Genomic DNA, 47,396 nt, shown 5'->3' with positions numbered 1-47,396 from the left:
CCTCGGAGGGATGCTGGGTCGACGAGCGCACCAGCACGTCGCCGTCTTCCTGCGGGATCGCATAGGCGATCTGGCCTTCCAGATAGAAATGGTCCTGCCCGCCGACCTCGACGCGGGCCTTGACCCGGCGCGGCGCGGTATCGAGCGCGGCACCGGCATCTCCGAGTTTCATCTCGTGGGCGGGAAGCAAATCCGCGCCGGCCTGGTCGGCGAAGGCGATCGCGTCATCGATGCCGATCGCCGCCGGCAGCTCCTCATATTCGATCCGCGCCAGCTTTGCCGCCGCCCGTGCCGCCGCTTCCGTCTCGGCGGCGACGGCGAACAGCGGCTGCCCGACATAGTCGACCGTGTCGACCGGAAAGATCGGATCGTCGCCGAACACCGGCGAATAGTCGTTCTGGCCGGGAATGTCCGCGGCGGTCAGCACGGCGACGACGCCCGGCGCCGACCGAACGGCGTCGAGATCCATGCCGGCGATGCGCGCATGGGCGCGCTCGGACATGGCGATGGTGATTTGCAGCGTTCCCGGCAGTTCCGGATCGTCGTCGGCATAACGCGCCGCACCGGAGACATGCTTGCCGCCGCTGTCGTGGGCGAGCGGCGAGCGGATTCCGCCCCGTATGGCGCGCTCCTCGGTTGGTGGCTTCTCGCTGAGGGATTCCAGCGCGGGCTCGCCGGCGCCGCCGCGATCCTGGATGCGGGTTTCGTCCATCACGCAACCTCTTCCAGAGCGTCGTCGGCCGCGACGGTCTCGATGCGCGTGCGCACGCCGCCCTGCTGTTCGAGCCAGAACCGCCGCAACAGGTTCCGCGCCATCTTCAGCCGGTAGGCGGCCGAGGCGCGCATGTCGGTCAGCGGAGTGAAGTCCTCGGCCAGCGCGACGACCGCAGCTTCGACCGCCGCCTCGTCCAATGGCTGGCCGACAAGCGCGGCCTCGGCCTTCGCCGCGCGCTTGGGCGTTTCGGCCATACCGCCGAAGGCCAGCCGCGCCTCCGCGATCATATCGCCGTCGAAGGTCAGGCGGAACGCCGCCATGACGGCGGAAATGTCGGAATCGAAGCGTTTGGATATCTTGTGCGCGAAGAAACGCTGGTTCGGCTCCAGCCGGGGCACCTCGACCGCGGCGACGAACTCGCCCTTCGCCCGGTCCTGGCGACCATAGGCGATGAAAAAATCCTCAAGGTCGATCGCTCGGGCCGTCTCGCCATGGCGCAGATGCAGCCGCGAGTCGAGGGCGATCAGGCAGGGCGGCAGGTCGCCGATCGGCGAGCCGTTGGCGATGTTGCCGCCGACCGTGCCGGCGTTGCGGATCTGGCAGCCGGCGAAGCGGCGCAGCATCTCGCCGAGATCGGCGTGCATACCCGTCAGTATGTCGAAGGCCCGGCGATGGGTGACGCCGGCCCCGATAAAGACCCGGCCGGCCGCTTCCTCGATCACCTGGAGGTCGCGGACGTGGCTGACGTCGATGATCGTCGGCAACTCGCGATGCTGTTTCGTCACCCACAGCCCGACATCGGTTGCTCCCGCGACCAGCACCGCCTCCGGATGCGCGGCATAGGTATCGGCGAGCTCGTCAACATCGGTCGGCGCGAACCAGCGATGGCCGTCGGCCTCATAGGCGAAGACGTCGCCGCCTTCCATCTCGGTCAGGCGAGCGGCGAGCGCCGCATCCTCCTTCACGGTATCGGGCAGCGACACCGAACCGAGTTCCAGCCCGGCGTCGACGATCGGCCCATAGCCGGTACACCGGCAGAGATTGCCGGCGATCAGATCCTTGACCGACTGCCGATCCGAGATCGCGCCGGTGAGCCAGCCGGCATAAAGCTGCATGACGAAGCCGGGCGTGCAGAAGCCGCATTGGCTGGCATGCTTCTCCACCATCGCCGTCTGGATCGGATGGGCGCCGTCCCGGCCGATATGCTCGACCGTTTCGATCGCCCGGCCATTCAGCGAGGGAAGGAACTGGATGCAGGCATTGACCGCCCGGCGCGAGAGACCGCCGTCGCCATCCGGCTCGGCGATCAGTACGGTACAGGCGCCGCAGTCGCCCTCCGCGCAGCCCTCCTTGGTGCCGGTCAACCGTTCCGCCCGGCGCAGATAATCGAGTATCGTCGTCGTCGGCTTCAGCCCCGCGACGGCACGCTCCTCGCCATTGAGGACGAAGCGGATCGGCCGAGGGGCGTCATGGTCGGTCATCAGCTGCCCCGATAGGTTGAATAACCGAAAGGCGAAATGAGCAGCGGCACATGATAATGCGTCTTGTCGGCGATGCCGAACCGGATGACGACGTCGCTCAGGAATTTCGGCTCCGGCAGGTCCCGGCCCGTCGCATCGAAATAGGTGCCGGCCGCGAAGACGAGCTCATATTCGCCGACCGCGAATGTCTCCCCCGCCATCAGCGGCGCGTCGCAGCGCCCGTCCGCATTGGTGACGGCTTCGGCGACCTTCTCGCGGCCGCCCCCATGTCCGAGCCGCCATAGGGTCACGGCGATGCCGGAGGCAGGCCGGCCGAGGCTGGTGTCCAGCACATGGGTAGTCAGCCGGGCGGCGGTCTGTTCGGACATTCAGGCTCTTTCCGTCGTTTTTGACCATTCGGTCAAGCATTCTGCAACAGCGGCAGCGGCGGCGTAAAGCGGAAAGCATCCGGCTGCTTTCAGCCCCCAGCCCATGCCAGACGAAAAGCGTGACGCGTTCCTCGCCCCACGCAGCTCGTTTCGCCAGGCGTCGGTATGCTAGGCGCGGAATCAGCCGAAACGCCCGGCCGCCAAGCCGTGTTCGGCCCGGAGCCGCGCCAAATCGACCCCGACAGGCTGTCCGTCGAGGACGCGCCATTCGCCCTTCACCATCACCCGGTCGGCCCGCGTCGCGCCACACAGGACCAGTGCGGCGATCGGATCATGCGCGCCGGAAAAGCGCAATTCGTCGAGGGTGAACAGGGCCAGATCGGCCTGCCGTCCGACCTCGATACGGCCGATGTCCGCGCGGCCGAGACAGGCCGCCGAGCCTTCGCTCGCCATGGCCAGCACGTCTCGCGCGGTGATCGCCTCGGCCGAACGATAATTCAGGCGTCCGACCATCAGCGCGTGGCGCGCCGCCTCGATCAGGTTCGAGGCATCGTTCGAGGCCGAACCATCGACGCCCAGCCCGACCGGCGCGCCGGCAGCCTGCAATTCGTTGACCGGACAAAAGCCCGAGGCCAGCACCGCGTTCGAGGTCGGGCAATGGCAGACGCCGACCTTGTGCGCGCCGAGGCGCCGGCATTCCTCGGTGGTGAAATGTATGCCGTGGGCGAGCCAGGTGCGCGGCCCGAGCCAGCCGACGTCTTCCAGATAGTCGAGCGGCCGGCAACCGAATGTCGCTTCGCAAAAGGCGTTCTCGTCCTCGGTTTCGCCGAGATGGGTGTGCAGTCGGCAATCATGCGCGTCGGCCAGCGCCGCGCTCTCCATCATCAGGCTCTTGGTCGCCGAGAAGGGCGAACAGGGCGCCAGCGCGATCTGCGTCATCGCGCCATCTGACCGGTCGTGATAGCGGCCGATCAGCCGTTCGCTGTCGGCGAGGATGTCGTCCTTGTCCTGGACGACGCTATCGGGCGGCAGGCCGCCATCCTTTTTCGACAGGTCCATCGAGCCGCGACTCAAGGTGACGCGAATGCCAAGTCCCGCCGCCTCATCGGCCTCGATGTCGATGGCACTCTCCAGCCCGTCCGGAAACAGGTAGTGATGGTCCGCGGCGGTCGTGCAGCCCGACAGCAGCAGCTCGGTCAGCGCCAGCCGCACCGACAGGCGGAAGCTCTCCGGATCGAGACGCGCCCAGATCGGGTAGAGGCTGGTCAGCCACGGAAACAGTTCCTTGTCGATCGCCGCCGGATGCGCCCGCGTCAGCGTCTGGTAGAAATGGTGGTGGGTGTTGATCAGCCCCGGCAGCACGACATGCCGCGAGGCGTCGAAGACCGCGTCGACCGGCCCGGAGGGCGCGCCGCCCGAGGGCACGAGTTCGACGATCCGCCCGTCCGCGATAACGACCCCGCCGGCCGCGCCGTCGGCAAGGACCGCGAGCGGCTGCTTCAGCCAAAGCCTTGTCACGCGGCGGACTCGACCGCCGGCAGCCCGCCCTTAGCGGCGAGAAAGGCGAGAATGTCGCCGACGCCCTTGGCGCGCGACAGGTCGGCGAACAGCGTCGCCCGCTCGCCGCGCGCGCTGGCCGCGTCGGTCCGCATCCGCTCCAGATCGGCCCCGACATGGGGCGCCAGATCGGTCTTGTTGATGACGAGCAGGTCCGAGCGGCTGATCGCCGGCCCGCCTTTCCTGGGGATATCGTCGCCCTGACAGACCGAGATGACGTAGATCGACAGATCGACGAGGTCCGGCGAAAAGGTCGCGGCGAGATTGTCGCCGCCCGATTCCACCAGCACCAGATCGAGGGCCGGATGCCGCGCCCGCAAATCGCGGATCGCGGCGATGTTGATCGAGGCGTCCTCACGGATCGCGGTGTGCGGGCAGCCGCCGGTCTCGACCCCGATAATGCGGTCGGACGACAGCGCCTGCAGCCGCACCAGCGCCTCGGCGTCCTCGCGCGTATAGATGTCGTTGGTGACGACCCCGATCGACCATGTCTCGCGCGCCGCCTTGCAGAGCTTCTCGACCAGCGTCGTCTTGCCGGAGCCGACCGGGCCGCCGATGCCGACCCTGAGCGGGCCGTTTGTGTGGATCATGACCGAAAGAGCCTCGTTCGGAGCGTTTCATGCCGCAGTGCGGCGATGTCGGACCCTAGCGCCGCCGAACCCAGATCGTCCAGCGTCGATCGCGCGGCGCGTTCGGCCGTCGCCTGAAGGACCGGCTCCAGCCGCCGCAGGACCCGAACCGCGTCGCTTTGGGCCAGCGGAACCAGACGCACGGCGGCCGAGACGAGCGAGGCCGCGAAACCGTGCGAGTAGCCGAGCAGCGTGTCAGCCAAGGGCAGTCCGGCGCTGGCTGCGAGATGCCCCGCCGCGACGGGGTAAGGTGCGGCCGCGCTATCATCCTGACGTCCCCCGACCGCCCAACCCTGCCTTGACGCATCGAGCCACGGCCGCGATGCCTCCGCGAAGGCGGTTCCCAGCGCCAGCGTCTCGGCCCGCCGTCCGGCGCTTCCAGCCAGCGCCAATGCCAGTTCGGCCACGGCGGCAAGCCGGTCGGGGTCTCCATCCTTCGCGGAGCGCCACGCCTCCGTAAGCAGCACGCAATCGTTCCAGCCGCTGCCCCGGTCGAGCAGCACCGCGATCCAGTCGGCGACACTGTCAGCGTCGTTGAGGAGCCCCTCTGCGACCGCCGTCTCCAGCCCATGCGACCACGCGAAGCCGCCGATCGGAAAGGCCGGCGAAAACAGCGTCAGCAATTGCGGCAGGTGAACGGTCGCGGCGTCGCCGGCCGTCTCTTGCTTCGTCAAGGATGTGGTTTCACTCACCGGATTGCGGTCTCGGCCGAAGGCTCGTGAGCATGATCATGGCCGTGCACCTCATAGGCGCCGCCTTCCGGGTCGAACCCGGCCTCCACTTCGGTGATCGTCGCGCCGAGGCCGGACAGCATCTCGCGAATGACCGGGTCGCGGCGGATCAGGATGCAATCGTCGAAAAGCTGCGCCGGCAGATGACGGTTGCCGATCTGCCAGGCAAGAGCGAGAAGATGCCGGGCATCCTTGCCGCGAATCTCATAAAGTTCTTCGGGCTTTGCCCGCACCGCGATCAACCGGCCGTCGTCGAGCCGGATCGCGTCGCCATCCCTCAGCAGCGTCGCCTCGGGCAGATCGAGCAGAAAGGCGATGCCCTCGTCCGAGACCATCGCCATGCGCCGGCGATGCCGCGCCGTCTCGTCAAGCGTGATCGTGTCGGCGGCGTACGTCCATTCGCCCGCGCGCTTGACCGAAGTGCCAAGGATCATTCTATCTTCCTGCTTCCACACGCTTACGCGCGCCCTGTCGCCTTCGCGGCAAGGATACGGCCGCGACGAGCAAGCTGCCAGCCCTCTACCACGGGCAAACCATGAGGAGCGACCATGCCGCTGCAAAACCGCGTGACGCCGCTGGGCGAGATCATCGCCGACCCGGCGCGGGGCACGCTGATGGGCAATCGCGGCATCCTCCATGATGGCAACCGAGAACTCGGCCGGAGCCGCTGGAAGCACAAGGCCTGGATCGCCTGCACACTCGCCTTTCGCGGTCGAAAGCGCACGCCGATGACGCCGGGCCGCTATACCGAATTGTTCTTTCTCGACGAAGCGACGGCGCTGGCGGGCGGCCATCGCCCTTGCGCGGAGTGCCGCCGCGCGGATTTCAACGCCTACCGCACCGCTTGGGCGACGGCCCATTGTCTCGACGCACCGCCCACGGCCAAAGCCATGGACGACATGCTCCATGCCCATCGGGTAAAATCACGGCTGCGCGAACAGGTGCATCATACGAAGGCGGTCGCGGACATCCCGGACGGCGCCTTCGTGCTGATCGACGGCGCGCCATGGCTGATCTGGAAGCGCCGCCTGCTGCGCTGGAGCGCCAGCGGCTACGACTGCGTCGGCGAACTCTCCGGCGGCCTGCTCACGGTGGTCACACCGAAACCCAGCGTCGACGTCCTTGCCGCCGGCTATCGCGTCACTGTCCATGACAGCGCGAGCTCGTCGGGGACTGAGCCGGCCGGACCCGGCGCATGCATCAGTCGGTCTCGGGGTAGAAAGTCTCGTGGAGGATCTGATCGATCGTGAACGGGCAATCGAGCGGAAAGGTCTCCTCCGACAGACCGGTCTCGCCAGCCGCCTTTAGTCGGGCGTCAGGATATTCCTCGTAGAGAATCTGGCCCGGATAGCCCGCGAGACTGGGGCTGGCGACGATTTCACGGCCTATCCGCCGACGCTGTTCGTTGATCGTCCCCCGCCAACTGTTCGATCGCCCTTCCGGCTGATACCGCCATTTCAGCAGGTGGAGAAGAAGGACGCCGAGGCGGCTTTCCAGTTCACGCTTCTCGCTCCGCCCCAATGTCTCGATCTCCTCCGCCGCGTTCTCCCAGTCGATCGCATTGTGCGCTCGCGCCCGCAACTTCGCCGCCTGATCCTGCGTCCAGGCGTAGAAGTCGCGCTCGTAGAGATCGGCGTCGGGTGTCGGTGCAGGTTCGGCCATGGACCCAATTCTAAAACAGAAAATACCGCTGCGCCATTGGCAGGACCGTGGCGGGCTCGCAGGTCAAGAGCGCGCCGTCGGCCCGCACTTCGTAGGTCTCCGGATCGACCTGCACCTCAGGCGTTGCGTCGTTGAGGATCATCGATGCCTTGGAGATGCCGCCACGGGTGTTCTCGACCGCCAGAAACGCCTTGTCGCAGCCGAGCCGCTCGCGCAGCCCCTCATCCGTAGCGGCCTTCGACACGAAGCTGACGCCGCTCGCCCCGACAGCCTTGCCGAAGGCGCCGAACATCGGCCGGTAGTGGACCGGCTGCGGCGTCGGGATCGAGGCGTTGGGATCGCCCATCGGGGCCGCCACGATCGTTCCGCCGAGCAGCACCATCATCGGCTTGACGCCGAAGAACGCCGGGTCCCACAGCACCAGGTCGGCGCGCTTGCCGATCTCGACCGAGCCGATCTCGCGGCTCATTCCCTGCGCGATCGCCGGGTTGATGGTGTATTTCGCGACATAGCGGCGGGCGCGGTAATTGTCGTTGTCGCCGGCTTCCTCGGGCAACCGGCCGCGCTGGCGCTTCATCTTGTCGGCGGTTTGCCAGGTGCGGACGATCACTTCGCCGACGCGGCCCATCGCCTGGGAGTCCGAGGCGATGATCGAAAAGGCGCCGAGATCGTGCAGGATGTCCTCGGCCGCGATGGTCTCCTTGCGGATGCGGCTTTCGGCGAATGCGATGTCCTCGGGGATCGACGCGTCGAGATGGTGGCAGACCATCAGCATGTCGAGATGTTCTTCCAGCGTATTCACCGTGTAGGGCCGGGTCGGATTGGTCGATGACGGCAGCACGTTCGGCAGGCCGCAGATCTTGATGATGTCCGGCGCATGGCCGCCGCCGGCGCCCTCGGTGTGGAAGGCGTGGATCGTGCGGCCCTTGAAGGCGTCGACGGTGTTCTCGACGAAGCCCGATTCGTTCAGCGTGTCGGTGTGGATCATCACCTGGACGTCGAAAGCGTCGGCGACCGACAGGCAGCAATCGATGGCGGCGGGCGTCGTGCCCCAGTCCTCGTGCAGCTTCAGCGCGCAGGCGCCGCCCTTGACCATTTCCTCCAGCGCCGCCGGCAGCGAGGCGTTGCCCTTGCCGGAAAAGCCGAGATTCATCGGAAAGGCGTCCGCCGCCTGCAGCATCCGCGCCATGTGCCAGGGGCCGGGCGTGCAGGTCGTGGCAAGGGTGCCATGCGCCGGGCCGGTGCCGCCCCCGAGCATCGTCGTAACGCCGGAAAACAACGCCTCCTCGATCTGCTGCGGGCAGATGAAGTGGATATGGCTGTCGAAACCGCCGGCGGTGACGATCTTGCCTTCGGCGGCGATCGCCTCGGTGCCGGGTCCGACGACGATGGTGACGTCCGGCTGGGTATCGGGATTACCGGCCTTGCCGATAGCGGCGATCCGCCCGTCCCTCAGGCCGATATCCGCCTTGTAGATGCCGGTGTGATCGAGGATCAGCGCGTTCGTGATGACCGTGTCGACCGCCCCGTCGGCACGCGAATGCTGGCTTTGCCCCATGCCGTCGCGGATCACCTTGCCGCCGCCGAACTTCACCTCCTCGCCATAGGTGGTGAGGTCCTTTTCGACCTCGATGATGAGCTCGGTGTCGGCGAGGCGCACCTTGTCGCCGGTCGTCGGGCCGAACATCGCGGCATAGGAGGAGCGGGGGATCGTGGCGGGCATGGGCGATCTCGCGTCGAGGGGCCGGACAGGATCGGCGCTCCGCATCGTCCGTCGCTGCGTCGCACCATTGAAGACCATAAGGCGGTCGCGAAAGCTTGTCTTCCAAGTTTTCATGGGATCGGCGAGACTGTCGTGAAATGTCCGGCAGACGGCCATGACCGGCTAATATGTCTGCCAGGTCGTCGGAATCGTTCGCCTTGTCTGAGGGGAGTAGCCGTGTCCCGCTTTGCGTTTCTCGCCCTTCTTCTTGCGGGCGCGCCGGCGCCCGTCTTTGCCCAGGCGTTCGATCCCGGTCCGATGGCGGACGTGCCGGGCATGTCGATGTCCGGCGCGCGGATCGTTGGCGCGCCGCCGCCCGCGGGCCCGCGCATTCCCGGCGCCAAAGTCTTCGGCGACACGATCGAGGAGCGCGCCTATGGTCGCGATTACGACGACAGCTATCTGCGGCCGATCGTTCCCCGCTTCGGGCAGGGTGCGGATGTCCCGATAGAGTTGAGGGCAATGGAGGGGCGCTCCGACCTCAACAGCCTCAACGCCGGCGCCTTCGCCCGCAGCGGTCCGAGCGCGATCGGCCGCAGCGCGGTAACGCGAGGCAGTTCGTCCGGCTCACATCGCGCCATCATCCGCCGAGCGCCGAAGCCGGCGCGTTGAGTTCGACATAGCACCGGTTCTCTGCCCCTCAATCAGGCCAGAAACTCCGGATCGATCGGCACTTGCAGGGCGTCGGCCAACTGGTTGGTCTTTGCCGCGAGACCGGCGATCGCCAGAAGCTCGCCATACTGCTCGGCCGTCATTCCCTTGGCCCTCGCCGCCGCCGTGTGCGAGTGCGCGCAATAGCCGCAACCATTGGTCACCGAGACCGCGATGTAGAGCATTTCGCGGGTGAGCGGATCGAGCGCGCCCGGCGCGATCATCACCGCCTTCACCTCCTCCCAGGTCCGCTTGAGCGTGTGGGGATCCGCCGCCAGCACTCGCCAGAAATTGTTGACGAAGTCGGTGCCGCGGACGGCGCGGATATCGTCGAACACCGCCCGGATTTCGGGCGAGGCTTGCTCGTCGGAGATGATCGGCGCCGTCGCCATGGCCCGCTCCCCTCAGCTCAATGCCAGCACCCGCGACGGCCCACCGGATCCGCCCCGGTGCTTCGGCGCGCCAAGGATGAGGGTGGCGCCGACCGCCGGCATCGCGTCGAGATTGGCGATGCATTCGAGGCCCCAGCGCCCTTCCGGCAGCCATGCATAATGCACGGCGAAGTCCGGCGACTGGCCGAAATCGAGCGACAGCGTATCCACGGCGATGCCGACGGCGGAGCCTTCGAGCAGCATTTGCGCCGCCTCGACATGAAAGCCGGGAAAATGCATCACGCCCTTGTCGTCGGCGTTGCGGAATTTTTCGCTATCGAGATGCTGCTGCCATCCCGAGTTCATCGCCACGCAGCAGTTTTCCGGCAGCTCGCCATTGGCGTCGGTCCAGGCCTTGATGTCGTCGGGCGTCACCTGCGCGTCCGCGTCGTCCGCCGCCTTGGCCTTGATGTCGACGACGACCAGCGGCGCGATCAGCTTCTCGACCGGGATCTCGGCGACCGACTGGCCGTCGGCGGAAAAATGCAGCGGCGCGTCGACATGGGTGCCGGTGTGCTCGTTCACCCGGAGCTCGAACAGGTTGAACTTGTCCTTTTCGTAGGAGAACTTCGGCTCCATGAAGAATTGCTGCTCGCCGAAGAAGGTCGGAAAGTCCGGATGGAGCTCATGGGTCAGATCGCTGATCGCCATGTCCGCGAGAGACTTGCCGGCATCGACAGCGGGCTTCGCGGCATCCTGAGCCAGGGCCGACCCTGCCAGGCCGAGCGCCGCCGCCGCGGACGCGCCGCCCCCGAGCAGCCGCCGCCGGCTGAGCATCGTCCGCTTCACGCCTTCGATCACGCATTGGTTGCACATTGGTTTCCTCCTCCTTGCAGAACACACTGGCCTGATCGGATCAGGCACAGGCTGAACAATTGCATCGCGAGGCTGGCGCGGCCGCCTCAGAGCGCCCCCATCACCTTGCCGTTGAAGCCATGGATCTTGCGTGCGCCGCCGAGCGGCACCAGCGTCACCTCGCGCGTCTGCCCCGGCTCGAAGCGCACGGCCGTGCCGGCGGCGATGTCGAGGCGCATGCCGCGCGCCGCAGCCCGGTCGAAGGCGAGCGCCGGATTGGTCTCGGCGAAGTGGTAGTGGCTGCCGATCTGGATCGGCCGGTCGCCGGTATTGGCGACCTCGAGCGTGACGGGCGTCGCGCCCTCGTTGAGGACGATGTCGCCCTTTGCAGTGATGATTTCGCCGGGGATCATGACCAATGGCTCCAGACCTTGCGCAGCCCCAGGATGACGAGCACGGCAAGGAGCACCGGGCCGATCGCCATCAGATCGTATTCCCCGACCGGCTGCGGCGCGCGCAGGAATTCCGGCATGACATCTCCCCGCCGCCCGGCGCGGCTCGAAGGTCGCGGACGATCAGCCGGCCATCAGATAGAGGCCGGCGCCGGCCGACAGCGCGCCGATCGCCCGCAGCAGGATTGGATTCGCCGTCCGGACCAGAGTGTTGCCGAGCAGCAATCCGCCGCCATGCAGCAACGCCGTCGCCATCGCAAAGCTGAGGCCGAAGATTGCGGCCCCGGACGCGCCGAGTTCGGCGCCATGCGCCGCCCCGTGAAACAACGCGAAGGCACCAACGATCGTCGCGGCGAGCGAAACCGGCAGCTTTACCGCCATGGCGATCAAGAGGCCGAGCGCGACGACCGAGGCGAGCACCACCGGCTCGACGAAGGGCAGCGCGATTCCAGCGACCGCCAGGGCGAAGCCGGCGCTCATCACAGCGACGAAGGCGAGCGGGACCGCCCACAAGGCGCGACCGCCGATCATCGCCGCCCAGATGCCGACGGCGACCATGACCAGCATGTGATCCCAGCCCAGCAGCGGATGCACGAAGCCGGTGACCAGCGAGCCATGCTCGGCCGGATTGATATGGGCAAAGGCGGGCACCGTCGCGGCAAAAAGCGTGGCGGCGGCGAGTGAAAGGCGCTTGAGCATAATTGTCCCTCGTTTGGTCGACAGGCGCCCCGGATTGGGTCGCGTCCCGCCCGGCATTCTGCCGGGTTGCTGTGCGGATCATGGAAGGCCGCAATGCAGCTGTCAAAGGGTTTCTCGTCACTTTTCCGCATCGCGTCAAAGAACGAAGTCTCCTGTTCCAGGAAGGAGTTTGCTAACGCAGCGGCAGGACGGTCGAGGCAAGAAGGAAACTCTCCACACACGCATCTGTTATTCTGTGCGTGGAGCCAACCCATCGACGCCGCGCTTCGGCGCCGGATAGGATCGGCCAAGGCCATCGCAAAGTTCCGACAAACAACGATCGGAACCGTGATGGCCGACAACGGAAGGGAGTCGACCTCATGCTGAGATCATGCGTGATCGCGGCGATACTTCTCGCATGGACCGGATCGGCGGGGTCCGGCGACCCGGTGATGATGCGAACTGTTACCATGAACGGAATCGTCGGGGCCGCCTACTATTCCACGGTCGAGCAGGGCTATCGGTTCATCGGCGGAACGCCGCGGAACCACCTCGCCGCCGCTGTTGCACCGATCGCCGTCTCGTCGCTTGAGGAAGCCGAGAAAGCGGCCGCGAGCGACCCTTCGAGCATGACGATGCCGACGACCGACGCCTCGGACCAAAATCAGGCCGGCGGGGACGACGAGGACCTCCAGCAGGGCAGCTGATCGATCATCTTCGTGGGCTGGGCGGTTCGGCCGATGCCCTCGCCGATCCTCAGCGGATCGGCTCGTGCACCGTCACCAGCTTGGTGCCGTCCGGAAAGGTCGCCTCGACCTGAACGTCGTGGATCATCTCGGCAATGCCGTCCATCACCTGATCGCGGGTGATCACATGGGCACCCGCCTCCATCAGGTCGGCCACGGAGCGACCCTCGCGCGCGCCCTCGACGACGAAGTCGCTGATCAGCGCGATCGCCTCCGGGTGGTTCAGCTTGACGCCCCGCTCCAGCCGGCGCCGCGCGACGATGGCGGCCATGGAGATGAGGAGCTTGTCCTTTTCGCGCGGGGTCAGCTGCATTCGTCCATCCTTCGCCGGTTCGTCAGAGCGACCATACAAGCGGCAGCGGCCCGTTCGCCAGAGCCGACAGCAGCGGCACCAGCCGCTTGCGCAACAGAAAACCCGAAGGCGCCATGATGCGGGCGACGAGCAAGCCATCGACAAGGCTCGCGCCCCCTGCCTCCCCGATGATCGCGCGAATGTCGTTAAGACCGCATTCGACGCCGGGTCCCTGCGCGACCAACGTGGCAAAAGCCCGGTTTCCGGCAAGGCTCGCGGCCCGTTTCGCTCGCTCGCCGATCGCGCCGTCGAGCAGCAGATCGTCGGCAAAGACCAGCCGCCCGCCGACGCGCACGCGCCAGCGGTCGCGGAACATGCCGGTCTCGACAGTCTCGCCCATGCGCTCGCGTCCGAGGATCACGCTCTCGCACAACAGGAAGCGGGAGGATTCGGTGGCCTCGAGTTCCAATGCGCGCCGGACCGCCCCGCCATCGAACAGGATGGTTTCCTGCGGCAGCCAATAAAAACGCGCCTCCGGCCCGACGGCGATGCGCGTCGCGACGGCGGCATGGCCTTCCGCCGCCCGGTAGACGCGCTCGCAGGCCTGGGTCGTCACCGTCAGGCTGGCGCAATCGGAAACGGTGAATGCCTGGTCGATGCGGTCGCCGCCAGTCAGCCCGCCGGACGTGTTGATCAGGATCGCCTCGGCCTCCGGCCGTGGCAGGCGGGGAAACCGCAGTTTCAGGCACCCGGACTGGTGCAGCCGCTTCAAACGGGTGCGGCCTTCGATCACCTGGAATTCCGCTGTCGCCGAGCCGGCCGCGCGCTGCATCGGAACGACACGCCCGGCTTCGGCCGGAAGCGACGGCGAGGCGGGCGGCCGATTCACCCGCGTTTGAGGGCGGTGGGTCTGCATATCTTGTGCTTGCAGCATCCTTGCGGCTTCCGCCAGTTCAAACCGTCAGATGCTTGCGAACATCGGGATCGTCGAGCCCCTCGGCGGGGCCGTCGAAGACGATCTCGCCGCGATCCATGATGTAGACCTGGTCGGCGAGCTCCCGGCAGAAATCGAGATATTGCTCGACAAGCAGGATCGCGAGGCCGGACTGGTCCTTCAGATAGCGGATCGCCCGGCCGATATCCTTGATGATCGACGGCTGGATGCCCTCGGTCGGCTCGTCCAGAACCAGCAGCCGGGGCCGGGTCACCAGCGCCCTGCCGATCGCGAGTTGCTGCTGCTGGCCGCCGGAAAGATCGCCGCCGCGCCGGCCGAGCATGTCGGCGAGAACCGGGAACAGCTCGAAAACATGCTCGGGGATCGACCGGTCGGCGGATTTGAGCGGCGCGAAGCCGGTCTGAAGATTCTCCCTGACCGTCAGCAGCGGGAAGATCTCGCGGCCCTGCGGCACGAAGCCGATGCCCTTCCGCGCTCTCGCATAGGGCGCCGAGCGGCCGAGATCGTCGCCGTCGAGGGCGATCTGGCCGGCGCGGATCGGCTGCTGGCCGACGACGGCGCGCAACAGCGACGTCTTGCCGACGCCGTTGCGACCGAGCACGCAGGTGATCGCACCGGGTTTTGCGGTGAGTGAGACACCGCGCAAGGCCTGGGCGGCACCATAGTAGAGGTCGACATTCGACACGGTCAGCATAGCGAACCCCTCATCGCCCCAGATAAACCTCGACCACGCGCGGGTCTGCCGAGACATGATCGAGCGAGCCTTCCGACAGCACCGAGCCCTCGTGCAGGCAGGTGACCTTGACCCCCAGCGCCCGGACGAAATGCATGTCGTGCTCGACGACGACGACCGAGCGCGTCCGGGCGATCTCCTTGAGCAGCCGGGCGGTCTCCTCGGTCTCGGCATCGGTCATGCCGGCCACCGGTTCGTCGACCAGCAGGAGCTCCGGGTCCTGGGCTAGCAGCATGCCGATCTCCAGCCACTGTTTCTGGCCGTGGCTGAGGTCGGCGGCGGGCGTCCGCCGCTTCTCGCCAAGGCGGGTGGTTGCGAGGATTCCGTCGATCTTCGACTGCTCGGCGGCGTCCTTGCGATGCAGCAGCGCCCCGAAGATCGAGCGCGAGCCGGCGAGCGACAGGCGGATGTTGTCCTCGACCGAGTGCCCCTCGAAGACCGTCGGCTTCTGGAACTTGCGGCCGATCCCCCTGTTGGCGATCGCCGCCTCGTCCTCTTGGGTCAGATCGACATCGCCGGCGAAATAGACCTCGCCCTCGTCCGGCCGGGTCTTGCCGGTGACGATATCCATCATCGTCGTCTTGCCGGCGCCGTTCGGTCCGATGATCGCCCGCATCTCGCCCTTCGCCACGACCAGCGAGAGGTTGTTGATCGCCTTGAAGCCGTCGAAGCTCTTGGTGACGCCGTTAAGATAGAGCAGCGTGTCCCTGCGTTTGCTCCCCGCCGCCTGTTCGGCGAGCAGGGCGGCGCGCTGCGTCGCGTAAGGGTGCGGCGAAACCACCGACTGGGCGGGCCGGGTCGTTTCGCTGGCGGGGTTCCTATCGTTCATCGTTTTACTCCGCCGGGTTCGGCAAGGGCTGCACGTCGTCCATCGCGGCCGCCTCCCCCTTCTCGGCCTCGGTCGAGGCGCGGCGGGCGCGCCAGCCGCCCCAGCCATGATCGAATGTGCCGACGATGCCCTTCGGCAGAAACAGCGTGACGAAGACGAACAGGCCGCCGAGCACGAACAGCCAGGATTCCGGCGCGATGGCGGTGAAGGTGCTCTTGCCGAAATTGACCAGCAGCGCCCCGATGACGGGACCCAGCAGCGTGCCACGCCCGCCGACAGCCGCCCAGACGACGATCTCGATGGAATTGACCGGCGCGAATTCGCCCGGATTGATGATGCCGACCTGCGGCACGTAAAGCGCCCCGGCAATGCCGGCCATCACCGCCGAGACGGTGAAGGCGAACAGCTTCACATGCTCCGGCCGCCAGCCGATGAAGCGGGTCCGGCTTTCGGCGTCGCGCACCGCAACCATCAGCTTGCCGAGCTGCGAGCGGGTGATCCAGCCGACGAGGAGGACACCGAGCGCCAGCGCGACGCAGCTCGCGGCAAACAGCCCGGCACGGGTCGAGGCGGCCTGCAGCGGAAAGCCGAGCAGCTCCTTGAAGTCGGTCAGGCCGTTATTGCCGCCAAACCCCATGTCGTTGCGGAAAAAGGCGAGCAGCAGCGCATAGGTCATCGCCTGGGTGATGATCGACAGATAGACCCCGGTGACGCGGCTGCGAAAGGCGAACCAGCCGAAGACGAAGGCGAGCAGGCCGGGCGCGACGACGATCATGATCGCCGCGAACCAGAACTGGTCGAAGCCGGTCCAGTACCAGGGCAGTTCCTGCCAGTTGAGAAACACCATGAAGTCGGGCAGCACCGGATCGCCATAGACGCCGCGCGTGCCGATCTGGCGCATCAGATACATGCCCATGGCGTAGCCGCCCAGGGCGAAAAACGCGCCGTGGCCGAGCGACAGGATGCCGACATAACCCCAGACCAGATCGAGGGCGAGCGCCAGCAGCGCGTAGCAGACATATTTGCCGAACAGGGGCACCAGATAGGCCGGCACATGCAGCGGATGGCTCGCCGGCAGCCACAGGCTCGCCATCGGCACGAACACGGCGGCGGCCAGAAGCGCCGCGACGAGGATGAAGACCCTTGGGCCGAGGAAACGAGAAAGGATCATGCGTCGACGAACCTTCCCTTTTGGGCGAACAGGCCGCGCGGCCGCTTCTGGATGAACAGGATGATCAGGACGAGCACGACGATCTTGCCGAGGACCGCCCCGGCATAGGGCTCGAGGAACTTGTTAAGGACGCCAAGGCTCATCGCGCCGACCAGCGTGCCCCACAGATTGCCGACCCCGCCGAAGACGACGACCATGAAACTGTCGATGATGTAGCCCTGGCCGAGGCTGGGCGAGACGTTGTCGATCTGGCTAAGCGCAACGCCGGCGATACCGGCGATGCCGGAGCCGAGCGCGAAGGTCATCGCGTCGACCCACGGCGTGCGGATGCCCATCGCCGACGCCATCTTGCGGTTCTGGGTGACGGCCCGCATCTGCAGACCAAGCGCGGTGCGATTCAGCACCATCAGCAGCCCGGCGAAGACGACCAGCGAAAAGACGATGATCCACAGCCGGTTCCAGGTGACCGACATCAGGCCGATGTCAAAGGCGCCGGACATCCAGTCAGGATTGCCGACCTGGCGGTTGGTCGGGCCGAAGATCGTGCGGACCGCCTGCTGGAGTATCAGTGACACGCCGAAGGTCGCGAGCAGGGTCTCCAGCGGCCGACCGTAAAGAAAGCGGATGATGCCGCGCTCCATGACCAGGCCGACGAAACCGGAAACGAGGAAGGCCAGCGGCAGGGCGATCGCCAGCGACCAAGGGAACAGCCAGGGCGCGTCGGCCCGGATCACCTCCTGCACCACGAAGGTGGTGTAGGCGCCGAGCATCACCATTTCGCCATGGGCCATGTTGATCACACCCATCACCCCGAAGGTGATGGCGAGGCCGATCGCGGCGAGCAGGAGCACCGAGCCGAGCGACAGGCCGTACCAGATGTTCTGCATCTGGTTCCAGAAGGCGATATTGCTCTCGATCCCGGCGATCGCCGCTTCAACGACTGCCTTGGCGGCCGGATCGTCGGTCGCGGCGGCAAAACGGCTGAGCATCGTCAAGGATTCGCGGTCGCCCCGCGCTTCGAGGATGGCGGCGGCCTCGGCCTTGTCGGCAGCGGGCCGGTCGGAGGCGAGGATGGCCGACGCACGGGCCTCTTCCATCCGGGCCCGGACCCCCGGATCGGTTTCCTCGGCCAGCGCCGCCTCGATCGGCTCCAGCATGTCGGGGTCGGCGTCGGAAAACAGCGTCGAGGCGGCGCGCAGCCGCACATTCGGGTCGGCGGCGCGGAGCGTCAAACTGCCGAGCGCGCCGGTGACGGCGTTGCGGATCGAATTCTTGATGCGGACCTTCTTGAGATCGCCGGAAGGAGCGGTGCCCGCCTCGGCGCCGGTCAGCGGATCGCGCAATGTGACCTCATCGCCCTTGCCGGTCACGATGAACACCTGCTCGTCGGATTCGCGCCAGTAGAGGTCGCCGGCCGACAGTGCGCGCAATGCCCGGGCCACCTCAGGTTCGCCGGTGGCCGCGAGTTCGGCGATCACCGCTTCGGTGTCGTCGAAGCTCTGCTTGCCGGCGAATTTCTGGATGATCGCCGCCGGATCGCCGTCCTGGGCCATGGCGGCGACAGGCAGGAGCGCGCCGCCGAGGGCAAAAAGGCCGACAAGGCACCAGCGCAGAAGATCGTTCATGGAGCGTCCTGATCGGGATGGAAGGTCACGGGGACGGCCGGCATGGCCGCCCCCGCTCGGTCGCGCCTTGGGAGGAAGGCGGACGTCTAGGAGCCGCGGAGCCTCATTTGGCGGCCGCCTGTTCGCTGCCGCAGCTCTCGGTTTCGGTATTGTAGTTGCCGCAGTTGATCGGATCGGTCCAATCGGCTTTCAGCATTTTGGAATCCGGCAGGAAGTCCGACCAGGCGTCGCCCTCGACGAGATCGGTCTCCTCGACCACGTCGAACTGGCCCTCCTCGTTGATCTCCCCGATCAGCACCGGCTTGGTGATGTGGTGGTTGGGCAGCATCCTGGCGGTGCCGCCGGTCAGGTTCGGCACTTCGACGCCCGGGAGCGCGGCGATGACGGCGTCGGCGTCGGTGGTGCCGGCCTTTTCGACCGCTTTCACCCACATGTTGAAGCCGATATAGTGGGCTTCCATCGGGTCGTTGGTCACACGGCTGTCGTCGCCGATATAGGCTTTCCACTTCTCGATGAATTCGGCGTTTTCGGGCGTGTCGACCGACTGGAAATAGTTACAGGCGGCGAGGTGGCCGACCAGCGGCCCGGTGTCGATACCGGCGAGTTCCTCCTCACCGACGGAGAAGGCCACGACGGGGATGTCGGTCGCCTCGATGCCCTGATTGGCGAGCTCCTTGTAGAACGGCACGTTGGCGTCGCCATTCACCGTCGAGACAACCGCCGTCTTCTTGCCGGTCGCGCCGAACTCCTTGATCGACGACACCTCAGTCTGCCAGTCGGAAAAGCCGAACGGCGTGTAGTTGACCTTGATGTCCTCGGCCGCGACGCCCTTGTCCTTCAGATACTGCTCGAGGATCTTGTTGGTGGTTCGCGGATAAACGTAGTCGGTGCCTTCCAGCACCCAGCGCTCGACGCCCTCTTCCATCAGATAATCGACGGCCGGGATCGCCTGCTGGTTCGGGGCGGCACCGGTGTAGAAGATATTGCGCGAGGATTCCTCGCCCTCGTACTGCACCGGGTAGAACACGACCGTGTTCAGTTCCTCGGCCACTGGCAGGATCGATTTCCGCGACACCGACGTCCAGCAGCAGAACACCGCCGATACCTCCTGTGCCGAGACGTGGTCGCGCATCTTTTCAGCAAACAGCGGCCAGTCCGAGGCGGGGTCGACGACGACCGCCTCGAGCGGCCGGCCAAGCAGACCGCCCTTGGCGTTCTGTTCCTCGATCAGCATCTCCATGACGTCCTTGAGGGTCGTCTCGGAGATCGCCATCGTGCCCGACAGCGAATGCAGGACGCCGACCTTGATCGGCTCGCCGGAAGGTTTCTCCTGGGCGGCAGCGCCAGTCAGCGCCACGCTGGCCATGGTGGCCGCGGCCGCGGCGCCGCGAAGCCAAGTGATGGGGGTTGTCATACGCGCTCTCCAGTTGTTTCGCCCCCCGTTGTCATCGGGGATCACGACTGGATGGTTTGCAAAGCGCGTGCCAAATGCCGTTAATGGCCGCAGGGAGGCGCGGACAGCCCGGTGACGGCGGCTTCGCAGACGCGGTGGCGAAACTGCGCCAGGGCTGCGTCGCCTATATTTTATGCATATTCATGGCGCGCGACCGATTTCGCCGAAAAATTGAGCAAGCACGATAACCGCCGATCAGATCGGCTGTTTGCGCTCATCCGGCCAGCCGCAGCGCCAGCTCTTGATCGCCCATTGCGGATGGTCGCCGGCCCAGGCCGCGACATAGGGCGTCGACAGCATCATGCATTGGGCGAGCGAGCCACGACTTTGATAGGAAAGCCGCTCTTCCTTGCAGCTCGCGGGGTTGGACGCCATGCAGACTGTCAGGATCAGATCGATCATCATGTCCGTCGTTTCTCCCTGGATGGATGCGCCGATGCCCTGCCGACATCGTCGTGGTGTCGTGAGATACGGGCGACATCGTCTTTTGGATGCGAACTTGATCACGGCCCCGGCGACCCGGCCAGGAATCCGCCCAGCCGAAAGGCGGCAGTACCGCGATCGTGACCGGGCGGCGGCCGTTAGCTCAGCGGCAAGAAGATTTCGCCCTTGCCGAGAACGGCGGTGTCGCCGCCGATGCGGCGCATCGGCGCGCCATCGAACGGCACCCCACCGATGTCGCCGGCGGCGAATTCCTCCGCCATCAGCTTGAGGATCAGCAGATCCGCCGGGCCGTTGTCGAGAAAGGTGGGAGTGAGCCGTTCGGCACCACCGCACAGGACCAGCGTGCCGCGCTTCATCAACCGCCCCGGCGCGCCGCGCGCCAGCCCGCCGACCACGAGCGTGCCGGCGATCATGCGGCTGCCGGCGTTCTCGCCCACCGCTCCATCGACAACGATGGTGCCGCGCCGCATCCGGTCGGCCGCCCGCGTGCCGGCGCTGCCGCCGACGCGGATCGCGCCGCCGCGCATGCCGACCATCTCGCCGGCCATCGGACCGCCGAGAAAATCGCCCGTATCGCCGCCGATCGACAGGAAGCCGCCGCTCATGCCGGAGCCGGCGAGGCCGCCGACCGAGCCCGTGACGGTTAGCCGGCCGCCGCGCATCAGCCGGCCGATCCGCCAGCCGGCGTCGCCATCGACATGGATCGCGCCGCCGTCCATCGCCTCGCCGATCCGGTCGAAGCGCTCCGACCCGCCCTCCAAGCGGATCATCGCGGGGTCGTTGCCGGACAGGGCGAAGATGTCCCCGACGGTCACGAGCTGCTTCGTCGTGCCGATCGGCAGCGCCGCGATCTCGGAGAGGTCAAGCTTCGCCAGATGGCCCGGCGTCAGGATCGACAGATCGAGGCGCTGATCGGGTTCCGCCCTCTTGCGGAAGGTCAGGCCGCTCATGGCACGAGATCCTTGAGGTGAAAGTGATGCGGGCCGAGACCGCCGCCAAAATTGCCGACGCCGATCCTGAGCGCCCCCTCCTCCGGCCCCAAATCGATGACGGCTTTCAGCCCGGCCCGCATGGCGTCTGCCACCGCCTTGGCCGACAGTCCGTCGATGACGGTCTCCAGCACCGACCCTATCTCCGGACCGAGCGCGGATCGCGTCACCCCCTTCAGGGTCGGGCAATAGGCCTCGTTGGTCGAGGCCATCATGCCCTTGTATTTGCCGCCGATCTTGGAGCCTGAGCGCACGATGCCACCTGGAAACGGCATGATCACGTCGGGAACGTCCCGCATGGCCGCGACGGCGGCCCCGGCCGCGGCGAGCGCCTGCCGGCTCCCGGCCGCCATGAACAGGAGATTGCCGCCGCCGACACCCTCCTTGGTGACGCCGGTTTTCGCCTCGCAGACGAATTCGCCCTCCATCACCGGAATTCGCCAGTAATGCCGGGTTCCGAACTTCTTGGAGATCTGCCAGCCATCGGCGAAATAGCGGATCGCCGAGCCGAGATCGATCATCGTGTCGCTGGCGAGATCGGCGTAGCAGGCCGAGCTCGGGCTGGTGAGGATGCACTGGCCGAGCCGCGTCCCGAGTTGCGCGGCCAGGCTTTTGGTGTCCATCGCGAAGATCAGGATACGCACGCCCGGCCGGCCGTCGCGGGTCTCCCGTGGCGTCAGCACCCGGTCGATCCCCGCCTCGCAGCCGCAGGCGATCACCGAGGTGGCAAAGCCCGTGAAGGAGCGGGCCGCTTCCAGCGCCCACTTTTCGCTGTCGGCGGTGACCTGGATCGCCGTGCCGCGCATCGGGAAGGCTTCGGCGAAGCTGTCGTCGATGGCGACGCCGTTGATCGTCATTGTGCCGTGCGGCGCGCCTTCGCTCATGTCCGGCATGGCACCACCTTGAATGGATCGTCGCGCCCGATCGCGTAATCCGGCACCTGGAACCATCGCGCCGGCAGGCCGGTCCGCTCGTCGAAATAGGTCTCCAGACGCTTTGCCATCGCCTTGTCGGCTTCCGGCCGCACGGTGAGGGTTCTCCCCGAAGGACGGGTGACCACCTGCCCGTCCTTCACGACGAGAACGCCATCCTTGAACACATAGGCGGCGCGGCTAAACATCGCCGCCTTGTCGTCGCCGGGCCGGTAGACCGCGACATCGGCGACGGCGCCCTTGCCGAGATGGCCGCGATCGGTGGTGCCGAGCAGCCGCGCCGGCGCGGCGCGGGTCATGGTGGCGATTTCCTTCAGCGTGTATTCGCGGGCGATATCCGGCAGGATCGTCATGTCCAGCACCGATTTCGGCAGGGTTTCCAGCCAGCGCTGGCGCACGCCGCGATCCATCAGCAGCGCGAAGATGTCCGGATAGGCGGTAAACGGCGCGCCGTTCGGATGGTCGGTGGTGAAGAACACGCGGGCCGGATCCTCGATCAAAAGGAACAGCTCCAGCCCGATCGCCCATTGCAGCGCGTTGAAATAGCTCGATTGTCTGTAATCCATCGGCACGACGCCGCCGCCATTCGCATCGTGGTCGAAAATCACCGTTTTGCGTGGGCTCGCCTGGCCGCGCCCGGCGAACTGCCGCAATTCGTCCGCGGAGATCGTCACCGTCTGTCCAAACATCACCTGGCCGATGTCGACGGTGATCTCCACGGTCGCGTTGACCAGTTCGGCGAGCCGTTGGCCCTCGGACGAGAACCCGCGCTTGCCGCCGGCGCCGTAGCCGTAGAATTGCAGATGCGCCAGATGCAGCGGCACACCCTCGGCCGCCGCGATGGTCGCCCCGGCCGCCGCGGCCGCATCCCCCGGGACCCCGAGATTGTTGCAATGGACATGTAGCGGATGCGGAATGCCAAGCCTGGTCACCGCCGTCTGCAGCGACTTGACGATCCTGCGTGAGGACACGCCGTAGTCCGGCACCTAGTCGTCGAAGCCGAAGTGGCGGACATTTTCCTTGAAGGCGGCCGATCCGCCGGCATTGATGCATTTGACGCCGAGCGCGCGGGACGCCGCGACCGTCCAGGCGACATAATCCTGAATCGCGTTCTCGCTTTCGCCGTCGCGGATCATCCCCATCAGGAAATCGTCGTTTCCGAGGACGACCAGCGTCGCCGTGTCGATGATCGGGATGTCGGCGAGTTCGAGATGGGCGTGCAGCGCCGACGACGGCGCCATCGCCGGCTCGACGACGGTGGTGAAACCCATTTCGGCGTAGCGCAGCCCGGTTTCCTCGGTCGTCCAGCCGACCTTCGACAGCGCCGTCGCGCCCGGCCGAGACTGGAAGGCGCGATGGAACTCCGGCAACAGCAGCCGCGCCGTGTTCACATGTCCGCCGGCGATGTGGGAGTGGATGTCGATCGCCCCGCCCATGACGATCAGGCCCTTGCAGTCGATGGTTTCGCCGGGCGCGCTGCCGTCGGCGGGTGGATCGACAATATGGCCGTCCGCGATGAACAGGTCGGCGACGGCGTCGCGGCCGTTCGCCGGATCGACGATATGGCCGTCCTTCAGCCGCGTCATCATCGCGACGCCTCGCCGAGCGCCGCCGCGATCGTGGCAAGAATGGCGGCCGCCGGGGGCGCATCGTTTTCCGCGCTTGCCGGAACCGGCACGAAGCTGCCGAATGTGCCGTCGAAAAGGACGCCATCGTGATCGCGGCCGGCCATGGCAACCTCGACGCCGATCGCGGGGGTAGCGGTCCAGGCATCGCCGGGCGCGGTGACGGCGATCGCCGGCACCCGCCCCGCCCATTCCGGCTCGGCAATTCCAGTCCCGTCCAGCGCCGCGACATGGATGGCAAGATCCGCCTCGCCCGAGGCGAGCAGTCGACCCGCCTCGAAAAGCTGGGGATCGTGGTCGGGAAAGCCGCGCGCGAAGCTCGTGCGCAGCGGAAAGCCGGTCGACCAGGTATTGGCCATCGCGGCCGCATAGGCCTGATCGCGGCCGAACACCGGCAGGCTGGTGAACCGGGTCTCGGCATTGAGGTCCAAGACCAGGCCGGCGAGCATCTCGAGCCAGAGGCCGTCCATCGCGGCGGGCGAGAAGATCGCGCAGCCGAAGGCCGCCTCCCGAAGCCATGCCGCGATGTCATGCGCGTGCTCGGCCGAAAGTGGCCCGTCACCGAACCGATGCCTGGCGAGCGCGGCCCGGATCATCGCGAGGCCATCGACGATCCGGTCCGCCGGGCAGTCTATCGGCTCGACCACGACCGCGTTCGGCAAGGTCGAGCCATCGGATGGCGCACCGAGCCACAGCGCCTGTCGCTCGGCACCGCCCGTGCGCTTGCCGAGATCGGGTCTGTTCGAGAAGAGGAATTGCGGCAGGTCTGGCGCCGGGTCGAAAGCGTCTGGTCCGACGATCAGCACGCGGTCGGCGCGGCGCCGGATTTCCGCCGGCGCGCCGAGCATCATGCCGCCGTCGCGAAGCGCCGAAATCAGCGGATAGATATCACTCGATCCCGCGTGATCGATCACGCCGCCAGCGATACGGCAGAGCGCGATCGCCGCCTGCATACCGGCGAGATCGGTCGTCAGTCCGGTGATAAGGGGAAGCCGGCTCCGGCTGATGAGGTTGGCCGCCGCCCGAACCGCTTCCTCCATGGACACCGGCCGTCCCTCGATCCATGCCTTGCGCAAGTCGCTTCGCTTTCTGTGCCCGTGTACCAAACCTACAGCCTCGCCCGCCAAGGTCAAAGGGCGAAGGCGTAACCGTCTATTTCTTGTCGTATTTGATGTAGGCGAAGCGCGGATCGTCGGGTGTACCCTGCAGCGGGCCATCCTGCTTGCCCGGCTGCCACATCACCACCTCCTCGATCTTCTTGGCGAGGGCGAAGTCCGACGCGGTGATGCCCTTGGCGGCGTGATTCATCAGCCGCACCTCCACCCAGGCGTAGGATGCGGTCAGGTCCGGATGGTGAAACGCGGCCTCCGCCAGATGACCGACGGTGTTGATCACCATGAGCGTGCCTTTCCAGCCCGCGGTCTTGTAGGTGCGGCGAATCCAGCCGTCCTCCAGGCGCCAGGTCGGCAGTTCCGCCTTGAGCCATTCCTCGACTTCGGCGTCCGAATAGGTCCTGGCTGCCATCGATTTTCTCCCTCGCTCTCACTTGCCCGATGCGTTTCCGTCGCAATAATAGGGTGCGGGCACCTCGAAAGCAGGGGACATCGTGACAGAAGACGTCGTCAACGTCTCAGCGCCCGCACGCCTGCATCTGGGTTTTCTCGATCCCGGCGGCCGGTCCGGCCGTCGGTTCGGCGGCATCGGCCTTGCCCTCGACGCCCCGTCGACGTGCCTGTCGATCCGCCGCGCCGGGCATGATCGCGTCGAAGGCGCGGACGCCGAACGGGCGGCGGAGCATCTTGCCGCCATGCGTCGTCATCTGGGCGTCGACCAGGCCCACGAGTTGACGATCGAGGAAGCGATCCCCGCCCATGCCGGGCTCGGCTCCGGCACGCAGCTGGCGCTCGCCGTCGCCGCCGGACTGCGGACCCTCGAAGGTTTTCCGACCGACTATGCCGGCGACGCCGCCCGGTTGGGCCGCGGCAACCGCTCCGGCCTCGGCGCGTCGTTCTTCGGCCAGGGAGGTCTCGCCGTCGACGGGGGCAAGCGCACGCAAGACCGACCACCGCCGATCATTTCGCGTTTTCCCTTTCCAACGGACTGGCGGGTCATCCTCGTTCTCGAGCCGGCCAATGTGGGTCTCCACGGACCGGACGAGATCGCGGCTTTCGACGCCCTGCCACCGTTTCCGGAAAGCGAAACGGCGGAAATCTGCCGGCTGGTGCTGATGCAGACGCTGCCCGGCCTCGCCGAAGCGGACATCGCCGCCTTCGGCGACTCCATCGCGACCATCCAAGAGATGGTCGGCGGCCACTTCGCCCCGGCGCAGGGCGGCGTCTTCGCGAGCCCGCGCGTCGCGCGCGCCTGTTCCCTACTCGCCGAAGGCGGCGCCCACGGCATCGGCCAGAGCTCCTGGGGGCCGACCGGCTTCGCCTTCGCCGCATCGGCGCAAGAGGCTGAGCGGCTGGTTGACGCGACGCGGGCCCAGGGCACGGCACAAGACCTCGACATCCGCATCGTCGCCGGACGCAATCGCGGTGCCGGCGTCGAGCGCGCTTCGCGCCGGCAACTAGCGGGCGCGGGCTAGGCCGCGGCGAAGCGGCGAGACCCGCCCGGCCATTCGACCGGGCGAATGACAACGAATTTCTGGAGGAACGGGAATGACCGAGAAGAACATTCTTCACATGCTCACCCCGCACAAGCATGTCAGCCCGTTCGACGTGAACATGGCGCTCGACGCCGGCTATGACGCGGTCGTGCCATACGAAAACGTCGAACTCGGCGAGGTCGCCGATCTTGTCCAAGACGTCATCTTTTCGCGCCCGCCGAAATGGGGGACGGCGTCGGGCCTTTTCTTCGGCGGCAATGACGCGATCCTCGCCCTCGACATGATCGACGCGGCCAGGAAGGCGCTGGTGCCGCCCTTCGGCGCCAACCTCGTCGCCGATCCGGCCGGCTCCTTTACCACGGCGGCGGCGATGGTCGCCTGCGTCGAAAAGCTGTTGCAGGACAAGAAGGACCGGTCGTTGAAGGATACGTCGATCGCGGTCTTTGGCGCGACCGGCGTCGTCGGCTACTCGGCCGCCGTCATCGCCGCCCTCGAAGGCGCCAAGGTGACGATCGTCGGCTATAGCGGCCTCAAGCGCGTCGAGGATCGAGCCACGGAGATCAAGGACCGCTTCGGCGTCGAGGTGAAGCCCGCCGACGGCTCCGATGAAGCGAAGCAGAACGCCATTCTGAAGGAGGCTGACGTGATCCTTTCGGCCGCGAGAGCCGGGATTCGCGTGCTCGACGCCAACCAGTTGAAGCAGGCGTCCGGGCTCCTCGTCGCCGCGGACGTGAACGCCGTGCCTCCCTCCGGCAGCGAGGAGATCGAGGTGATGGACAACGGTAAGGCGATCGGCGGCACGAATGCGCTAGGGGTGGGGGCGCTGGCCATCGGCAACGTCAAATATCAGACCGAATCCGGCCTGTTCAAACGCATGATCGAGGCCGACGAGCCGCAAATCCTCGATTTCCGCGACGCCTTCGCGCTTGCCCGAACGCTGGTCGAATAGTTGCCATGGCCCGCCCGACCGTCCTCGTCGCCGCCTTCTCGGCCCGGCAGATCGCCGCAAGCGCGCGGCGCGCCGGCTACGACGCGCTGGCGGTCGACTTCTTCGGCGATCTCGACCTGAACGAGAGCGCCCTTCGCGGCGAGGTTCTGCGGGGTCATTACCCGAACGGCTTCGACGGGGCCGATCTTCTAGGCGCTCTGAACCGGTTGGCGAAGGGCCAGTCGCCGGTCGGCATCGTCTATGGCGCCGGTTTCGAGGATCGGCCGGAGCTGATCGCGGCGATCGCCGCGCGCTGGCCGCTGCTCGGCAATGACGCCGATGCCGTGCGGACGCTGAAGGACCCGGAGCGCTTCGCCGCGCTCTGCGCCGAGGCCGGCGTCCCGCATCCCGAAATTCGCCGCGACCCGCCTGAGGACGCGTCCGATTGGCTGTCCAAGCAGATCGGCGGCGCCGGCGGCAGCCATGTGCATCCGGCCGCCAGCGCGCCGCCGGCGCCGGATCGCTATTTTCAGCGCTTCGTTGCCGGCGAGAGATGGTCTGCGGGTATCGTCGCGGCCGGCCGCAAGGTGGCGCTGCTTGGCTTCACCCGGCAATGGTCCGCGCCATCGACCGCCGAGCCCTACCGTTATGGCGGCGCGGTTGGCCCCATGCGGGCGCCGGAGCCGGCCGGTCGCGACATGCTGGCGCAAATCGAACGCCTCGCCGCGTGCCTCCCGCTCACCGGCCTCTGCAGCGTCGATTTCGTGCTGGCGCCCGGGGGCCCGGTGCTGCTCGAGATCAATCCGCGCGCCGGCGCCACCATCGACGTCTTCGATACCGACGAGCAACCGCTTTTCGCCCTGCATCTCAGCGCCTGCCTGGGCCGGTTGCCGGACCGCTTCATCGGCCCGCATCGCCCGCGCGCGACCGGCCTTGCCTGGGCGGACGCAGACGTCAAGCTGCCGGAGCACTTCGTCTGGCCGAACTGGACGCGCGACCGCACAGGCGTGCCGGCCACGTTCCATGCCGGCCAGCCGCTTTGCACGATCGTCGCCGAGGCGGCGACCCCGGCCGCGGCGCGGGCTCTGTTCGACAGTCGCCTCGCCGACATGCAAGAACGAGGAAGGAGGAAAGCGGCATGAGCGGGGCCCAAAGACTATCGGTGAACCAGGGCGTTCTCCCCCTGATCGCTATGATGAAGACGCGGCCCGCCGAACTCAGGCTCGCCATCGCGACGGGCGCGGCCGGGGAGACCCTGATCGACGCGGGCGCATCGGTTCCCGGCAGCCTCGAGGCGGGCCGGCTGATCACCGAGATCTGTCTCGGCGGCCTCGGCACGGTCAGCATTCAAGCGGCGTCACATCTGCCGCGCTGGCCGTTCAGCTTGACCGTCCGCTCCTCGCAGCCGGTCGTGGCCTGCCTCGGCAGCCAATATGCCGGCTGGAAGCTGACGAATGGCGACGGCGAGGATTCCTATTTCTCGATGGGCTCGGGTCCAGCCCGGGCGCTCGCCGGCAAGGAGGAGTTGTTCAAGGATATCGTCTATGCCGACCGCGGCGACGTCGCCACGCTGGTGCTCGAAGCCGCCAGCCCGCCACCCGAGAAGCTCGTCCGCCAGATCGCCGCGGACTGCGATGTCGCCCCGGAAAATCTCGTCGTCATCTTCGCGCCGACCCAGAGCCTTGCCGGCTCGGTGCAGATCGTGGGCCGCGTCCTCGAGGTCGCGCTGCACAAGGCACATGCATTGAAATTCGACCTGTCGCGCATCGTCGAGGGCATGGGTGGCGCCCCGCTCAGCCCGCCGCACCCGGATTTGGTGACGGCGATGGGTCGCACCAACGACGCGGTCATCTACGGCGGCCGCATCCTCCTCCACGTCACCGGTCCCGCCGCCGACGCCAGGAGCCTCGCCGAGCAGCTTCCGAGCAGCACGTCGAAGGATTACGGCACGCCTTTTGCCGAGATCTTCCGCCGATCCGAAGGCGATTTCTACAAGATCGACCCGATGCTGTTTTCACCGGCCGAGGTCGCCATCGTCGCGCTCGATACCGGCGAGACATTCAGAGGCGGCGCGGTCGATCCAAAGCGCGTCGACGCGTCCCTTGACTGATGCGCGCTCCCTGGGTCCGGCGCGGATCCTGCTCGTCACCGCCCGGATCGACCGGCACGCACGTGAGTTGATCCGGGCGATGCGCGAGCGCGGCGCGCAGGTCTATACGTCGGGTCTCGCCGAGATCGGCTTCGACACCGGCTCGGCCAGCGGGCTGACCATCCCGCATTTCGGCCAAAACCTTCCCGATGCGGTCTGTGTCCGCGCCATGGACGCCGGCAGTTTCGAGCAGGTAACCCGCCGGCTCGGTGTGCTGCACGCCTTGGCGCAGCTTGGAGTCTTCGTGTCGAACGATGCGCGGGCCATAGAGAACTGTGTCGACAAGTCGATGACCAGCTTCCTGCTTGCCCGCGCGGGTCTGCCAAGCCCGCGCAGCTACGCCGTGGAGTCCCGCGCCGAGGCCTTGCGGATCATGGCGGCAGAAGCTGGACCAATGGTGCTCAAGCCGCTGTTCGGGGCGCAGGGCAAGGGACTGAAGCTGATCCGCGCCGACGACGATCTGCCGCCGGCCGATGAGATCGCCGGCGGGGTCTATTATCTGCAGCGCTTCGCCGGAGTTGAAACGGCCGGGCGTTGGAGCGACGTCCGCATCCTTATCTCGGGCGGCCGGGCGGTCGCATCGATGCGCCGCCAGTCCGCCAGCTGGATCACCAATGTCAAGCAAGGCGCCGAGCCGCTGCCGATGCCGCCCGACAATGAACTCGAGACCCTCGCGATCGCCGCCACGGCAGCCGTCGGCGGCGACTTCTGCGGCGTCGATCTCCTGCGCGACGCAGCCGGGCGCGCGCAGATCATCGAGGTCAATTCGATGCCCGCCTGGACCGGACTGAAAAAGGCCACCGGCCGCGATCTCGCCGCGATCCGCGCGGGCGATCTGCTGGCACGAATAGACGCGCGGCGCGCCGCCGGTGTCCCCCGGCCCTTGTCGGCCGCGGAATGAGCATCGAACCGGCCATGATCGAGGCGGCCTTCCTCGCCGCGTGCCGGGCTGAACTCGATGCCGCCAAGCCGGGCAACGTCCACCGTTTCGCCCCTGGCCACGGGATGAGCGCGGCCATCTTCGAGGCCAGCGCGGTCGCGGCGGCACCCTTCATCGCTTTGCGGTGTGCCCACGTCGGTGCTCGCATTTGGGGCGCCACCGAGGCCAGCTGGGCGGCGGCCGGCATGAACACCAATCTCGGCATCGTGCTCCTCGCCGCGCCGCTCGCGGCGGCCGCGGAGGTCGCCGGCGACTTCTTCGCAAAGCCGGGCCCTCCCATTGACGCACTACGCCGGGCGCTGGAAGCCGTCCTCGCCGATCTCGGGCCGAAGGACGCGCGCGACGTCTTCGCCGCGATCGCGCTCGCCTCCCCCGGCGGTCTCGGCGAAAGGACGACGCACGACGTCCGCTCGCCGCCGTCGATCGGACTGGTCGAGGCGATGCGTCTGGCCGAGGCGGACGATCTCGTCGCCCGGCAATACGCCAATGGATTTCGCGAGGTCTTCGAGATCGGCGTTTCCGCGATCGCAGCGGCTGATCCCGCCGTCGCCCCATGGCCGGGACTTGGCCCGGCCATGGACTGTTTCCTCGCCTTCTCCAGCCGTTTCCCCGACAGCCATATCCTGCGAAAATTTGGCCCCGGCCGCGCCGAAGCGGTGCGGGCGCGCATGGCCACGTTCGCCAAGCATCTGAAGCAGGAAGCAAATCCCGACGCGGCGCTCGCGCTCGCGCTCGGCTTCGACGCCGAGCTCAAAGGCGAAGGCGTCAACGCCGGCACGTCCGCCGATCTGACCGTCGCCAGCCTTTTCGCGATGAAGCTTGCGGAAGCCCTTCGGTGGTGATTGACTGTCGTTCATAGGGGGCCTTTGACCCTTTTGCTATCTGGCTAACCGGTCCCGTGCGGGACGCCGCCAACAAGGATAGCCGTATGCCGGACCTGTCGGGTCCGGCGACCGGGAGGAGGAACGGTCGTGCGGCCTAAATCCAGGCGCGTGGAGATGTTTGCCTTTCGGGAATCGGAAGTTCTTTAACCGGGCCGGCGGGGACGCCGGACCAGTTAGCAGACTATTTGTGGAGGAATAGCTCATGGCAACCGTCAACAAGGTAATGGTCGGCGAATCGCTCGTCGGCGAGGGCAACGAAGTCGCCCATATCGACCTCATCATCGGACCGCGCGGCAGCGCCGCGGAGGCGGCGTTCTGCAACTCGCTGACCAACAACAAGGACGGCTTCACCACGCTGCTCGCGGTGGTGGCCCCGAACCTTCCGTGCAAGCCGAACACGGTGATGTTCAACAAGGTCACCATCAAGGGCGCCAAGCAGGCCGTCCAGATGTTCGGCCCGGCCCAGACCGCCGTGGCGCGCGCCGTCGCCGACTCGGTCGAAAAGGGGATCATCCCGGCCGCCGAGGCCGACGACCTGTTCATCTGCGTCGGCGTCTTCATCCACTGGGAAGCCGAGGACGACGCGAAGATCCGCGACTACAACTACCAGGCGACAATGGAGTCGATCGAGCGCGCCATCAAGGGCACGCCGACGGCGCAGGAAGTCGTGGCCAAGAAGGGCACGGCGGCGCACCCGTTCGCCGGGACTTAGACAAGAAACCATCCCGGAAAAGACGACAAGCCGGCGATGCCCGCCGGCCTTCTCCGGCGATTGGCCGCCAAATTCGGTTTCCAGTAGAGACCGGCCTTCCAAGGAAGCGAACCACAGGAAAAGGGGCTCAAGCGGCCCCTTTTCATTGCCCCCGATCGGCAAAACGCCGCAAGACCTCCGGCGACAGTCGCCCGTCATGCAGCGCCGTCGACACCAGCGCGCCGGCGACACCGGCCTGTTCCAGCGCCTCGACATCCTCCGGCCCCCTGACCCCGCCGGCAGCAAAGACAGCTCGTCCCTCGGCGCGCGCGACGATGGCGCCCAAACGGTCAAGGTCCGGGCCGGCGCCGCTGCCGACCCGCGAAAGCGTCATGACGATCACCCGGTCGGGCCAGTGGTTCGTATTCTGAAGAATCTCCGGCGGCCCCAGAAACGCGTCGCCCTTGAAATCCAGCGACAGGATGACCCGCTCCGGGCGGGTAAGCGCCGCAAGCGCCGCCGCATCCACGATCGATTCGGTACCCATCACCGCGTGCTGGCGCGGCGCCCGTTGCAGGCGTTCGGCCTCGGCCGCCGTCTCCAGCCCGGCATCGACCCAGAACGCCGTCTTCGGAAAGGCGGCGCTCAGCGCGGCGAGCGCGGCCGCGTTCGCCGGCCGCCCCTCGATCGCGTCGAGATCAGCAACATAAAAAGCTGAGAAGGTTCCCAGTCCCGCCATCCCCTTGGCGACCGCGACCGGATCGGCGCTGGCGCTGAGCGGTGTTTCGATCGGCCGGTAGTTTTGGCGATCGCCCATGACGCCGCGCACGACAAGGCCGCTCTTGATATCGAGCACGGGAATAATCCGCATGAACCCTCCGGGTCGCGTCGCGTGAACATTCGATGGTATAGGAGGGCGCATATCAGAAGTGGACGGGAAGAGCATGACGAGAACGCTGGGGTGGGATGTCGGCGGCGCGCATTTGAAGGCGGCGCTGGCCGACGGGGATCGCGTCCTGAAGGTCTGGCAGGAGCCAAGTCCGATCTGGCAGGGCCTCGATCATCTCGATGCCGCTCTCGCCAAGATCTTTTCCGAGGTGGCCGGCGTCGATCGCCACGCCATCACCATGACCGGGGAACTCTCCGACATATTCGCGTCCCGGCCCGAGGGGGTCGCGCATCTGACCCGGGTCTTCACCGAGCGTTTGTCCGGCGACATCTCGCTCTATGCCGGCCCGGCGGGCTTCGTCTCGACGAGCGATGCCGGCGCCCATGCCGCCGAGATCGCCTCGGCGAACTGGCACGCGAGCGCGGCGCTGGCGGCCGCCTCGATCGAGGAGGCGCTGTTTCTGGACATGGGCTCGACCACGACGGACATCGTGCCGGTCAGCGATGGCCAGGTCCGCGCCCGGGGCTTCACCGACCGCGATCGCCTCGTCGAGGGCGAACTCGTCTACCAGGGCTATACCCGCACCCCCCTCATGGCGGTGGAAAAGCGTGTTCCCTTCGCCGGCCGCTCGATCCCGGTGATGAACGAGCATTTTGCCGCCATGGCCGACGTCCAGCGCGTCATCGGCATACTCGACGAGGCCGACGATCTGCATCCGGCCGCCGACAATCAGGAAAAGACGATCGATGCTTCACGCCGGCGGCTGGCCCGCATGGTCGGAATGGATGCCGCGGAGGCCGGGGACGGCGCCTGGGAATGGCTTGCCCACGCCTTTGCCGAGGCGCAGATGCGGCACATCCACGACGCGGCGCTGCAGGTGTTGTCGCGCGAGGATCTGAGCGACGACGCGCCTGTGGTCGTCGCCGGCGCCGGTCGGCCCGTGCTGCGGCGCCTCGCAGCCCGCCTCGACCGCGGCGTCGTCGACTTCTCCGATCTGTTCGATTGCCCGGGCGACATGCGCGACGACATCTGCCGCGCCGCGCCGGCGGCGGCTCTGGCGCTGTTGGCCGAAAGCCGCGGCTGAGCCAATCCGGCGCTCGCCGCAATCAAACGGCGACTGCCACTCCGGGCCATCACGCCGCAGCCGCCAAATCCCGGCCTCCCAGGGACGCCGCACCGCCAGCCAAGCGATGCGAGATAATTACCTGAAAACGAACGGGATTCTCGCACCCATCCGTACTACAACGTAAAATTGTATTTAAATATTGACCAAACGTCATGGTTGCAGCAGACTTACTGCTGCCCGCACTCCCTGTCGCGCCTTTTCCCGGCGCTGCGTGCCGGCCTTTCCGCTTCATTGCTTTGTCATGAAAGGAAGCCCCGATGCCCATCCCCCAAAAGACGATCAAGATCGATTTGGATCCGGCAACGCCGACGGCGCTGACGCCTGAGGAATTGAAGAAGCAACTTCATAATATCGGCTTGAATTGCGAATACACGGATCCGTCGTTTCTGAAGGAATACATCAAGGACGTTCTAGCCAGCATTCCTAACGGCGCCGTCGAGACCTACAGCATCCTCAAGCCGGCGGCGAAGAGCGAAAAGCCGCTGGAAGGCATGCTGGGCGATTTCGTCGAATCCTCCGTCGGAAATTGGATGCCGAGCAGCACCGCGCTGGGCTACGCGGCGGATCTGGAATATCTCGTCTACCAGGAACATTTCGACTGGCTGCACGCCAATCGTCCCAGCTTCACCGGCACGACCGATGCGGAGAATTTCAAACGGCGGTATGATTCTGTGGAGTCGATCAAGAGCGCCTTCGCCAATCTCGCCACCACCGCGTCCTCGGCCCTGGTCAAGGGCTTGGACAAGGGCTCGATCGAGTCGGTGTTCTCCAACGCGATCAGCCCGCTCGACGACGCTCAGGCCCGGGACTACGACAAGAAGGACAGTCGCGTCATCTTCCTGGTCGAGGGCTACGATCCGAACACGAAGGAGGCCGATGCGATCGGGGTGCTCGGCGTCGACTGGCACCTGATGATCAAGGACTACAAGCACAAGAAGCAGGCCGTCAAGCACGACACGACGCTCGACGTGACGGCCCGCGCCGTGCTCTACAGCGACCTTGCCACCATGCAAGCCGACCTCGCCGCCGCCCAGGCGCATTTCAAGGGCAGATCCTTCGGCGGTCGCGGCTATCTGGTCGGCGGCATCCCCGCCCGGGACACCACTGTCGAGATCTACGATCAGCGCCCGCCCGCCAACGGCACCACCTTCCGCAAGAGCCTGCCCCTGGTCGCCACCTCGCAGAAGGCGCAGGTCATCGTGATGTTCGCGCCGGATCTTCAGAATATCGGCAGCATCGACAATACCCGCTCCAAGGCGACGTCCAGCTACGCCAAGAGCGTCACCACCGGCTTTTCTTTCTCCAGCACGCAGGAGATCAGCATCGGCGCCGAATTCGAGGCCGGGATCGTGCTGGTGAAGGGCAAGGTGACAGTCGGCTTTTCGATCTCCTTCACCGAGCAATATTCGAAGGAGACTTCCGAGACGATCAATTTCACCGTCCCGCCCGGTGAGCTCGCCTTCACCTATCAGGGCACGCTGCAGAGCCAGATCCTGGAGTATGATCCGGCCACGGACGCCTACAGCTATCAGGCGGAATCACGCTTCCTGTCGCCCATCATCGCCACGACCGCCGAACCGATCGTCGCCGGCGCCAAAGCGGCCATTATCGCCTGAGTAGAGGTCCGGGCCGGCGTGCGTGAAAACGGCGCCGGCCTCGCCGCCCCCCCCCCCCGGGGGGGACTATCGCCTGCCCCATTGCATCCGCTTACCCCGCAGGGAGATCGGCGGACATTCCGGCCAGCACCTTGTCCAAGGTTGCCGGATAGTCGCGGACGCGAACGCCGCAGGCGTTGTAGATCGCGTTGTTGATGGCCGCCGCCGAACCGCAGATGCTCAGCTCGCCGATGCCCTTGGCGCCGAGCGGATTGGCCCAGGGGTCGCGCTCTTCCAGGAAATGCACCTCCTGCTGCGGCACGTCCGCATTCACCGGAAGATGGTATTCCGCGAAGTCGCGATTGACGATGTGGCCGTCACGGGGATCGGGAACGAGATCCTCGGTCAGCGCCATACCGATGCCGAAGGTCATGCCGCCCAGGCACTGGGAGCGAGCTGTCTTCTCGTTGAGAATCCGCCCCGCGGCAAAGACCCCGAGCATCCGCCGCACTCGCGTTTCGCCGGTCACGGCGTTGACGGCTACCTCGGCGAAATGCGAGCCGAACGTGGACTGGCGCACCGCCTTGCTAGTCTTGCCGGGCTCGACATGGCCCTCTGCCACAAGGCTTTCCCCGTCGAGCAGTTCGGCCAGCGGCACCGCCCGGTTGCCGGCGATGGCGCGCCCGTCCTTCAGTGTCAGATCGTCCTCGGCGCAGTCGAACCGGGCGCAAATCTGACGACGCAGTTCCTCGCAGGCGAGAAACACCGAAGTGCCGCTCGACATCGCCCCCCAGGAGCCACCGGAGCCGGACGCCGGCGGCAGCTCGGTGTCGCCGAGGATCGTCGTGACATTGTCGACCGGCAGGCCGAGCATCTCGGCGGCAATCTGGGTGAGGATGGCATAGGTGCCGGTACCGATGTCGGTCATGTCCGTCTCGACCTTGGCGGTACCGTCGGGATCGAGCCGCACTCGCGCCTCGCTTTCGGCCAACATGTTGACCCGCACGGCCGACGCCATGCCCATGCCGATCAGCCACTCGCCCTCGCGCCGGCTGCCGGGCTCCGTCTGGCGATTGTCCCACCCGAAACGGCGCGCGCCTTCCTTCAGCGCTTCCGCAAGCGTGTGCGACGAGAACGGGATGTCCTTTTCGGGATCGCGATCGGGAATGTTCCGCAGCCGCAACTCCACCGGATCAAGGCCCGTGGCGACCGCCAACTCGTCCATCGCCGTCTCAATGATGGTCACCCCCACTGCCTCGCCCGGCGCGCGCACGGAGCCCGCACAGGTCCGGTTCAGCCGCGCGATCTGGTGCACGATGCGCCGGTTCTCGCCGCGGTAGAGAAAATGCGTCGCCTGCGCCACGGGCTCGGAGAACACTTCGTCGGGCAGATTCGAGACCAGGCTTTCATGCGAAATCCCCGTCAGCCGACCGTCGGCGTCGGCGGCAAGGCGGACGCGCTGGCGCGTTTCCGAGCGACGCATCGTCGTCTCGAACACCTGCTGGCGGGTGAGCGCCACCGACACGGGACGTCCGACCTCCTTGGCGCCAAGCGCCGCGGCGACCGCCTCCGGGGCGATGCCGAGCTTCGACCCGAAGCCGCCGCCGACATAGGGCGACAGAATGCGCACTTTCTCGGGCTCGATGCCCAGCGAGTCGGCCAGCTCATTGCGGTTGTATTTCAGCATCTGGTAGCTGCCACGTAGAAGCAGTGTGTCGCCGTCCCAGACCGCGACCGAGGCGTGCGGTTCCATCGCGGCGCTGTTGTGGCTTGGCGTGCGGTAAATCTCGTCCACGGTGAACGCTGCCTCGGCCATGGCGCGGTCAAGATCGCCTTGCTCGAGCTGCTTCTTCTTCGGCGTCTCCAGCGAGACGCCTTCGGCTTCGGCGTCGATCACCGGGTCGGCGCCCGTCTCCAGCGTCAGCTTGAGCGCCTGCGCGCCGTGTCGGGCCTGCTCGAATGTCTCGGCAACGACGAGCGCGACCGGCTGGCCGAAATAGGCAATGTCGGACGCACCCTGGACCGGCGCTTCGTCAGCGGTGCCCTGGGCCGGATTACGCAGGAACTTGTCGCCGGTCAGGACCGCGAGGACGCCCGGCATCGCCGTAACCGCCTCCGTATCCATGCCGCTCAGCCTGCCGCGGGCGATCGTCGCGCGTACCAGCACGCCGTGCGCCATGCCCTCCGGATGCCATTCATGCGCGTAGGGCGCCCGGCCGGAGACCTTGAGCGGCCCCTCGGGGCGGTCGAGCGGCTGGCCGATCACACCCTGAACCATATCGTCCAAACGGTGACGGCGATCGACCTCGTCCATCTTCAAATATGCGCTCATGCGGCGTCTCCTGTCGCGGTGGCCTCGGCGAGCACCGCCTTGAGCGTGCTGCGGGCCAGCGGTATCTTGAAGTCGTTGTGGCCATGGCCCTTCGCATCGCGAAGCAACGCGTCGGCGGCTCGGTCGAACAACGCCTCCGACGGGGCCTCCGCCTGGAGCAGCTTCTCGACTTCGAGATTGCGCCAGGGCATCGGCGCGAGGCCGCCGAAGGCGAGCGAAGCCTCGCCGATCCGCCCCCCATCCATGCGCACGATCGCGGCGACCGAGACCAGCGCGAAAGCATACGAGGCGCGATCGCGCACCTTGCGGTAGAGATGGCAGCCGCCCACGGGTTTGGGCAACACCACGGCGGTGATCAATTCGCCGGGTTCAAGCGTGGTCTCCACCTGCGGCGTGTCGCCGGGCAAGCGATAAAAGGCGCCGAGCGGCAGGGTGCGGGTGGCGCCGCCGGGTGCCTCCAGATTCACCTCGGCGCCAAGCGCGCGCATTGCCACCGCCATGTCGCTCGGATGCGTGGCGATGCAGCGTTCGCTGGCGCCGAGGATCGCATGGATGCGGTTGAAGCCGCCGATCGCGCCGCAGCCGGAGCCCGGCTCGCGCTTGTTGCATGGTGTGGCAGTGTCATAGAAATAGTTGCAGCGCGTCCGCTGCAGGAGATTGCCACCGGTGGTGGCCTTGTTGCGGAGCTGCCCACTTGCCCCCGCGAGCAGTGCCCGCGACAGTACCGCGTAGTCCCGCCGCACGCGGGGATCGGCCGCCAGGTCGCTGTTGGTGACGAGGGCGCCGATGCGCAATCCGCCGTCATCCGTCACGGTGATCCCGTCAAGATCCAGTCGGTTGATGTCGACGACCTTGGCGGGCGCCATGACCTCGAGTTTCATCAGGTCGAGGAGGTTGGTGCCCCCGGCGATGAAGGCGGCGTCTCCACCGGCTGCCGCGTGCGTCGCGCCGCCGGTCTGTTCCGCCCGAATGTAGTCGAAAGGTTTCATTCGCCCGCCTCCGAATGGACGTGGCGGATGGCGTCGACAATATTCGGGTAGCAGGAGCATCGGCACAGATTACCGCTCATCCGCTCCGAGATTTCCGCGTCGGTCAGGTCCGGCGCGTTTTCAACGCCGTTGCTGACATGGCTCGGCCATCCGTCCTTCACCTCGTCGAGCATGCCGACAGCGGAGACGATCTGCCCCGGCGTGCAATAGCCGCACTGGAAACCGTCGTGATGCAGGAAGCTTTCCTGCATGGGATGCAGATTCCCGGGAGCACCGAGGCCTTCGATGGTCGTGATCTCGTCCCCTTCGTGCATGACGGCGAGCGTCAGACAGGAGTTGACCCGGCGGCCGTTGACAAGGACGGTGCAGGCGCCGCACTGGCCATGGTCGCATCCCTTCTTGGTACCGGTCAGTTCGAGGTGGTTGCGCAACGCATCGAGCAGTGTCGTCCGGACATCGATGTCGAGTCGATGCTCGGCACCGTTGATGGTGAGTTGGATCACGATTGTTCCCTTCGGTTTCGTCATCCGCCGCCGGCTGAAAGGAGCTTGAGGCTGGAATGGTTCGAAATCAGAAGGGTTAACTAGATAGCGGCGGAAAGGTTCGCGCCACTGCGGCGTTACGCCGCCGTGCCATGCCGTTCTCAGTCTCGATCCGCGGTTGATCGGACAGCCGGTCCCGTTCGCTCCAGCTCCGCCAAGTGATCGATCACCTTCTCCAACAGCCAATACCACGCCTGTTCCTCGTCGGGGCCGGCGGTCTTGTCGATCGCAATCTTCAAGTAAGCGATCTCGTCCTCGATCTTCTCGGCCGGCAGCATATGGAGCCGGCTGACCAGGATCGCCGCCTCCAGCACCGCGGCCTTGGCCCGGTTCATCCCCTGGAACGGCCGGTGCTGACCGGAGGCCGCGACCCGGCAGGTAAAGCGCGGCCGCTGCGCGTCCGGCGTGACGGTGACGACTTCCAGAACGTCATGGGCGAGCGCCGCCTCGAGCCGCGGCACGTTGCAGCCCTCGATCGACGTCAGCGGCCAGTCCTTGCGCCCGGTCAGGCAGCCGGCGAAGATCTTGGCCTCGTCGGTATAGTTGACGACGGCGACTCCGGTCGCCTCCAGATTGACCAGCGTCGTCGAGGGGCGGAATGGCGCGACCACCCAGCCTTCGCCGTCCTGGATAATCCCGAGCGGCGCGATGTGACCCTCGCCCGAAGCGGAGCAGGTGGTCAGGATGGTCTCGCGGATATAGGGCATCGCTCTCTCTTGATGGAAGCCGCAGGGCGATCCGCCGCTACGATGATGGCGTCTTCGCCTTTAACGTGTGCCCCGCCGCTTCGAGCCTCGTCCGGTCCTCCTCGCGCGGCGGCGCGGCGACGCCGAAATCGAGCGATCCGTCTTGGGCGTAGCGCTTGCCGAGCCGCCAGGCGATCTCCGCCTTCTGCAACTCGGCGCCGAGATAGAAGGCGTGGCCGGTGTCGCCCTCGACCGCGATCTTCGGGAAAAGCTCGAACGCGTCGGTTGCGATGAAATGGCCGTCGCGATTGTAAAGGTGGATGCCGTCCTCGGCGATCTCGATCCGGTAGTTGCGGTCCCTGATCGCCGCCGCCTGCTCGGCAAGCTCCTCCGGCGTCGATGCGAAAGGCTTGACGTCGTGCACCTGCAATAGCGCCTTCGAGTATCCGCGTGGCAGCGCGCCATCCTCGCGGGCAGCGAAGAGCATCCGCCTTGCCGCGTCATGCTCGGCGATCGTCGCCCGCGTGTGGGGACTGACATGGACGACGAGAAGGTTGCGAATCTGGAGCTCCGAGCAGACGCCCAGCAGCATTGCCGTGACACCGGACGTGTCGGCGTCGGTCAGTTCGGTGAGATTGCCGGTGCCCATCAGGATCTCGACGTCCGGAAAGGCCTGACGAAGGCGATGATAGCGGACCAGCGAGTCGGCGAAGCCGAAATGGATCGGATCGAGGATCGGGTCGGCAATAAAGGCGATGCCCATTTCCCGCGCGCCGGCGACCGCCCGTTCCAGCGAGCCGAAATCCCGCGGTTTCGCCGGCACGAGAATCGGCACCGCTTCCCCCTCCCCGGCGATCGCCAGCGTCGCCTCGGTCAGGGACAGGAGGAAGTCGGCCCCCGCACGGTTGCCCCGGGCAAGCTCGTTCGAATCGGCGGAATCGACGCTGACACGGTGACCCTCGCCCTTCAGCGCCCGCACCGCGTCTTCCAGGTGGGCAAAGGGCGTTTCGGGCAGGCAGCCGAGGTCGATGACGTCGGCGCCGGCCGCCCGCATCGCCTCTGCCCGCCGGACGATCTCGTCGACGGTCAGTGCCGAGGCATCGACGATTTCGGCGAAGATGCGCATGTCGTGCCGCGACAGATCCGGCGGCGCGCCCTTGCGGCCGAGAAAGGCGGGCAAATCCGCCAGCTCATCCGGCCCGCGCACGAAAGGGACCCCGAAATGTTGCGAGAGGTGGTCGATATCCGCCCGGCAGCGGCCGGGCAGGATGACGCGATCCGCTACCACCGGCTGTTCCAGCCGCCGCGCGATGATCTCGCCGGTGGCAAGCGCCGCGACCTTGACGCCGATGTCGGCGATCGCCCAGTCGAATTCGGTCGCTCCGAGCCCTTGCAGCAGGCGTTCGAGACGGGGCCGCGCCAGATGTCCGGTCAGAAAGAGCAGCTTTTCCGTCGCCATGACCGGCTATGTCGACCATTCCGGAGTGGTTGCAAAGCCGCCGGGCGGGCGGAGCGCCAAGCCCGGATCGCCGCGACTTCGTCTCACCCGGCGTTTGCCGCAACGAGCGCGCGTCGTCGCATGACCGGATGCCCCGGAATCTGGCCCTCGGCGAGGCGCAGCCCGGCGAGCGACAGGTCGGCGGGCCCCGCGACATAGACCTGCGTCGACGGGTGAAGAAGATCGGTGAAGCTTTCGTCGACGATCTGCGCCCCGGCGAGGGCGTCGATCGTGGCGTTTTCCGGCAGATCGATCTGCTTGCATAGGCAAAGCCGCGCCCCGGGCAGTCGTCCCGCCAGCCAGGCGGCGAGGCTGTCGGAAGTCACACTCCAGTCCCTGGCGATCTCGGGCGCTGAAAGGACCAGATGGCGTGGCATCCAGACCGGAATGTGTCCGCGCTCAAGGGCCGCCAGGATCGCGGCTTCGTCCGTCGCCTTCACCATCCGCTTGCCGAGAGAGGCGAGCGCGCAGCCGCACTGTTCCATGGCCAGGATCGCCATCTCGTGCGCCGCCTCGTCGCCGTATCCCATGCGCGGCTGGTAACGCCGCACGGCATTGGCGAATGGCCCGCCGCCCGGCACCACGACGATCGGTAATCGCGCCTGCTCGATCGCCGCGACCCAGCGGGAAAGGTCGGATGACGCGGCGCAACTCCCGCCGAACTTGACGACCAGAATATCCTTCATGCTTTGCCCACCTGCCCTTCGGATGCGTCTCTCCCCGAGATGCGAGGCCGGCCGGCCTTGCGTCTCATTCTCACCGGCAGCCTTGTTCGGCGGCTCGAATTATCCGCGGGAGCCAGGTGGCGCCCAGCGGTTGACGATCAGCAAACGACGCTTCGCGGCCGCTGTAAAGTGCTGATTTTGCATGGCCGCTTTCTAGCCTACGGGGCGGAAGCCGCGCGCCCTCGCGTGACCGCGATCCCGACCGCCGCCGGGCCGAGCTCGAGCTTCTCGACCCGCACCGTCACTTCGCGGACCCGAGCGTCGGCGAGCACGGTGTCGGCGAGTTCCAGCGCCAGCGTCTCGACAAGGTCCGTGTGCCCCCGCTCCGCAAGGCTGCGGATCGCGTCGATAATCACGTCGTAGGAATAGATCTCGGCCATCGTCCGCACGCCCGCGACGATCGGGTCGATCTCGGCTTCGACGGAAAATCGCACCTGTTGCGCGCGGCCGCGCTCGTGGCCATAGGCGCCGATTTCCATCGGCAAGGTGAAGTCGCGCACGAATATAAGGTCGCCGCGCCCCGCCGCCGGCACGGAGTGTGAGTTGGACGCCGTCTCCGCCGGGATCAGCGCGCGGATCGCCCGCACCGCACCGAGATCGACCGGCCCGTCCCGCGGCCCCGCCGTCAGGGCGCCGCGAAAGCCGAGATAGTCGGGTTCAAGCACCGCGAGCCGCGGCACATCGGGCGGCTCCAGCGATCCGGCGAGCCCGGTCAGCAGCCCGAGGTTTCTCGCGGTCGCCACGAAATCCCCTAATGCGGCCAACGACAGCTGCTTGAGCAGCCGGCCGCTGGATTTGCCGATCGTGTCGATCATCGCGCCGGCAAATCCGGCCTCGGCCAGCACCGGCAACAGCGTGAAGTCCGGATCGCCATCGGCGAAGAACACCGCGATCAGCCGGGTACGGGACGCTGGCTCCCGCAACGCCGCGATCACCGCGAGCCTCTCCTCGCGGCTCGCCGGAAACAGGCCGATCTTCACATAGTCGGCCGCCCGCCGTGCCTCGACAGCGCGCCTGACGACGTCCGGCTGCATCGGCAGGTCGCCGGCCACCGCCGAGACCGGCCGCCGGCCGGCGACGGCCCGCAGCGTCGCCTCGAGAACCGATGGCGACACCGCGCCGAGTGCGCCACGCGACGGGTCCTTCAGGTCGACGAAATCGGCGCCGCCTTCGATGACGATCTCGGCCTCCTCGGGGCCGGTGACGCTGGCCAGCAGGCGGATCAAGGCGCCGCCTCGAACTGTCTTTTCAGGACGTTCTTCCACAGATAGGCGATCCCCCGCCGCCAGCTTTCGTCGGTGTTGGAGCGGATGTCGGCGCTGCCGCGCGCGATCGCCTGCCCGCTCTTCACGTCGAAGGCATAGGCGTTGATGTTGAGTATGAGGTTCGACACCTTCTGGACGGTACCGGTGACGGCGATGTCGGCGCCGAGCGTCTTGGCGAAGCTCAGCGCGCAATTGCCGCAGCTTTCCAGATTCTGCGCCAGCGCCTTGTCGCGCACCGGCGCGATGTCGACGCTGGCATAGCCTTCGAGCTTATCGATATCCTCTCGCAACGCCGGCGCCATGGTTTCAAGCCGCACCTGCTCGTCCGGGTTCTTTCCGATCATCGAACCTTCGAGGGACGAATCGATCAGTTCGAAATCGAACACGGCAACAGTCTTTTCCGCCGCGAAGGCGGGAGTGGCCAGAAGCAGTGCCAGGACAACGGGAAAAAATCGCGCTTGTCTCGGGATGCCGGGTCCGTAACACATGAGAGCTCTCGTCCGTCCAAGATGCGGCGCCCAACCACAGGGGCGATTCATAGCCGCTGAAGGGTGGAGCGCAAACGCTAATTTGCGAGGGTCGGCCACCGGAGCCGACGTCGATACGGGAGGAACCGACCTTGTCGAAGAGAACCGCAGACCGCTTGCGGCGGGCCCTTTACGGGACCGCGATGCTCATGCTCCTGACGACCGGAGCGCCCGCACAGACCGCAACCGCCCCCGCGCCAGCCGCCGCCGCGACCGCCCCCGCGCCAGCCGCCGCCGCGACCGCCCAGCCCGCGGCGCAGACGGTGAAGATCGGCTTCCTGCGCAGCTACGAGCGTACCCTCGCCCTGTCTGCCCTCGACATTCCGCCGGCCGACATCGGCCTTGCCGGCGCGACGGTGGCGATCGCCGACAACAACACCACCGGCTCCTTCATGGGCCAGGACTTCACCCTCGACGTGACCACCCTCGCCCCCGGCGACGACGTGACCCAGCCGGCGCAAGACATGCTCGCGAGCGGTATCCACTACATCGTCACCGATCTGTCGCCGGAGGATACGCTGACAGTGGCCGATCTCGCCAAGGCGCAGAACGCCCTTGTCCTCAATGCCGGCGCGACCGACGACCGGCTGCGCGGCGAGGGCTGCCGCGCCAACCTGCTGCACACTGCTCCCTCGCGCGCGATGCTGACCGATGGTCTCGCGCAATACCTCATGTGGAAGCAGTGGCGGAACTGGGCGCTGGTCGAGGGCGACCACGAAAACGACCGGCTTTTCGCCGCGGCGCTGAAGCGCTCCGCCAAGAAATTCGGCGGCAAGATCGTCGCGGAAAAGATCTTCGAGGACAAGGGCGGCGCCCGCGCCACCGATTCCGGCCAGGCGCTGGTGCAGCGCCAGATCCCGGTGTTCCTGCAGGATCTGCCCGAGCACGACGTCCTCCTGGTTGCCGACGAGAGCGAGGTGTTCGGCACCTATGTGCCCTGGCGCACCTGGCTGCCGCGCCCGGTCGCCGGCACCGCCGGTCTGGTACCCGGCTCCTGGCATCCGGCCAGCGAGCAATGGGGCGGCGCGCAGATCCAGAACCGCTTCCAGGATGTCGCCGGCCGCCGCATGGAATCGAAGGACATGCAGGTCTGGACGGCGATAAGGGTGATCGGCGAGGCCGCATCGCGCACCGGGTCGGCCGACCCGGCGACGATCGACGCCTTCATCAAGGGGCCGGATTTCACCGTCGCCGCCTTCAAGGGCCAGCGGCTGACGTTTCGCGACTGGGACTGGCAATTGCGCCAGCCGGTGCTCTTGGGCACCGAAGCCTCGGTGGTCTCCGCCTCGCCGCAGGAGGGCTTTTTGCACCGGATCTCCGAACTCGACACGCTCGGCGTCGACAGGCCGGAGACGGCATGCGACATGGGGGAATGACCCGAAAGACCGCCGCCTCCTCCGCGACTGGCAGCACGCGTCCCGCCGCCGGATTCTGGGACAGAAACGCGGCCCGCTACGCCCGGCGCCCGATCGCCGATGAGGCCACCTACCGGACCAAGCTGCGGATTACCCGCGACTATCTGCAGCCCGACATGGAGGTTCTGGAGCTCGGTTGCGGTACCGGCTCGACGGCGATCGCCCACGCCCCTTACGTCAGTCACATCCGGGCGACCGACATTTCCCCGAACATGATCGCCATCGCCCGCGAGAGAGCCAAGGAGGGCGGCGTCGCGAACGTCTCGTTCGAATGCGCGGCGATCGAGGACATTGCCGCCCCCGAGGAAAGCTTCGACGCGATCCTCGCCCTCAACCTCCTGCATCTCGTGGAGGACAGGGACGGCGTCATCGCCAGGGTCGCGGCCCTCCTGAAGCCGGGCGGCGCCTTCGTCACCAGCACCGCATGTCTGGCGGACGGGATGAAATGGTTCAAGCTGGTGGCACCGATCGGCCGGCTTTTCGGCGTCTTCCCCCTCGTCAGGGTCTTCGGCAAGGCGGATCTCGAAGCCAGCCTGAAGCGGCACGGCTTCACCATCGCCCACGACTGGCAGCCGACAAAGAACCCGGTGGTCTTCCTCGTCGCGGTGAAGGCTAGTGGCGCCACCTGAGCCACTCGCCATGCTGTGGTGGACCGGGCGCGGCAGACAGGACCCTTCGGGCCACGCACCGGTGGACGAGCATCCACCCTCGATCCACCGGTTCGAGTCTCAGGCTGTTTCGGCTCGTTGCGAACGCGCTGGCCGAGCGTCCTCCTCGATCGTCACCTGCCGCATGGCCTCCGCCGTCAATCTTGCGAGGAGGGCGGGGATTTCGTCGGCGGGTCTGGCCGGGCTGAAATGGTAGCCCTGAACTTCCGAGCAGCCTTGCAGCCTCAGATAGTCGAGCTGTTCACGGCTCTCCACGCCCTCCGCCGTGGTCGCCATGCCGAGATTTCTCGCCAGCTCGGTGATCGCCTTGATGATCGCGCCACTTCCGCGATTCGCCGGAATTTCGTCGATGAAGCTCTTGTCGATCTTGATCTTGTCGAAGGGAAAGCTGCGAAGATATCCCAGGCTGGAATAACCGGTGCCGAAATCATCCATGACGATGTGCGCGCCGAGGCGGCGCAAGTCGCCCAGGATCTGCAAATTCGCCTCGCTGTCGTTCAAAAGGACGGATTCGGTGATCTCCAATTCCAGCCGACCGGCATCGAGACCCGCCTGGTTCAGTGACTCGGCCACCACGGAGACGTGGTTACGGTCCCCGAATTGCAACGGCGACAGATTGACAGCGACCCTGATGTCCCGCGGCCACTCCGCGGCCGCGCGACAGGCTTGCCGGATCACCCACCCTCCCAGCCGGCCGATGAGGCCGGCCTCCTCGGCCACCGGAATGAATTCGTTTGGCGGGATGGAGCCGTGCAACGGGTGGTTCCACCGCAACAGGGATTCAAAGGCGACCACACGCCCGGAGGCGACGTCCATGATCGGTTGGAAATGCAGCGTGAACTGCTCGTCCTGAATTGCCTGGCGCAAATCCATCTCAAGTTGGCGCCGGCGTATCATGGCCGAGTCCATGCCCTGCTCGAAAAAGCGGAAGACCCCGCGCCCCTCGGCCTTCGCGCGATAAAGCGCCATATCGGCGTTCCGGACGATATCTTCCGGAGTCGTGGTCGCCTCGGTGCCGCGCGCGATGCCGATGCTTATGCCCACGGTGACATGGTGACCATCCAGATCGAACGGCTCCGCCATCGCGTCGATGATGTGCTGGGCCAGTCGCTCCAGCTCGGCCCGATCTCCCGCATCGGGAATGATGAGGGCGAATTCGTCGCCGCTGAGACGGCCCACGATCCCTCTGCCGGCAACGGTCCGGGTCAGTCGTTTCGACATCGTCTTCAAGAG

50 protein-coding genes and 1 pseudogene are annotated in these 47,396 nt (G+C 66.7%); 14 read left to right on the top strand and 37 right to left on the bottom strand.

Annotated features, from left to right (window positions below; genetic code table 11):
* The 7 genes from MJ956_RS00610 to MJ956_RS00580 form a co-directional block, all read right to left on the bottom strand.
* A partial coding sequence (locus MJ956_RS00610; protein WP_253962546.1) for a molybdopterin cofactor-binding domain-containing protein occupies nt 1-712 on the bottom strand: 712 nt, incomplete at its 3' end.
* Entirely contained in the window at nt 712-2,196 is a 1,485-nt protein-coding gene (gene xdhA / locus MJ956_RS00605; protein ID WP_253962545.1) for a xanthine dehydrogenase small subunit, read from the bottom strand. The genes MJ956_RS00610 and xdhA, both read right to left, overlap by 1 nt.
* Nucleotides 2,196-2,564 (bottom strand): hydroxyisourate hydrolase, encoded by a 369-nt coding sequence (uraH, locus tag MJ956_RS00600; RefSeq protein ID WP_253962544.1) that lies wholly within the window; start codon nt 2,562-2,564, stop codon nt 2,196-2,198. The genes xdhA and uraH overlap by 1 nt, the downstream gene beginning before the upstream one ends.
* 180 nt (nt 2,565-2,744) lie before the next feature.
* Nucleotides 2,745-4,082 carry an 8-oxoguanine deaminase gene (locus MJ956_RS00595; RefSeq protein WP_253962543.1) on the bottom strand — a complete coding sequence of 446 codons (1,338 nt, stop codon included), beginning with the start codon at nt 4,080-4,082 and terminating at the stop codon, nt 2,745-2,747.
* The gene (gene ureG / locus MJ956_RS00590) at nt 4,079-4,711 is read right to left on the bottom strand and encodes an urease accessory protein UreG (protein WP_253962542.1); all 633 of its coding nucleotides are present in this window, start codon (nt 4,709-4,711) and stop codon (nt 4,079-4,081) included. The genes MJ956_RS00595 and ureG overlap by 4 nt, the downstream gene beginning before the upstream one ends.
* Complete coding sequence (locus tag MJ956_RS00585) at nt 4,708-5,424, bottom strand: urease accessory protein UreF (protein WP_253962541.1); 717 nt, start codon at nt 5,422-5,424, stop codon at nt 4,708-4,710. The genes ureG and MJ956_RS00585 overlap by 4 nt, the downstream gene beginning before the upstream one ends.
* Before the next feature lie 14 nt (nt 5,425-5,438).
* Nucleotides 5,439-5,915, bottom strand: a complete 477-nt coding sequence (locus MJ956_RS00580) for an urease accessory protein UreE (RefSeq protein ID WP_253962540.1) — start codon at nt 5,913-5,915, stop codon at nt 5,439-5,441.
* Between the two features lie 114 nt (nt 5,916-6,029).
* Here MJ956_RS00580 and MJ956_RS00575 point away from each other — a divergent pair, with 114 nt between their 5' ends.
* The gene (locus MJ956_RS00575) at nt 6,030-6,731 is read left to right on the top strand and encodes a hypothetical protein (protein WP_253962539.1); all 702 of its coding nucleotides are present in this window, start codon (nt 6,030-6,032) and stop codon (nt 6,729-6,731) included.
* Here the strand turns inward: MJ956_RS00575 and MJ956_RS00570 are convergent.
* Nucleotides 6,682-7,143 carry a DUF29 domain-containing protein gene (locus MJ956_RS00570; RefSeq protein WP_253962538.1) on the bottom strand — a complete coding sequence of 154 codons (462 nt, stop codon included), beginning with the start codon at nt 7,141-7,143 and terminating at the stop codon, nt 6,682-6,684. The genes MJ956_RS00575 and MJ956_RS00570 overlap by 50 nt on opposite strands.
* 10 nt (nt 7,144-7,153) lie before the next feature.
* Entirely contained in the window at nt 7,154-8,866 is a 1,713-nt protein-coding gene (gene ureC, locus MJ956_RS00565) for an urease subunit alpha (protein ID WP_253962537.1), read from the bottom strand.
* A 216-nt stretch (nt 8,867-9,082) separates the two neighbouring features.
* Between ureC and MJ956_RS00560 the strand changes: the two genes are divergently transcribed.
* A complete protein-coding gene (locus MJ956_RS00560) occupies nt 9,083-9,517 on the top strand; it encodes a hypothetical protein (protein ID WP_253962536.1) in 435 nt (144 codons plus the stop codon).
* Nucleotides 9,518-9,549: 32 nt separating this feature from the next.
* Here the strand turns inward: MJ956_RS00560 and MJ956_RS00555 are convergent, their stop codons facing one another.
* The 5 genes from MJ956_RS00555 to MJ956_RS00540 all read right to left on the bottom strand — a co-directional run bounded on the left by MJ956_RS00555 (nt 9,550) and on the right by MJ956_RS00540 (nt 11,933).
* Nucleotides 9,550-9,948 carry a carboxymuconolactone decarboxylase family protein gene (locus MJ956_RS00555; RefSeq protein WP_253962535.1) on the bottom strand — a complete coding sequence of 133 codons (399 nt, stop codon included), beginning with the start codon at nt 9,946-9,948 and terminating at the stop codon, nt 9,550-9,552.
* A 12-nt stretch (nt 9,949-9,960) separates the two neighbouring features.
* Nucleotides 9,961-10,803 carry a cyclase family protein gene (locus tag MJ956_RS00550; protein WP_253962534.1) on the bottom strand — a complete coding sequence of 281 codons (843 nt, stop codon included), beginning with the start codon at nt 10,801-10,803 and terminating at the stop codon, nt 9,961-9,963.
* A gap of 86 nt (nt 10,804-10,889) precedes the next feature.
* On the bottom strand, nt 10,890-11,195 hold the full coding sequence (locus MJ956_RS00545; RefSeq protein ID WP_253962533.1) for an urease subunit beta: 306 nt from the start codon (nt 11,193-11,195) through the stop codon (nt 10,890-10,892).
* The gene (locus tag MJ956_RS18730; RefSeq protein WP_256477678.1) at nt 11,192-11,314 is read right to left on the bottom strand and encodes a hypothetical protein; all 123 of its coding nucleotides are present in this window, start codon (nt 11,312-11,314) and stop codon (nt 11,192-11,194) included. Before MJ956_RS18730 ends, MJ956_RS00545 begins: the two co-directional genes overlap by 4 nt.
* A gap of 43 nt (nt 11,315-11,357) precedes the next feature.
* Entirely contained in the window at nt 11,358-11,933 is a 576-nt protein-coding gene (locus MJ956_RS00540) for a HupE/UreJ family protein (protein WP_253962532.1), read from the bottom strand.
* Nucleotides 11,934-12,292: 359 nt separating this feature from the next.
* Between MJ956_RS00540 and MJ956_RS00535 the strand changes: the two genes are divergently transcribed.
* Nucleotides 12,293-12,619: a hypothetical protein gene (locus MJ956_RS00535; protein ID WP_253962531.1), complete on the top strand. Its 327-nt coding sequence runs from the start codon at nt 12,293-12,295 to the stop codon at nt 12,617-12,619.
* 49 nt (nt 12,620-12,668) lie between these two features.
* Here the strand turns inward: MJ956_RS00535 and MJ956_RS00530 are convergent, their stop codons facing one another.
* From MJ956_RS00530 to MJ956_RS00470, 13 genes and pseudogenes are all read right to left on the bottom strand, one after another.
* On the bottom strand, nt 12,669-12,971 hold the full coding sequence (locus tag MJ956_RS00530; RefSeq protein ID WP_253962530.1) for an urease subunit gamma: 303 nt from the start codon (nt 12,969-12,971) through the stop codon (nt 12,669-12,671).
* Between the two features lie 22 nt (nt 12,972-12,993).
* A complete protein-coding gene (locus MJ956_RS00525; RefSeq protein ID WP_253962529.1) occupies nt 12,994-13,884 on the bottom strand; it encodes an urease accessory protein UreD in 891 nt (296 codons plus the stop codon).
* 19 nt (nt 13,885-13,903) lie between these two features.
* Nucleotides 13,904-14,599, bottom strand: coding sequence for an urea ABC transporter ATP-binding subunit UrtE (gene urtE, locus MJ956_RS00520; RefSeq protein ID WP_253962528.1), 696 nt, complete (start codon nt 14,597-14,599; stop codon nt 13,904-13,906).
* Between the two features lie 10 nt (nt 14,600-14,609).
* The gene (urtD, locus tag MJ956_RS00515) at nt 14,610-15,467 is read right to left on the bottom strand and encodes an urea ABC transporter ATP-binding protein UrtD (protein ID WP_253962527.1); all 858 of its coding nucleotides are present in this window, start codon (nt 15,465-15,467) and stop codon (nt 14,610-14,612) included.
* Between the two features lie 4 nt (nt 15,468-15,471).
* A complete protein-coding gene (gene urtC / locus MJ956_RS00510; RefSeq protein WP_253962526.1) occupies nt 15,472-16,638 on the bottom strand; it encodes an urea ABC transporter permease subunit UrtC in 1,167 nt (388 codons plus the stop codon).
* Nucleotides 16,635-18,263 (bottom strand): urea ABC transporter permease subunit UrtB, encoded by a 1,629-nt coding sequence (urtB, locus tag MJ956_RS00505; RefSeq protein ID WP_253962525.1) that lies wholly within the window; start codon nt 18,261-18,263, stop codon nt 16,635-16,637. Before urtB ends, urtC begins: the two co-directional genes overlap by 4 nt.
* 103 nt (nt 18,264-18,366) lie before the next feature.
* On the bottom strand, nt 18,367-19,677 hold the full coding sequence (gene urtA, locus MJ956_RS00500; protein ID WP_253962524.1) for an urea ABC transporter substrate-binding protein: 1,311 nt from the start codon (nt 19,675-19,677) through the stop codon (nt 18,367-18,369).
* A 234-nt stretch (nt 19,678-19,911) separates the two neighbouring features.
* Complete coding sequence (locus tag MJ956_RS00495) at nt 19,912-20,121, bottom strand: hypothetical protein (RefSeq protein ID WP_253962523.1); 210 nt, start codon at nt 20,119-20,121, stop codon at nt 19,912-19,914.
* 176 nt (nt 20,122-20,297) lie between these two features.
* Complete coding sequence (locus MJ956_RS00490) at nt 20,298-21,110, bottom strand: formylmethanofuran dehydrogenase subunit C (RefSeq protein WP_253962522.1); 813 nt, start codon at nt 21,108-21,110, stop codon at nt 20,298-20,300.
* Nucleotides 21,107-22,042, bottom strand: coding sequence for a formylmethanofuran--tetrahydromethanopterin N-formyltransferase (gene fhcD / locus MJ956_RS00485; RefSeq protein ID WP_253962521.1), 936 nt, complete (start codon nt 22,040-22,042; stop codon nt 21,107-21,109). The genes MJ956_RS00490 and fhcD overlap by 4 nt, the downstream gene beginning before the upstream one ends.
* Nucleotides 22,030-23,670 (bottom strand): annotated as a pseudogene (locus MJ956_RS00480) (formylmethanofuran dehydrogenase subunit A). Before MJ956_RS00480 ends, fhcD begins: the two are co-directional and overlap by 13 nt.
* Nucleotides 23,667-24,782 (bottom strand): molybdopterin-binding domain-containing protein, encoded by a 1,116-nt coding sequence (locus MJ956_RS00475; protein ID WP_253962520.1) that lies wholly within the window; start codon nt 24,780-24,782, stop codon nt 23,667-23,669. Before MJ956_RS00475 ends, MJ956_RS00480 begins: the two are co-directional and overlap by 4 nt.
* A gap of 76 nt (nt 24,783-24,858) precedes the next feature.
* Nucleotides 24,859-25,230, bottom strand: a complete 372-nt coding sequence (locus MJ956_RS00470; protein ID WP_253962519.1) for a 4a-hydroxytetrahydrobiopterin dehydratase — start codon at nt 25,228-25,230, stop codon at nt 24,859-24,861.
* Nucleotides 25,231-25,312: 82 nt separating this feature from the next.
* On the opposite strand from MJ956_RS00470, the gene MJ956_RS00465 reads away from it, so the two are divergent.
* The 7 genes from MJ956_RS00465 to fae all read left to right on the top strand — a co-directional run bounded on the left by MJ956_RS00465 (nt 25,313) and on the right by fae (nt 31,927).
* Complete coding sequence (locus MJ956_RS00465; protein WP_253962518.1) at nt 25,313-26,293, top strand: beta-ribofuranosylaminobenzene 5'-phosphate synthase family protein; 981 nt, start codon at nt 25,313-25,315, stop codon at nt 26,291-26,293.
* 73 nt (nt 26,294-26,366) lie between these two features.
* The gene (locus MJ956_RS00460; protein ID WP_253962517.1) at nt 26,367-27,263 is read left to right on the top strand and encodes an NAD(P)-dependent methylenetetrahydromethanopterin dehydrogenase; all 897 of its coding nucleotides are present in this window, start codon (nt 26,367-26,369) and stop codon (nt 27,261-27,263) included.
* Between the two features lie 5 nt (nt 27,264-27,268).
* The gene (locus MJ956_RS00455) at nt 27,269-28,384 is read left to right on the top strand and encodes an ATP-grasp domain-containing protein (RefSeq protein ID WP_253962516.1); all 1,116 of its coding nucleotides are present in this window, start codon (nt 27,269-27,271) and stop codon (nt 28,382-28,384) included.
* Nucleotides 28,381-29,352: a methenyltetrahydromethanopterin cyclohydrolase gene (gene mch / locus MJ956_RS00450; protein ID WP_253962515.1), complete on the top strand. Its 972-nt coding sequence runs from the start codon at nt 28,381-28,383 to the stop codon at nt 29,350-29,352. Before MJ956_RS00455 ends, mch begins: the two co-directional genes overlap by 4 nt.
* The gene (locus MJ956_RS00445) at nt 29,345-30,292 is read left to right on the top strand and encodes a RimK family alpha-L-glutamate ligase (RefSeq protein ID WP_253962514.1); all 948 of its coding nucleotides are present in this window, start codon (nt 29,345-29,347) and stop codon (nt 30,290-30,292) included. Before mch ends, MJ956_RS00445 begins: the two co-directional genes overlap by 8 nt.
* Nucleotides 30,289-31,173 (top strand): triphosphoribosyl-dephospho-CoA synthase, encoded by an 885-nt coding sequence (locus MJ956_RS00440; RefSeq protein ID WP_253962513.1) that lies wholly within the window; start codon nt 30,289-30,291, stop codon nt 31,171-31,173. The genes MJ956_RS00445 and MJ956_RS00440 overlap by 4 nt, the downstream gene beginning before the upstream one ends.
* 244 nt (nt 31,174-31,417) lie before the next feature.
* Entirely contained in the window at nt 31,418-31,927 is a 510-nt protein-coding gene (gene fae, locus MJ956_RS00435; protein ID WP_253962512.1) for a formaldehyde-activating enzyme, read from the top strand.
* A gap of 142 nt (nt 31,928-32,069) precedes the next feature.
* On the opposite strand, the gene MJ956_RS00430 is transcribed toward fae, so the two are convergent.
* Entirely contained in the window at nt 32,070-32,777 is a 708-nt protein-coding gene (locus tag MJ956_RS00430) for a HisA/HisF-related TIM barrel protein (protein ID WP_253962511.1), read from the bottom strand.
* A 73-nt stretch (nt 32,778-32,850) separates the two neighbouring features.
* On the opposite strand from MJ956_RS00430, the gene MJ956_RS00425 reads away from it, so the two are divergent.
* Complete coding sequence (locus MJ956_RS00425) at nt 32,851-33,879, top strand: hydantoinase/oxoprolinase family protein (protein WP_253962510.1); 1,029 nt, start codon at nt 32,851-32,853, stop codon at nt 33,877-33,879.
* A 299-nt stretch (nt 33,880-34,178) separates the two neighbouring features.
* Nucleotides 34,179-35,537: a hypothetical protein gene (locus MJ956_RS00420; protein WP_253962509.1), complete on the top strand. Its 1,359-nt coding sequence runs from the start codon at nt 34,179-34,181 to the stop codon at nt 35,535-35,537.
* 91 nt (nt 35,538-35,628) lie between these two features.
* Here MJ956_RS00420 and MJ956_RS00415 read toward each other — a convergent pair whose 3' ends face one another.
* From MJ956_RS00415 to MJ956_RS00380, 8 genes are all read right to left on the bottom strand, one after another.
* Entirely contained in the window at nt 35,629-37,848 is a 2,220-nt protein-coding gene (locus MJ956_RS00415) for a xanthine dehydrogenase family protein molybdopterin-binding subunit (RefSeq protein WP_253962508.1), read from the bottom strand.
* Nucleotides 37,845-38,837, bottom strand: a complete 993-nt coding sequence (locus MJ956_RS00410) for an FAD binding domain-containing protein (protein WP_253962507.1) — start codon at nt 38,835-38,837, stop codon at nt 37,845-37,847. Before MJ956_RS00410 ends, MJ956_RS00415 begins: the two co-directional genes overlap by 4 nt.
* Nucleotides 38,834-39,364, bottom strand: a complete 531-nt coding sequence (locus tag MJ956_RS00405) for a 2Fe-2S iron-sulfur cluster-binding protein (RefSeq protein ID WP_253962506.1) — start codon at nt 39,362-39,364, stop codon at nt 38,834-38,836. The genes MJ956_RS00410 and MJ956_RS00405 overlap by 4 nt, the downstream gene beginning before the upstream one ends.
* Before the next feature lie 116 nt (nt 39,365-39,480).
* Nucleotides 39,481-40,086 carry a DUF447 domain-containing protein gene (locus tag MJ956_RS00400; RefSeq protein ID WP_253962505.1) on the bottom strand — a complete coding sequence of 202 codons (606 nt, stop codon included), beginning with the start codon at nt 40,084-40,086 and terminating at the stop codon, nt 39,481-39,483.
* A gap of 37 nt (nt 40,087-40,123) precedes the next feature.
* A complete protein-coding gene (locus MJ956_RS00395; RefSeq protein ID WP_253962504.1) occupies nt 40,124-41,524 on the bottom strand; it encodes a DUF6513 domain-containing protein in 1,401 nt (466 codons plus the stop codon).
* An 83-nt stretch (nt 41,525-41,607) separates the two neighbouring features.
* Nucleotides 41,608-42,249 (bottom strand): amino acid kinase family protein, encoded by a 642-nt coding sequence (locus MJ956_RS00390; protein WP_253962503.1) that lies wholly within the window; start codon nt 42,247-42,249, stop codon nt 41,608-41,610.
* Between the two features lie 197 nt (nt 42,250-42,446).
* Nucleotides 42,447-43,514, bottom strand: a complete 1,068-nt coding sequence (locus MJ956_RS00385; RefSeq protein WP_253962502.1) for a (5-formylfuran-3-yl)methyl phosphate synthase — start codon at nt 43,512-43,514, stop codon at nt 42,447-42,449.
* The gene (locus MJ956_RS00380) at nt 43,511-43,939 is read right to left on the bottom strand and encodes a DUF3280 domain-containing protein (RefSeq protein WP_253962501.1); all 429 of its coding nucleotides are present in this window, start codon (nt 43,937-43,939) and stop codon (nt 43,511-43,513) included. Before MJ956_RS00380 ends, MJ956_RS00385 begins: the two co-directional genes overlap by 4 nt.
* 290 nt (nt 43,940-44,229) lie before the next feature.
* Between MJ956_RS00380 and MJ956_RS00375 the strand changes: the two genes are divergently transcribed.
* Nucleotides 44,230-45,456 (top strand): ABC transporter substrate-binding protein, encoded by a 1,227-nt coding sequence (locus MJ956_RS00375; protein WP_423724764.1) that lies wholly within the window; start codon nt 44,230-44,232, stop codon nt 45,454-45,456.
* Complete coding sequence (locus MJ956_RS00370; protein WP_253962499.1) at nt 45,453-46,124, top strand: class I SAM-dependent methyltransferase; 672 nt, start codon at nt 45,453-45,455, stop codon at nt 46,122-46,124. Before MJ956_RS00375 ends, MJ956_RS00370 begins: the two co-directional genes overlap by 4 nt.
* A gap of 99 nt (nt 46,125-46,223) precedes the next feature.
* Here MJ956_RS00370 and MJ956_RS00365 read toward each other — a convergent pair.
* Nucleotides 46,224-47,396: putative bifunctional diguanylate cyclase/phosphodiesterase (locus MJ956_RS00365; protein ID WP_253962498.1), on the bottom strand; the 1,173-nt coding region annotated here is incomplete at its 5' end.

The organism is Aurantimonas marianensis (genome assembly GCF_024195285.1).
Classification (GTDB): domain Bacteria; phylum Pseudomonadota; class Alphaproteobacteria; order Rhizobiales; family Rhizobiaceae; genus Aurantimonas; species Aurantimonas marianensis.
This window is presented reverse-complemented; position numbering and strand designations above follow the sequence as displayed.

What these genes read in the sequence shown, in the direction of transcription:
- xdhA (WP_253962545.1), bottom strand. Translation starts at nt 2,196, where the DNA reads ATGACCGACCATGACGCCCCTCGGCCGATCCGCTTCGTCCTCAATGGC.
- uraH (WP_253962544.1), bottom strand. Translation starts at nt 2,564, where the DNA reads ATGTCCGAACAGACCGCCGCCCGGCTGACTACCCATGTGCTGGACACC.
- ureG (WP_253962542.1), bottom strand. Translation starts at nt 4,711, where the DNA reads ATGATCCACACAAACGGCCCGCTCAGGGTCGGCATCGGCGGCCCGGTC.
- MJ956_RS00580 (WP_253962540.1), bottom strand. Translation starts at nt 5,915, where the DNA reads ATGATCCTTGGCACTTCGGTCAAGCGCGCGGGCGAATGGACGTACGCC.
- MJ956_RS00575 (WP_253962539.1), top strand. Translation starts at nt 6,030, where the DNA reads ATGCCGCTGCAAAACCGCGTGACGCCGCTGGGCGAGATCATCGCCGAC.
- MJ956_RS00570 (WP_253962538.1), bottom strand. Translation starts at nt 7,143, where the DNA reads ATGGCCGAACCTGCACCGACACCCGACGCCGATCTCTACGAGCGCGAC.
- ureC (WP_253962537.1), bottom strand. Translation starts at nt 8,866, where the DNA reads ATGCCCGCCACGATCCCCCGCTCCTCCTATGCCGCGATGTTCGGCCCG.
- MJ956_RS00555 (WP_253962535.1), bottom strand. Translation starts at nt 9,948, where the DNA reads ATGGCGACGGCGCCGATCATCTCCGACGAGCAAGCCTCGCCCGAAATC.
- MJ956_RS00550 (WP_253962534.1), bottom strand. Translation starts at nt 10,803, where the DNA reads ATGTGCAACCAATGCGTGATCGAAGGCGTGAAGCGGACGATGCTCAGC.
- MJ956_RS00545 (WP_253962533.1), bottom strand. Translation starts at nt 11,195, where the DNA reads ATGATCCCCGGCGAAATCATCACTGCAAAGGGCGACATCGTCCTCAAC.
- MJ956_RS18730 (WP_256477678.1), bottom strand. Translation starts at nt 11,314, where the DNA reads ATGCCGGAATTCCTGCGCGCGCCGCAGCCGGTCGGGGAATACGATCTG.
- MJ956_RS00540 (WP_253962532.1), bottom strand. Translation starts at nt 11,933, where the DNA reads ATGCTCAAGCGCCTTTCACTCGCCGCCGCCACGCTTTTTGCCGCGACG.
- MJ956_RS00535 (WP_253962531.1), top strand. Translation starts at nt 12,293, where the DNA reads ATGCTGAGATCATGCGTGATCGCGGCGATACTTCTCGCATGGACCGGA.
- MJ956_RS00530 (WP_253962530.1), bottom strand. Translation starts at nt 12,971, where the DNA reads ATGCAGCTGACCCCGCGCGAAAAGGACAAGCTCCTCATCTCCATGGCC.
- MJ956_RS00525 (WP_253962529.1), bottom strand. Translation starts at nt 13,884, where the DNA reads ATGCTGCAAGCACAAGATATGCAGACCCACCGCCCTCAAACGCGGGTG.
- urtE (WP_253962528.1), bottom strand. Translation starts at nt 14,599, where the DNA reads ATGCTGACCGTGTCGAATGTCGACCTCTACTATGGTGCCGCCCAGGCC.
- urtD (WP_253962527.1), bottom strand. Translation starts at nt 15,467, where the DNA reads ATGAACGATAGGAACCCCGCCAGCGAAACGACCCGGCCCGCCCAGTCG.
- urtC (WP_253962526.1), bottom strand. Translation starts at nt 16,638, where the DNA reads ATGATCCTTTCTCGTTTCCTCGGCCCAAGGGTCTTCATCCTCGTCGCG.
- urtB (WP_253962525.1), bottom strand. Translation starts at nt 18,263, where the DNA reads ATGAACGATCTTCTGCGCTGGTGCCTTGTCGGCCTTTTTGCCCTCGGC.
- urtA (WP_253962524.1), bottom strand. Translation starts at nt 19,677, where the DNA reads ATGACAACCCCCATCACTTGGCTTCGCGGCGCCGCGGCCGCGGCCACC.
- MJ956_RS00495 (WP_253962523.1), bottom strand. Translation starts at nt 20,121, where the DNA reads ATGATGATCGATCTGATCCTGACAGTCTGCATGGCGTCCAACCCCGCG.
- MJ956_RS00490 (WP_253962522.1), bottom strand. Translation starts at nt 21,110, where the DNA reads ATGAGCGGCCTGACCTTCCGCAAGAGGGCGGAACCCGATCAGCGCCTC.
- fhcD (WP_253962521.1), bottom strand. Translation starts at nt 22,042, where the DNA reads ATGCCGGACATGAGCGAAGGCGCGCCGCACGGCACAATGACGATCAAC.
- MJ956_RS00470 (WP_253962519.1), bottom strand. Translation starts at nt 25,230, where the DNA reads ATGGCAGCCAGGACCTATTCGGACGCCGAAGTCGAGGAATGGCTCAAG.
- MJ956_RS00460 (WP_253962517.1), top strand. Translation starts at nt 26,367, where the DNA reads ATGACCGAGAAGAACATTCTTCACATGCTCACCCCGCACAAGCATGTC.
- MJ956_RS00455 (WP_253962516.1), top strand. Translation starts at nt 27,269, where the DNA reads ATGGCCCGCCCGACCGTCCTCGTCGCCGCCTTCTCGGCCCGGCAGATC.
- mch (WP_253962515.1), top strand. Translation starts at nt 28,381, where the DNA reads ATGAGCGGGGCCCAAAGACTATCGGTGAACCAGGGCGTTCTCCCCCTG.
- MJ956_RS00440 (WP_253962513.1), top strand. Translation starts at nt 30,289, where the DNA reads ATGAGCATCGAACCGGCCATGATCGAGGCGGCCTTCCTCGCCGCGTGC.
- fae (WP_253962512.1), top strand. Translation starts at nt 31,418, where the DNA reads ATGGCAACCGTCAACAAGGTAATGGTCGGCGAATCGCTCGTCGGCGAG.
- MJ956_RS00430 (WP_253962511.1), bottom strand. Translation starts at nt 32,777, where the DNA reads ATGCGGATTATTCCCGTGCTCGATATCAAGAGCGGCCTTGTCGTGCGC.
- MJ956_RS00425 (WP_253962510.1), top strand. Translation starts at nt 32,851, where the DNA reads ATGACGAGAACGCTGGGGTGGGATGTCGGCGGCGCGCATTTGAAGGCG.
- MJ956_RS00420 (WP_253962509.1), top strand. Translation starts at nt 34,179, where the DNA reads ATGCCCATCCCCCAAAAGACGATCAAGATCGATTTGGATCCGGCAACG.
- MJ956_RS00415 (WP_253962508.1), bottom strand. Translation starts at nt 37,848, where the DNA reads ATGAGCGCATATTTGAAGATGGACGAGGTCGATCGCCGTCACCGTTTG.
- MJ956_RS00410 (WP_253962507.1), bottom strand. Translation starts at nt 38,837, where the DNA reads ATGAAACCTTTCGACTACATTCGGGCGGAACAGACCGGCGGCGCGACG.
- MJ956_RS00405 (WP_253962506.1), bottom strand. Translation starts at nt 39,364, where the DNA reads ATGACGAAACCGAAGGGAACAATCGTGATCCAACTCACCATCAACGGT.
- MJ956_RS00400 (WP_253962505.1), bottom strand. Translation starts at nt 40,086, where the DNA reads ATGCCCTATATCCGCGAGACCATCCTGACCACCTGCTCCGCTTCGGGC.
- MJ956_RS00395 (WP_253962504.1), bottom strand. Translation starts at nt 41,524, where the DNA reads ATGGCGACGGAAAAGCTGCTCTTTCTGACCGGACATCTGGCGCGGCCC.
- MJ956_RS00390 (WP_253962503.1), bottom strand. Translation starts at nt 42,249, where the DNA reads ATGAAGGATATTCTGGTCGTCAAGTTCGGCGGGAGTTGCGCCGCGTCA.
- MJ956_RS00375 (WP_423724764.1), top strand. Translation starts at nt 44,230, where the DNA reads ATGCTCCTGACGACCGGAGCGCCCGCACAGACCGCAACCGCCCCCGCG.
- MJ956_RS00370 (WP_253962499.1), top strand. Translation starts at nt 45,453, where the DNA reads ATGACCCGAAAGACCGCCGCCTCCTCCGCGACTGGCAGCACGCGTCCC.